Origin of the sequence: Acinetobacter terrae, assembly GCF_013004375.1 — a bacterium.
Classification (GTDB): domain Bacteria; phylum Pseudomonadota; class Gammaproteobacteria; order Pseudomonadales; family Moraxellaceae; genus Acinetobacter; species Acinetobacter terrae.
In genome coordinates this window covers 115,343-173,013 of sequence record NZ_JABERI010000012.1, presented here as the reverse complement: position 1 = coordinate 173,013, position 57,671 = coordinate 115,343, and the positions used below count along the sequence as shown (strand labels likewise).

The 57,671-nt window shown below is 40.3% G+C and carries 48 protein-coding genes and 2 tRNA genes; 27 read left to right on the top strand and 23 right to left on the bottom strand.

Going from position 1 to position 57,671, the window contains the following annotated elements:
• Window positions 1-60: 60 nt before the first annotated feature.
• A complete protein-coding gene (locus HLH14_RS07065) occupies window positions 61-1,464 on the bottom strand; it encodes an amino acid permease (RefSeq protein WP_067724838.1) in 1,404 nt (467 codons plus the stop codon).
• A 283-nt stretch (window positions 1,465-1,747) separates the two neighbouring features.
• On the opposite strand from HLH14_RS07065, the gene radA reads away from it, so the two are divergent.
• From radA to HLH14_RS07050, 3 genes are all read left to right on the top strand, one after another.
• Window positions 1,748-3,136, top strand: coding sequence for a DNA repair protein RadA (radA, locus tag HLH14_RS07060; protein WP_067724836.1), 1,389 nt, complete (start codon window positions 1,748-1,750; stop codon window positions 3,134-3,136).
• Window positions 3,137-3,251: 115 nt separating this feature from the next.
• Window positions 3,252-4,226 (top strand): Tim44 domain-containing protein, encoded by a 975-nt coding sequence (locus HLH14_RS07055; RefSeq protein ID WP_067724834.1) that lies wholly within the window; start codon window positions 3,252-3,254, stop codon window positions 4,224-4,226.
• A gap of 313 nt (window positions 4,227-4,539) precedes the next feature.
• Window positions 4,540-5,049, top strand: coding sequence for a tetratricopeptide repeat protein (locus HLH14_RS07050; RefSeq protein ID WP_067724832.1), 510 nt, complete (start codon window positions 4,540-4,542; stop codon window positions 5,047-5,049).
• Window positions 5,050-5,135: 86 nt separating this feature from the next.
• On the opposite strand, the gene HLH14_RS07045 is transcribed toward HLH14_RS07050, so the two are convergent.
• Both HLH14_RS07045 and HLH14_RS07040 read right to left on the bottom strand, forming a co-directional pair.
• The gene (locus HLH14_RS07045; protein WP_067724211.1) at window positions 5,136-5,711 is read right to left on the bottom strand and encodes a hypothetical protein; all 576 of its coding nucleotides are present in this window, start codon (window positions 5,709-5,711) and stop codon (window positions 5,136-5,138) included.
• A 140-nt stretch (window positions 5,712-5,851) separates the two neighbouring features.
• Complete coding sequence (locus HLH14_RS07040; protein WP_067724212.1) at window positions 5,852-6,358, bottom strand: cysteine peptidase family C39 domain-containing protein; 507 nt, start codon at window positions 6,356-6,358, stop codon at window positions 5,852-5,854.
• Window positions 6,359-6,594: 236 nt separating this feature from the next.
• Here HLH14_RS07040 and ahcY point away from each other — a divergent pair, with 236 nt between their 5' ends.
• From ahcY to HLH14_RS07010, 6 genes are all read left to right on the top strand, one after another.
• A complete protein-coding gene (ahcY, locus tag HLH14_RS07035) occupies window positions 6,595-7,977 on the top strand; it encodes an adenosylhomocysteinase (RefSeq protein WP_067724213.1) in 1,383 nt (460 codons plus the stop codon).
• A gap of 140 nt (window positions 7,978-8,117) precedes the next feature.
• Window positions 8,118-8,954 (top strand): methylenetetrahydrofolate reductase [NAD(P)H], encoded by an 837-nt coding sequence (metF, locus tag HLH14_RS07030; protein WP_067724214.1) that lies wholly within the window; start codon window positions 8,118-8,120, stop codon window positions 8,952-8,954.
• A 30-nt stretch (window positions 8,955-8,984) separates the two neighbouring features.
• Window positions 8,985-9,701, top strand: a complete 717-nt coding sequence (locus HLH14_RS07025) for a 16S rRNA (uracil(1498)-N(3))-methyltransferase (protein WP_067724215.1) — start codon at window positions 8,985-8,987, stop codon at window positions 9,699-9,701.
• A 171-nt stretch (window positions 9,702-9,872) separates the two neighbouring features.
• The gene (locus tag HLH14_RS07020) at window positions 9,873-12,734 is read left to right on the top strand and encodes a bifunctional diguanylate cyclase/phosphodiesterase (RefSeq protein ID WP_067724216.1); all 2,862 of its coding nucleotides are present in this window, start codon (window positions 9,873-9,875) and stop codon (window positions 12,732-12,734) included.
• Between the two features lie 149 nt (window positions 12,735-12,883).
• The gene (locus HLH14_RS07015) at window positions 12,884-15,157 is read left to right on the top strand and encodes an NADP-dependent malic enzyme (RefSeq protein ID WP_067724217.1); all 2,274 of its coding nucleotides are present in this window, start codon (window positions 12,884-12,886) and stop codon (window positions 15,155-15,157) included.
• A gap of 87 nt (window positions 15,158-15,244) precedes the next feature.
• Entirely contained in the window at window positions 15,245-16,480 is a 1,236-nt protein-coding gene (locus HLH14_RS07010) for a multifunctional CCA addition/repair protein (RefSeq protein ID WP_067724218.1), read from the top strand.
• A 149-nt stretch (window positions 16,481-16,629) separates the two neighbouring features.
• Here the strand turns inward: HLH14_RS07010 and epmA are convergent, their stop codons facing one another.
• From epmA to HLH14_RS06985, 5 genes are all read right to left on the bottom strand, one after another.
• On the bottom strand, window positions 16,630-17,616 hold the full coding sequence (gene epmA / locus HLH14_RS07005) for an EF-P lysine aminoacylase EpmA (protein ID WP_067724249.1): 987 nt from the start codon (window positions 17,614-17,616) through the stop codon (window positions 16,630-16,632).
• Window positions 17,617-17,618: 2 nt separating this feature from the next.
• Entirely contained in the window at window positions 17,619-18,686 is a 1,068-nt protein-coding gene (locus HLH14_RS07000; protein ID WP_067724219.1) for a 4-phosphoerythronate dehydrogenase, read from the bottom strand.
• A 234-nt stretch (window positions 18,687-18,920) separates the two neighbouring features.
• Window positions 18,921-20,150 carry a CaiB/BaiF CoA transferase family protein gene (locus HLH14_RS06995; protein ID WP_067724220.1) on the bottom strand — a complete coding sequence of 410 codons (1,230 nt, stop codon included), beginning with the start codon at window positions 20,148-20,150 and terminating at the stop codon, window positions 18,921-18,923.
• 42 nt (window positions 20,151-20,192) lie between these two features.
• Entirely contained in the window at window positions 20,193-21,599 is a 1,407-nt protein-coding gene (locus tag HLH14_RS06990) for an MFS transporter (protein ID WP_067724221.1), read from the bottom strand.
• A 236-nt stretch (window positions 21,600-21,835) separates the two neighbouring features.
• Window positions 21,836-23,059 (bottom strand): acyl-CoA dehydrogenase, encoded by a 1,224-nt coding sequence (locus HLH14_RS06985; protein WP_067724222.1) that lies wholly within the window; start codon window positions 23,057-23,059, stop codon window positions 21,836-21,838.
• 248 nt (window positions 23,060-23,307) lie between these two features.
• On the opposite strand from HLH14_RS06985, the gene HLH14_RS06980 reads away from it, so the two are divergent.
• Window positions 23,308-24,270 carry a LysR substrate-binding domain-containing protein gene (locus HLH14_RS06980; RefSeq protein ID WP_067724223.1) on the top strand — a complete coding sequence of 321 codons (963 nt, stop codon included), beginning with the start codon at window positions 23,308-23,310 and terminating at the stop codon, window positions 24,268-24,270.
• A 329-nt stretch (window positions 24,271-24,599) separates the two neighbouring features.
• On the opposite strand, the gene HLH14_RS06975 is transcribed toward HLH14_RS06980, so the two are convergent.
• Both HLH14_RS06975 and greB read right to left on the bottom strand, forming a co-directional pair.
• Window positions 24,600-24,689 (bottom strand) — tRNA-Ser (locus HLH14_RS06975).
• A gap of 90 nt (window positions 24,690-24,779) precedes the next feature.
• Window positions 24,780-25,274, bottom strand: a complete 495-nt coding sequence (gene greB, locus HLH14_RS06970) for a transcription elongation factor GreB (protein ID WP_067724224.1) — start codon at window positions 25,272-25,274, stop codon at window positions 24,780-24,782.
• Between the two features lie 364 nt (window positions 25,275-25,638).
• On the opposite strand from greB, the gene HLH14_RS06965 reads away from it, so the two are divergent.
• Window positions 25,639-26,748, top strand: a complete 1,110-nt coding sequence (locus HLH14_RS06965; RefSeq protein ID WP_067724225.1) for an MltF family protein — start codon at window positions 25,639-25,641, stop codon at window positions 26,746-26,748.
• A gap of 59 nt (window positions 26,749-26,807) precedes the next feature.
• Here the strand turns inward: HLH14_RS06965 and HLH14_RS06960 are convergent, their stop codons facing one another.
• Both HLH14_RS06960 and ttcA read right to left on the bottom strand, forming a co-directional pair.
• A complete protein-coding gene (locus tag HLH14_RS06960; protein ID WP_067724226.1) occupies window positions 26,808-27,191 on the bottom strand; it encodes an SCP2 sterol-binding domain-containing protein in 384 nt (127 codons plus the stop codon).
• Window positions 27,192-27,407: 216 nt separating this feature from the next.
• A complete protein-coding gene (ttcA, locus tag HLH14_RS06955; protein WP_067724227.1) occupies window positions 27,408-28,328 on the bottom strand; it encodes a tRNA 2-thiocytidine(32) synthetase TtcA in 921 nt (306 codons plus the stop codon).
• Window positions 28,329-28,828: 500 nt separating this feature from the next.
• Here ttcA and HLH14_RS06950 point away from each other — a divergent pair, with 500 nt between their 5' ends.
• Both HLH14_RS06950 and htpX read left to right on the top strand, forming a co-directional pair.
• Window positions 28,829-29,695: a lytic transglycosylase domain-containing protein gene (locus HLH14_RS06950; protein ID WP_067724228.1), complete on the top strand. Its 867-nt coding sequence runs from the start codon at window positions 28,829-28,831 to the stop codon at window positions 29,693-29,695.
• A gap of 142 nt (window positions 29,696-29,837) precedes the next feature.
• Complete coding sequence (gene htpX / locus HLH14_RS06945; protein WP_067724229.1) at window positions 29,838-30,743, top strand: protease HtpX; 906 nt, start codon at window positions 29,838-29,840, stop codon at window positions 30,741-30,743.
• A gap of 67 nt (window positions 30,744-30,810) precedes the next feature.
• On the opposite strand, the gene HLH14_RS06940 is transcribed toward htpX, so the two are convergent.
• The 3 genes from HLH14_RS06940 to HLH14_RS06930 all read right to left on the bottom strand — a co-directional run bounded on the left by HLH14_RS06940 (window position 30,811) and on the right by HLH14_RS06930 (window position 35,100).
• Window positions 30,811-31,161: a VOC family protein gene (locus HLH14_RS06940; protein WP_067724230.1), complete on the bottom strand. Its 351-nt coding sequence runs from the start codon at window positions 31,159-31,161 to the stop codon at window positions 30,811-30,813.
• Window positions 31,162-31,192: 31 nt separating this feature from the next.
• Window positions 31,193-31,783, bottom strand: a complete 591-nt coding sequence (locus HLH14_RS06935; RefSeq protein ID WP_067724231.1) for a DUF4112 domain-containing protein — start codon at window positions 31,781-31,783, stop codon at window positions 31,193-31,195.
• 215 nt (window positions 31,784-31,998) lie between these two features.
• Window positions 31,999-35,100 carry a multidrug efflux RND transporter permease subunit gene (locus HLH14_RS06930; RefSeq protein WP_067724232.1) on the bottom strand — a complete coding sequence of 1,034 codons (3,102 nt, stop codon included), beginning with the start codon at window positions 35,098-35,100 and terminating at the stop codon, window positions 31,999-32,001.
• A gap of 508 nt (window positions 35,101-35,608) precedes the next feature.
• Here HLH14_RS06930 and HLH14_RS06925 point away from each other — a divergent pair.
• Window positions 35,609-35,983, top strand: coding sequence for a diacylglycerol kinase (locus HLH14_RS06925; RefSeq protein ID WP_067724233.1), 375 nt, complete (start codon window positions 35,609-35,611; stop codon window positions 35,981-35,983).
• A gap of 169 nt (window positions 35,984-36,152) precedes the next feature.
• Here HLH14_RS06925 and HLH14_RS06920 read toward each other — a convergent pair whose 3' ends face one another.
• Window positions 36,153-37,754, bottom strand: coding sequence for an isocitrate lyase (locus tag HLH14_RS06920; RefSeq protein WP_067724234.1), 1,602 nt, complete (start codon window positions 37,752-37,754; stop codon window positions 36,153-36,155).
• Between the two features lie 803 nt (window positions 37,755-38,557).
• Here HLH14_RS06920 and HLH14_RS06915 point away from each other — a divergent pair.
• The 3 genes from HLH14_RS06915 to HLH14_RS06905 all read left to right on the top strand — a co-directional run bounded on the left by HLH14_RS06915 (window position 38,558) and on the right by HLH14_RS06905 (window position 41,351).
• Complete coding sequence (locus HLH14_RS06915; RefSeq protein ID WP_067724250.1) at window positions 38,558-39,547, top strand: LysR family transcriptional regulator; 990 nt, start codon at window positions 38,558-38,560, stop codon at window positions 39,545-39,547.
• 129 nt (window positions 39,548-39,676) lie between these two features.
• Window positions 39,677-41,005 (top strand): polyamine export protein PaeA, encoded by a 1,329-nt coding sequence (gene paeA, locus HLH14_RS06910; RefSeq protein ID WP_171532799.1) that lies wholly within the window; start codon window positions 39,677-39,679, stop codon window positions 41,003-41,005.
• Between the two features lie 64 nt (window positions 41,006-41,069).
• The gene (locus HLH14_RS06905) at window positions 41,070-41,351 is read left to right on the top strand and encodes a hypothetical protein (protein WP_067724236.1); all 282 of its coding nucleotides are present in this window, start codon (window positions 41,070-41,072) and stop codon (window positions 41,349-41,351) included.
• Between the two features lie 76 nt (window positions 41,352-41,427).
• Here the strand turns inward: HLH14_RS06905 and HLH14_RS06900 are convergent, their stop codons facing one another.
• On the bottom strand, window positions 41,428-41,937 hold the full coding sequence (locus HLH14_RS06900) for a hypothetical protein (RefSeq protein WP_067724251.1): 510 nt from the start codon (window positions 41,935-41,937) through the stop codon (window positions 41,428-41,430).
• Window positions 41,938-42,290: 353 nt separating this feature from the next.
• On the opposite strand from HLH14_RS06900, the gene HLH14_RS06895 reads away from it, so the two are divergent.
• From HLH14_RS06895 to HLH14_RS06885, 3 genes are all read left to right on the top strand, one after another.
• Window positions 42,291-43,022: a hypothetical protein gene (locus HLH14_RS06895; RefSeq protein ID WP_067724252.1), complete on the top strand. Its 732-nt coding sequence runs from the start codon at window positions 42,291-42,293 to the stop codon at window positions 43,020-43,022.
• A gap of 209 nt (window positions 43,023-43,231) precedes the next feature.
• Window positions 43,232-43,317 (top strand) — tRNA-Leu (locus HLH14_RS06890).
• Window positions 43,318-43,423: 106 nt separating this feature from the next.
• Complete coding sequence (locus tag HLH14_RS06885; protein WP_067724237.1) at window positions 43,424-43,816, top strand: hypothetical protein; 393 nt, start codon at window positions 43,424-43,426, stop codon at window positions 43,814-43,816.
• Between the two features lie 28 nt (window positions 43,817-43,844).
• On the opposite strand, the gene HLH14_RS06880 is transcribed toward HLH14_RS06885, so the two are convergent.
• Window positions 43,845-44,159 (bottom strand): DUF5713 family protein, encoded by a 315-nt coding sequence (locus tag HLH14_RS06880; RefSeq protein WP_067724238.1) that lies wholly within the window; start codon window positions 44,157-44,159, stop codon window positions 43,845-43,847.
• A gap of 440 nt (window positions 44,160-44,599) precedes the next feature.
• Here HLH14_RS06880 and HLH14_RS06875 point away from each other — a divergent pair, with 440 nt between their 5' ends.
• Window positions 44,600-45,154, top strand: a complete 555-nt coding sequence (locus HLH14_RS06875; protein ID WP_067724239.1) for a hypothetical protein — start codon at window positions 44,600-44,602, stop codon at window positions 45,152-45,154.
• A 48-nt stretch (window positions 45,155-45,202) separates the two neighbouring features.
• Here HLH14_RS06875 and folP read toward each other — a convergent pair whose 3' ends face one another.
• From folP to rlmE, 3 genes are all read right to left on the bottom strand, one after another.
• Complete coding sequence (gene folP / locus HLH14_RS06870) at window positions 45,203-46,060, bottom strand: dihydropteroate synthase (protein WP_067724240.1); 858 nt, start codon at window positions 46,058-46,060, stop codon at window positions 45,203-45,205.
• A 138-nt stretch (window positions 46,061-46,198) separates the two neighbouring features.
• Complete coding sequence (gene ftsH / locus HLH14_RS06865; protein ID WP_067724241.1) at window positions 46,199-48,088, bottom strand: ATP-dependent zinc metalloprotease FtsH; 1,890 nt, start codon at window positions 48,086-48,088, stop codon at window positions 46,199-46,201.
• Window positions 48,089-48,219: 131 nt separating this feature from the next.
• Window positions 48,220-48,870: a 23S rRNA (uridine(2552)-2'-O)-methyltransferase RlmE gene (rlmE, locus tag HLH14_RS06860; RefSeq protein WP_067724242.1), complete on the bottom strand. Its 651-nt coding sequence runs from the start codon at window positions 48,868-48,870 to the stop codon at window positions 48,220-48,222.
• A gap of 195 nt (window positions 48,871-49,065) precedes the next feature.
• Here rlmE and yhbY point away from each other — a divergent pair, with 195 nt between their 5' ends.
• Window positions 49,066-49,389, top strand: a complete 324-nt coding sequence (gene yhbY, locus HLH14_RS06855; RefSeq protein WP_067724243.1) for a ribosome assembly RNA-binding protein YhbY — start codon at window positions 49,066-49,068, stop codon at window positions 49,387-49,389.
• A gap of 5 nt (window positions 49,390-49,394) precedes the next feature.
• Complete coding sequence (locus tag HLH14_RS06850) at window positions 49,395-49,934, top strand: DOMON-like domain-containing protein (protein ID WP_067724244.1); 540 nt, start codon at window positions 49,395-49,397, stop codon at window positions 49,932-49,934.
• A gap of 133 nt (window positions 49,935-50,067) precedes the next feature.
• Here the strand turns inward: HLH14_RS06850 and HLH14_RS06845 are convergent, their stop codons facing one another.
• Window positions 50,068-50,541 (bottom strand): hypothetical protein, encoded by a 474-nt coding sequence (locus HLH14_RS06845; RefSeq protein ID WP_067724245.1) that lies wholly within the window; start codon window positions 50,539-50,541, stop codon window positions 50,068-50,070.
• A 310-nt stretch (window positions 50,542-50,851) separates the two neighbouring features.
• On the opposite strand from HLH14_RS06845, the gene carA reads away from it, so the two are divergent.
• From carA to HLH14_RS06825, 4 genes are all read left to right on the top strand, one after another.
• Window positions 50,852-51,991, top strand: coding sequence for a glutamine-hydrolyzing carbamoyl-phosphate synthase small subunit (gene carA / locus HLH14_RS06840; protein ID WP_171532798.1), 1,140 nt, complete (start codon window positions 50,852-50,854; stop codon window positions 51,989-51,991).
• Between the two features lie 14 nt (window positions 51,992-52,005).
• Entirely contained in the window at window positions 52,006-55,236 is a 3,231-nt protein-coding gene (gene carB, locus HLH14_RS06835) for a carbamoyl-phosphate synthase large subunit (RefSeq protein ID WP_067724247.1), read from the top strand.
• Between the two features lie 91 nt (window positions 55,237-55,327).
• Entirely contained in the window at window positions 55,328-55,804 is a 477-nt protein-coding gene (greA, locus tag HLH14_RS06830) for a transcription elongation factor GreA (protein ID WP_067724248.1), read from the top strand.
• Between the two features lie 329 nt (window positions 55,805-56,133).
• Window positions 56,134-56,757, top strand: a complete 624-nt coding sequence (locus HLH14_RS06825) for a CatB-related O-acetyltransferase (protein WP_067723792.1) — start codon at window positions 56,134-56,136, stop codon at window positions 56,755-56,757.
• A 19-nt stretch (window positions 56,758-56,776) separates the two neighbouring features.
• Here the strand turns inward: HLH14_RS06825 and HLH14_RS15950 are convergent, their stop codons facing one another.
• Complete coding sequence (locus HLH14_RS15950; protein ID WP_228139722.1) at window positions 56,777-57,613, bottom strand: hypothetical protein; 837 nt, start codon at window positions 57,611-57,613, stop codon at window positions 56,777-56,779.
• Between the last annotated feature and the right edge of the window lie 58 nt (window positions 57,614-57,671).

Below are 57,671 nucleotides of genomic sequence, written 5' to 3'. Positions count from 1 at the left end.
ATTATCGCTAGTTAAAAAAAAACGCCAGTTTGAAACTGGCGTTTTTCACAAACAAGTGGCTTATTTATGTTTCGGTTTGTAGAAACCAAAGTAACCAATAATCAAAATAATGAACCAGATTGGGCTCACCATTAAGGCACGCATAGTATCTGCTTCTAAAGACAACACGTAAATCATGCCAATAAAGAAGATGATCACCACCCAGCAGGTAAACAATCCACCCGGTAATTTAAAGGTTGATTTGGCATGCAGTTCTGGACGAGTTTTATAGTAAACAATATAACTCCAGATAATCATCAACCAGACACAGATGAACAAGATGGTTGAAAGCGTGGTTGCCAAAGTAAAGGCTTCAACGGTGTTGGGTACAAAGTACTGCAGTGCAGCACCCAGCAATAAACAAATCGCAGAAAAATATAAGGCATTCGCAGGAACAGCACGCTTATTCAAATGTCCAAATGCTTTTGGACCTTGTTCTTCACGTGAAAGACCGAACAGCATACGGCTGGTCGAGAATACCCCACTGTTCATTGATGACATGACTGATGATAACACCACCAGATTCATGATAATCGCGGCTGCTGCAATACCTGCTTGGCTAAACAAGTTTACAAATGGACTAATCGTTGGATCAATTTTATTCCATGGCGTTACCGACATAACAATAACCAATGCCAATACGTAGAAAATGATGATACGAATCGGAATCGAGTTGACCGCTTTAGGCAAGTTACGCTCTGGATCTTTGGTTTCAGCTGCAGTCGTACCGACCAGCTCTACACCGACAAAGGCGAAGATCGCAATCTGGAAGCCTGCCAGAAAGCCAGTTACCCCGGTAGGGAATATTCCGCCATGTGACCAAAGATGGGTAAATGAAGCTATCTCACCTACGGTAGAGGTAAATCCGGTAAAGATCATCCATAAACCGGCAGCAATCAGCACCACAATCGCGATAATCTTGATTAAGGCAAACCAGAACTCTAATTCACCAAATAATCTTACCGTGACCAGATTCAAACCCATAATAAAGACAATGGCCGCGATACTGATCATGACCCCTTCGCCAGGCGTAAACGGCAGCCCTCCGTTAAAGAATTGCAGGTAATAAATAATCGCGGATAAATCAGCAATACCAATCGTGATCCAGCATAGCCAATAGGTCCAGCCAACAAAATAGCCCGCCCAAGGACCGATTAAATCTGTCGCAAAATCGATAAAAGACTTGTATTGCAGGTTAGACAGTAACAATTCGCCAAGCGCACGCATGACCAAAAAAACCATAAAACCAATAATCATATAAATAATCAGAATTGAAGGTCCGGCCAGGCTGATGGTTTTACCCGAACCCATGAATAAACCTGTACCAATTGCCCCGCCAATCGCAATAAGTTGCAAATGCCGATTCGATAAACTTCGCTGCAGTTCACCCTGTGCAGCAGATGAACTCGGGTTTTCATTTGACATTGTTATTTTCGTCTCTCAAATTTCGTGTGATAAAAGTAGCTCAAATTAAAAAAATAAATAAAGTTTTTTGAGCGATTATTTAATATTTTTCAAGCCTAAGTGTGTCTCTGTTGCTTTTTCATTCAAATTCAGTCCCTTTTGTATTGCTTTGTGCATTTCCCTTAAATTTAGCAGTTTACGTGCCAACATATAGATTGGCGAGATTTTATGCAAAAAATTGTATTTCCATACAGCTATTGCTACATTTCTCATCAATCTTCTTATTTATATAGATAACACTCCAATGAGCAAAGTCAAAACTGTGTACCGTTGCGAACAATGTGGAACTGACCATCCTAAATGGGCAGGTCAATGTACAGATTGCGGCGAATGGAATAGTCTGACTGAAGTCCGTGTTGAGCCAACCGTGTCCCATCGTGCACAACCGAAAATAGGCGGATATGCAGGTCAAGCGGCAAATATTACCACCTTAAATAAAGTTTCCGTTTCACATGAATCACGCTTAGCGACTGGCATTAGTGAATTTGACCGTGTTCTAGGTGGCGGATTGGTGACGGGTTCTGTGGTGCTGATTGGCGGTGACCCCGGGATTGGTAAATCCACGATTCTTTTACAAACCGCGACCCACATGGCATCTGCAAAAAGCTCTGCGCTTTATGTCACCGGTGAGGAATCGCTTTCGCAAGTGGCGTTACGTGCCCATCGTTTGGAATTACCAACTGACCATCTTCAAGTCATGGCAGAAACCTGTGTAGAACGGATTTGTGAAGTCTTGGCACAAGTACGTCCTGCTGTGGCGATTCTCGATTCGATTCAAACGCTGTATACAGAAACCTTGCAATCTGCACCCGGTGGTGTTTCCCAAATTCGTGAATCTGCCGCATTACTGACCCGTTTTGCTAAAAATAGTGGCACATCATTATTTCTTGTGGGGCACGTGACCAAAGAAGGTGCTTTAGCGGGTCCGCGTGTTTTAGAACACATGGTCGATTGCGTTTTGTATTTTGAAGGGCAATCTGACTCACGTTATCGCATGATTCGTGCGGTAAAAAACCGTTTTGGTGCAGTCAATGAATTGGGCGTGTTTGGCATGACCGAGAAAGGCTTGCGTGAAGTTTCCAATCCATCCGCTATTTTCTTAAGTCGTTATGATGAAGCCATCCCCGGTTCTATCGTGATGATTAGCCGCGAAGGCACTCGCCCACTGTTGGTTGAAGTCCAAGCTTTGGTGGATGATGCCCATGGTCAACCGCGTCGTGTAGCCTTAGGTTTAGATCAAAACCGATTGAATATGCTACTTGCGGTGATGCATCGTCATGGTGGCGTACAAACTGCAGGACAAGATGTTTATGTCAATGTCGTCGGTGGTTTAAAAATTACCGAAACAGGTTCTGACCTTGCGGTTTTACTGGCCTGTGCTTCAAGCTTGCGCGGTAAAGCATTACCTCAGCAACTGGCTGTGTTTGGCGAAGTGGGGCTATCGGGTGAAATTCGCCCTGTACCGAATGGTCAGGAACGTTTAAAAGAAGCGGTTAAGCATGGTTTTAAATACATTATTCTGCCTAGAGGCAATGCCCCACAAAAACCAATCCCTAATGTTCAGATTATTTCAGTGGCACGCTTACATGAAGCATTAAGCGAAGCCATGAGCTTAAGTGAAGAATTGGCTTAGGCTTAGACATATGAAAGATTATGTAAAAAAAACACCAATTTGATATTGAAATTCGGTGCAAATGACTGCATAACTATAGGGCTATAATTTACTTTTTTTATTTAGGAAAAATTCGATGGAAGTTCGACAGCGTGGTTTGATGGCAGGTCTTTTAATGGCAGCTTTGGTGGTCGCACCAATGGCTGAAGCGAAACGTGCAGGTGGTGGTAAAAGCCATGGTATGAGTCGTTCTGCTGCTCCAACCCAGTCTTACCAACAACCGCGTCAAGCTACTCCTGCCCCACAACCGACTACCGCACCTGCTCAGAAATCGGGTTCTGGCGTAGGTAAAATGGTTGCTGCTGGTGTTGCTGGTGCTGCGATTGGTGCAGTTGCGGCGAATGCAATGGCGGATGACAAACCTGCTGCAAGCGGTGCTGATGCTACAGCACAACAGCAGCAAGAAGAAAAAGGCGGACTTCCAAGCTGGATCTGGATTCTTCTAGCAGCTGCAGTCGCATTCTTCTTGTTCCGTAAATTCGGGGCAAAAAAAAAACTAGCCGCTAACAATCCTTATGCACCAAACAATGCTGGAAATACAGCACCGTTTGGTCAACAAAATGCAGCACCACGTACGTCAAATGACAACAGCAATATTTTTGGTCAGTCAGTAGGTGGTTCTGCAGGTGCAGCAACTCAAGCTCCATTTGGTAGTGCTTCAACCAGCAATGGTAATCAATTGCCAGATGGTACTGAACCTGCTGCATTCTTGCGTGTTGCCCGTCAGCGCTTTAACCATATTCAGTCTATGAATACAGCAAGTAACATTGCTGAAATTCAACGTTATTTAACGCCTGATCTTTATCAGTCTATGTATAACGACATTATGACCAACCAAGATCAAGACGTTGCTGAATTCTCCAACCTCAATGCGATGGTGGTCGATTCTGCAAATGAAAATGGTCAATATGTGGTGAGCGTTCGTTTCACGGGTACAGTAAGCGAAGATTTAAACAGCTTACCGCAACCTTTTGCAGAAGTTTGGCATTTCACCAAACCTGCAGGTTCTAACCAAGACTGGTTGGTTGCCGGTATTCAACAAGAGGCTTAAGGTCTTTTGAGCTAAAAACAGCGACTTCGGTCGCTGTTTTTTATGAATTCTATAAAAGCAGATTAGATTCAAATCTTCTATAAACAGTCTCTAAGCTTATCATATTTAGCTACTCTGCTTTATTTGTTGGCTTATTTTTGAGTTATTTTGAATAAAAGATTAAGAAGGTTACAATTGCAACGGCGATTATTTTGGTCGCGAGCACTATCCTTTACCTTATCTAAAATTGAAAAGTGTAAAAAGCCAATCTTCAGATTGGCTTTTTTGTACCAAACATTTAGGCTATAGCAATTATGCGCTCTGGATTTTTTTAATGTCTGATCTCCCTATTTCTACCGAACTTTTCAACCGTGCGATGGCAGGCAATCGTGATGCACAATTTGAGCTTGCTGAAATTTATATGCAAAGTGAAAATGATGAGCATGTTGCACTTGCTGAAGAATGGGCACTCAAAGCCGCTCAACTGGGTCATGTTGAGGCTATGTACTGGCTAGGTGAAGGTTATGCATTTTATGCAAAAGACATGTTGGAAGAAGATCCGGAGGAAGCAAAAACCTATTTTGAACATGCTTACCGCTGGTTAGAACAAGCAGCGAAACATAAACATCCTGCTGCTATTTTAGAGTTATCGAATTTTTATCGTCGTGGCGATGTAGTGGAAAAAGATGTGACCAAGTCGGTTGAATTGGTCAAGCAAGCCGCCGAACTGGGTGAAGTTCAAGCCATGCGTGATTTAGCCTGCATTTATGAACACGGTTTAGGTGTAGATGTGGATGATGAAAAAGCCGATTATTGGCATGATAGAGCTCAATCTGCTGAGTAACTAAAAAAGCCTATCGATCGATGGGCTTTATTTTTCATATATTCGACTTTAATGATGAAAAAAATTTAGTTTTGACTTAATTCTGATTATATTTTACTGACAATTTTTTCAATTTTGGGTTTGATATATTCCAAAAGTTCTAAATACTTTTCTAAATCTCTTACTCTCATTATACTATAATTACTTAAGTCTGATTCAAACGGCTTATTAATCAACGCTTTCGTTCTACTGAGATCCCGATACTTATAACTATCTCTATTCGCTTCTACTCTCATCTTTTTAGCTTCAATAAAATCATGAGACAAAAATAGAATATATTTATCCTTAATTATTTTAGGGATAGAATGTGCAATTAAATTTCTTAAAAATAAATTCATATTTAATTTCTGCAATAATAAAACTATGTCATCATCAAAATATTTAATAATTTCAATATTTAACAATAGTTGTGCTAGTGGAAGCGTTTTTATTTCATTTTTATATGTTTTTATTCCTTCATAGGCTACTAACCTTTTAATCTCATACTCTAACTCGTTAAATTTAATCAAAATATCTATAAGCAAAATTTTTTCAGAATTTGGCAGTGTACTTGAAAGTAGTTCACTCCAATTTTCTTCAGTAAAATTATCTACTTTTAATGTAGTGTCATATAAATCATCCATATTCATTCCCTAATTTTTAGTATCCATTAAGTACCTTATACATACCGAAATCCAAATCATCAATTCCATAAAGTTCAAAATTCGAAAGATTTAAATTCTTCAAATTGAACTTTATTTAATGACTGAATTTATAAAAAACTCTAATTATCGACAACAATCACTTGTCGACAAATTCCGTCTACTCGACGTTGCTGCTCAAAAACTAAAGCAGGTATCGCATCAAAACTGTCAAAGAAACAGATTTCATCCGCATTTACATCATAAACAAGTGAGTGATTACCCACATCTTCTAATGTGTCGTAATAGACAATCACAAATTTATTTTGATCAAATGCTTGCTGGATTTGCTGATAATTTAACGCAGGCAGAATAGGTAAACCCAGTTGCTCTGCTTCTTGATAACTGAGTTTTTCACTCTCCTGAAGATCAGGGTCATGATCGGTATAAAACTGAACATTAAAACCAAACTTTTTCAATCCAACAGCTAGACCGATGGTTGTGGTGCCATTTTCAGCATCATATCCACATACATCTACCAGCTGCTGAATATCAGCATCGATACCTAAATGTTGCAGCAACATCCATACCGCAAAAATTCCGCCATTTGCTTCTAGATTCGCTAATTCTTCAGGCATTTCTAAAGCCATAATTTTCATCCAAAATATGATTGTGCTGATAATAATCAATTCTCGATTGGAACAAAATCATTTTCCAAGTACAATAGCCCGCTAGTCGAGGGATGCTGCGACTTTTTCACAGGCATATAAATGTGAAATCGCTAGGCTCGACGATTCGGTCAAAACTTCTATGAAATACTGGTTTTGATCAAAAACGGCATCCGCGAACATAACGATCCAATCTATTTTTTCTCTAGGAGATCCTGATGAACGCGGTTAATGCTTCATTTACAGATTATAAAGTTGCCGATATTTCACTTGCTGATTACGGCCGTAAAGAAATCAAACTTGCTGAAGCAGAAATGCCAGCGCTAATGGGTTTGCGTAAACGCTACTCAGCAGCAAAACCACTTGCAGGCGCGAAAATTCTCGGCTGTATTCATATGACCATTCAAACTGCAGTTTTAATTGAAACTCTGGTTGAATTGGGTGCTGAAGTTCGCTGGACTTCATGTAACATTTTCTCTACTCAAGACCACGCTGCTGCTGCAATTGCTGCGCGCGGTATTCCTGTTTTCGCTTGGAAAGGCGAAACTGAAGAAGAATACATGTGGTGTCTTGAACAACAAATCAATGTAAATGGCACGCCTTGGGATGCCAACATGATTCTTGATGATGGCGGTGACTTGACTGCTGTTGTTCATGAAAAATATCCTGAACTGATTGCTAAAATCCACGGTGTGACTGAAGAAACCACCACTGGTGTGCAACGTCTTTATGAAATGTTACGTGACGGTACTTTGAAAGTTCCAGCAATCAACGTAAACGATTCAGTAACTAAATCTAAAAACGACAACAAATATGGTTGCCGCCACTCTCTTAACGATGCAATCAAACGCGGTACTGACATGTTGATGTCTGGTCGTCGTGCACTTGTAATTGGTTACGGTGACGTAGGTAAAGGTTCTGCTCAATCACTTCGTCAAGAAGGCATGATTGTTCGCGTAACTGAAGTCGATCCAATCTGTGCGATGCAAGCATGCATGGACGGTTACGAAGTTGTATCTCCATACAAAAATGGCGTGCAAACAGGTAAGAAAGAAGACATCAACCTTGATCTTCTTCAAAATACTGACCTGATCGTAACGACTACGGGTAACTACCACGTATGTGACTCTGCAATGTTAGATACATTAAAAGCAGGTTCAGTGGTATGTAATATCGGTCACTTTGACACTGAAATTGATACCAACTACTTGCGTGGTTACAAATGGGTTGAAGTTAAACCTCAAGTACATCAGGTTTATCGTTCAGAAGATGAAAGCAACTATTTGATTCTTCTTTCTGAAGGTCGTTTGGTTAACCTTGGTAATGCAACGGGTCACCCATCACGCATTATGGACGGTTCATTTGCCAACCAAGTATTGGGTCAAATGCATTTGTTCGCTGAAAAATTTGCTGATCTTCCTGAAGAGCAAAAACAAGCTGCAATTCGTGTAGAACTTCTTCCTAAGAAATTGGATGAAGAAGTTGCTGCTGCAATGGTTGCTGGTTTTGGTGGTGTCTTGACTCAATTAACTCAAGAACAAGCAGACTACTTAGGCGTTCAAGTTGAAGGTCCATTCAAATCTGAGACTTATAAATACTAAGTTTGACCTCTCCTAACCTCTCCTAAAAGGAGAGGAACTTTCTCAATTTAATTCGAATTGAGGTCCTCCTTCTCCCTCTGGGAGAAGTTCGGGATGAGGGCAATAAAAAACAAAAGTATTGATAAAAAAGGATTTGAAAAATGACCAAACGTGTCCCAATTTCGTTTGAATTTTTTCCGACCAAGACTGATGTTGGTGCGGAAAAACTTCGTGTTGTTCATAAAGAATTACAACTACTAAATCCTGAGTTTTTCTCTGTAACTTATGGTGCTGGTGGTTCTACGCGTGAACGCACACTCGCTGCAATCAATGACTTTAATGGCAAAGGCACACCTGTAGCCCCTCACCTGTCTTGTATTGGTGATGACAAAGCACGTATTGCCGAGTTGCTTGATTTGTACAAATCAAAAGGCATCAACCGTATTGTTGCGCTTCGTGGTGACTTGCCTTCTGGTCAGGTGGGCTTGGGCGAATTGCCTTATGCACAAGATCTGGTTCGTTTTATCCGTGAACATTCAGGTGATCACTTCATTATTGAAGTCGCAGCGTATCCTGAAATGCACCCACAAGCAGAAAGCTTTGATCAAGATATTCAACACTTTATCGAAAAAGCCAATGCCGGTGCCAATGCAGCTTTAACACAGTTCTTCTTTAATCCAGATGCGTATTTCTACTTTGTAGATCGTATTCAAAAGGAAGGCGTGAACATTCCTGTGGCTCCGGGCATTATGCCGATTACCAATGCAAGCAACCTGATTCGCTTCGCAGATGGTACAGGTGCTGAAATCCCGCGATGGATTCGCAAGCAATTAGCCACTTATGGTGATGACACTGCTTCAATCAAGGCTTTTGGTCATGAAGTTGTAGTGAAATTGTGTGAACGTCTGCTTGCAGGCGGTGCGCCAAGCTTGCATTTCTATACCATGAACACCACAGATCCAACACGTCAACTCGTGACTGATCTCGGTTTAGCTTAATTTTTTTATCTGATTTGTGAGTAATACTGAATGCCGCGTTTTTATATTGAGGCTGATTTGGCTGTTGATATGAATGTTGAATTAACCGAAACGGTTTTTCATCATTGGGTGAAAGTATTACGCGCACAAGTCGGTGAAAAAGCCACTTTGTTCAATGGACAAGGTGGTGAATATGACGTGACGCTTGTTGAAGTTTCAAAAAAATCAGCGAGCGTTTCTGTCGACACATTCAACCCTGATGATCGTACACCTGCATTCACAGCTTTACTTGGTCAAGTGATGAGTAAAGGTGATCGCATGGATTATGCCATTCAAAAAGCAGTTGAACTGGGTGTTTCAAAAATCCAGCTTCTCACTTCTGAACGTTGCGAGATGCGCCTTAAGTATGATCGTGATCAAAAGAAAATTGATCACTGGCAAGGCATCGCCATCGCTGCTTGTGAACAATGCGGGATGAATAAAGTCCCTGAAGTTTTAGCACCGATTTCTTTACCAGACTGGTTAGCCAGTGAACTGCCTACTACAAAATTAGTGCTTGCACCCAATAAAGATCAAGTCGATGTTTTAGCCAATGCCACACCTGATATTGCACTTTTAATTGGTCCAGAAGGTGGACTCAGCGAAGCTGAAATACAATTATCCAACGATGCTGGATTTATTAATTGGTGTATTGGCAATCGCGTTTTACGCACTGAAACTGCCCCAATCGTTGCTTTATCTATTTTAAATTATAAAGTAACTGTATAGTTCATCTGATTTTAGATAAATAGTACCTGATTCGATTGATTTTTCTCAATAACATTATTAATCTTGATTTCAAGATACAAATGTATATTTAAAATACAGTTTAGTTTTTTTAAACACGATCAATATTTAGAAAGCAATTTATCGCAAAACAAAAATAAGGTTTCTGCTTTTATGTCAGATATTCAAGACGAGTATGTTAAACAGCATGTGAGTGCTGCTCAAATTACCAATACGATTCGACTCAGTCGATTCTTTCTCGTCAGTATTCTGATCGTTTCCTTATATGTTTATTGCATTTACCAATTTTATTTTACAAAACCCTCTTTCTATTTCAATCTTTGGTTTATTGCGACCGAACTGTTGAGTTGCCTAAGTTTACTCATCATTAGTATCTATTTTAAGCCCCATAATTTCGCACTCAATCACGCACATCGCTGGCTGCAATTCCAATGTTTGGCAATTGGAAGCTGTATTGCTATTGGTATTGGTCTGATTTACTACTATCTGCCGCAATATAACCCTAATTTCAGCGATGTGAATGCTTTAATCCTCTCAGCGTTATTACTGATTGTAAGCCAGGCCTTTGCCCTGACTTTCTTAACCCAACGTCTAAATTATTTTTGTCTGGCCTTTATTCCAGCCATTTTTCCTTATCTTGCCTCACAGTTTATTACAACAGAAACCTCTAATTATTTATTTTATTTAACGATCAATTTCACTCTTATTGTCATTTTACTGTGTGCCAACTCTACGACGCGTATTCATAAACGCATTTCAGCACTGTATTCGAAAAATAATCGCTTGGTTAAAAATGCCGAACAACAGGTTCTCTGGACAGATGAGTTATGTCAGCAATTACAAACTGAAATTAATAAATCCAAAGATATCGAATTACAACTTCAATTGAACAATCAATTGCTTGAACAAAAAGTCAAAGAGCGAACTTTTGATATTGCTAAAATGAATGCTGATCTGGAAAATCAGCAACAAAATCTGATGTTAGCACATGGCGTTGCGGGACTTCGACCTTGGGACTGGAATATCAAAGATCGGGAAATTTTAGTTACCGATTCTAAGCATCAAAAGACTTTAAAACCTTCAAAACAGCATCATAATCAGCTGCAAAGCATCATTCATCCCGATGATCTCGAACACTTCCAAACCTCGATGAAGCAAAATTTACGCGGCCAAACCGATCAGTATGAAGCCACTTATCGAATTCAACATACTAATGGCAAATGGAAATGGGTCCATGATATTGGTAGAGTCATTACGCGTGACCCGAACAATAATAAGCCTCTGCGTATGGTCGGGATTCGTCGTGACATCCATCAAGAACGTACCGATCAGGAACGCTTAAAACTTGCAGCAAGTGTGCTTCAACAAGCTGCTGAAGGGATTTTCATTCTTGATGAACAACTTTGCTATATCGACGTCAATCCATTCTATGAACAATTGACGGGTTTCACCCATGACCAAATTATTGGCAAACATTTATTTGATATCACTTCAAATTATAAGCCACAACAAAGAAACAGCCATTCTTCCATCATCAATCAACTCGATAAAATGGGTGAGTTTGATGGTGAGCTCAATGAAAAATTTCTTTCTGGTAAAGAACTTACAGTCTGGATGCGGATTAATGCCATTATTGATGAAAAAAATCGTGTCACACACTATATTGGTATCGTTTCTGATTTAACTGAACGTAAGCTGCAAGAACAACGTCTGTCTTATTTGGAAAATTACGATCCACTAACCGACCTGCCGAATCGCTTTTATTACAACTATCAATTACATCAATATCTAGTCAGTCAAAAGGATTCGATTAAACAGCTCGCTGTGATTCGTCTGAATATCGATCGTTTTAGACCTTTGAATGAATTTCTGAGCAATAGCGGTGGCGATGAACTGTTACGCCAAGTGGCGCAAAGACTACGACTCACCAATGCTGAAGCATTATTGGTCGCCCATCTAAATGGTGATGACTTTGCCATTGTCTATGAAATCTCGCATATTCGCCCATCGGTTCAGCATCATTGTGAACGGATGAGTAAGGCATTTTCCTTACCCTTTAACATTTTTGGTCAGGACCATATTATTACTCTATCTATGGGGATTGCTTTCTATCCAGAAAATGGCCGCCAACTGGATTATCTGAATAATTGTGCCGAGCAGGCATTAATCGAAGCAAAAAGCTTAGGTGGCAATACCATCCGTTTTTACTCCAATAAAAATACCGCCTTACTTGAGCAAGGGATTTATCTGGAACGCGATTTACGACTCGCGATTAACAACAATGAACTGATTGTTTACTATCAGCCAAAAATTAATTTTAGCGACCAAGAAATTTATGGTTTTGAAGCTTTGGTTCGCTGGAATCACCCAAGCAAAGGCATTATTCCACCAAATTTGTTCATTCCCCTTGCAGAGCAAACCAGTTTGATCTCGGATATTGGCAGAATTGTTATACAACAAACCGCTAAACAAATTAGGAATTGGAATGATTTAGGCTTTAATAATATATGTGTCTCGGTCAATGTGGTCGCACAGCAATTACAACGTGGACAATTACTCGAAGACCTCGATCATGCCATTCAGACCTACAAAATTTCAGGCTCGAGCCTAGAGCTTGAAATTACCGAATCATCACTGCTTGAGAACTCGGTTACGGTTAAAAATCTGCTCGATGAAATCAAGAAACGTAAGATTAATATCTCCCTGGATGATTTTGGAACAGGTTACTCTTCCCTCTCTTATCTTGCTGATTTTCCGATTGATATATTAAAAATTGACCGCAGCTTTATCTCCAGAATTGGGCAAAACAAACAAGAAGCCATTGTCAGTGCCATGATCGCCATGGGCAAAGCCATGGGCATGGTCGTGGTTGCAGAAGGCATTGAAACCGAGGAACAGCTTCAATACTTACAAGATCTGGAATGTGACATTGCTCAAGGCTTCCTGTTTTCAAAACCTTTACCCGAAAGTGAAGCAACTACCTTCCTGGAACAACATCGACTTATACCTTCTTAATATAAGTCGATACGCCTAAATATCAGTTTGCTTGAAAATGGCATATTCGCGACTGTGCTAAGGCCGCAACAAATGTTATATTCAATTAAATTAAGCAAAAAATCACCACCAGCTCGGGCTGGGCAACTCAAGCAACAATAGAGATACAGATGGACGATCAATCATTAAAACAGCAAGCTTTGTACTACCACGAATATCCAACACCAGGGAAAATCAGTGTTACGCCAAGTAAACAGCTGGTCAACCAACATGACCTAGCGCTTGCTTACTCTCCGGGTGTCGCAGCACCATGTTTAGAGATTGAACGCGACCCATCAACTGCAGCACTTTACACTGCACGTGGCAACCTTGTTGCAGTTGTAACCAATGGTACTGCAGTTTTAGGTCTGGGTAACATCGGTCCTTTAGCTTCTAAACCGGTTATGGAAGGTAAAGGCGTACTGTTTAAAAAATTCGCGGGTGTAGATGTATTTGACCTCGAGATTGCTGAAAACGATCCAGACAAAATTGTGGACATCGTGGCTGCATTAGAACCTACTTTTGGTGGTATTAACCTTGAAGATATCAAGGCACCGGAATGTTTCTATATTGAGAAAAAACTTCGTGAGCGCATGAATATTCCTGTGTTCCATGATGATCAACATGGTACGTCTATCATTGTGGGTTCAGCTTTACTCAATGCTTTACAATTGACTGGCAAAAAAATTGAAGAGATTAAAATTGTCGCTTCAGGTGCCGGTGCAGCTGCATTGTCTTGTCTAGATTTGCTTTGTGCTTTAGGTGCAAACAAACAGAACATTACCGTTGCCGATTCACGCGGTCTGCTTACGACTAAACGTGACAATTTGGATGAATCGAAAAAACGTTATGTTCAAGATATTGAAGGCACTCAATTAGCAGACGTTATTGCTGGTGCGGATATGTTCTTGGGACTTTCAGCGGCAGGCATTTTGACCAAAGAAATGGTTAAAGTGATGGCTGAAAATCCAATCATTTTTGCTTTGGCAAACCCGGATCCAGAAATTTTACCTGAACATGCACATGAAGTTCGTCCTGACGTAATTATGGCGACTGGTCGTTCGGATTATCCAAATCAGGTAAACAATGCGCTTTGCTTCCCGTATATCTTCCGTGGTGCTTTAGACGTTGGCGCAACCACCATTAACGAAGAAATGAAAATTGCCTGCGTACATGCGATTGCACGTATGGCACACATTGAAGCAGATGCAGCATCTTATGGTGAAAAATCTGCATCATTTGGTCGTGATTACCTTATTCCACGCCCACTTGATCAACGTTTAATTCTTGAAATTGCCCCTGCTGTTGCACAAGCTGCAATGGATTCTGGTGTGGCGACTCGTCCGATCGAAGATTTCTCTGCATATCGTCAAAAATTGTCTGAGTTTGTATACAACTCTGCATTTATGATGAAACCGATCTTTGCCCAAGCAAAAACAGCGCCTAAACGCATTGCATATGCGGAAGGTGAAGATCTTCGTGTGCTTCGTGCAGTTCAAATTGCGGTAGATGAAGGTTTAGCGTTTCCGATTCTTGTTGGTCGTACTTCTGTCATTGAAGCAAACATCAAAAAATTGGGCTTGCGTCTTGAACATGGCGTGAACATTGAAATTGTGGATCAAGAGAAAAATCCAGATTACGAATTTTTTGCGGATGATTACTATCAAATCATGCAGCGTAAAGGCGTAACACCTGAATACGCACATCGTGAAGCACGTCGTCGCTCTACCCTGATTGCTGCAATGTTAGTGAAACACGGTCATGCAGACGGTATGCTTTGTGGTACATATTCAAGCTATGACATTCACTTAGATTTCGTGAAAAACGTGATTGGCTTAAAAGAAGGTCGTAGCACATTCTTTACTCTAAATGCGTTAATGCTTCAAGATCGCAACTTGTTCATTGCCGATACTTATGTGAATACCAATCCAACGGCTGAACAATTGGCTGAAATGACCATTTTGGCGGCTGAAGAAGTGCGTCGTTTTGGTGTGACTCCACGTATTGCGTTGTTATCGCATTCAAGCTTTGGTTCTGACCAGACTGATGCAAGTGCACAAAAAATGCGTAAAGTATTTGAAATTTTAAGTGAAATTGCACCTGAGCTTGAAGTCGAAGGTGAAATGCACGGTGATGCTGCACTTGATGAAAATATTCGTCATTTCGCATTTCCGAACTCACGTTTCAAAGGTTCTGCAAACTTACTCATCATGCCAAACCTTGATGCAGCAAACATTTCATTTAACCTGTTAAAAGCGACTTCAGGCAACAATGTAACGATTGGCCCAATTCTGTTGGGTGCTGCGAAACCTGTTCATATCTTGACACCGACTGCAACAACACGTCGTGTGGTAAATATGACAGCATTGACCGTTGCTGAAATCCAACAGTCACAAGAAGGCTAGTATTCAACTTTAGCAAAAAGCTAAGGTTATTTACTTGAGAAAACCTCTATTCTGTAGCATGATTGCTTGAAGAATAGAGGTTTTTTCATGCGAGTTTATTTAGTAGGCGGTGCAGTACGTGATCACTTACTCGGTCACCCCTATCACGAAAAAGATTATGTGGTTGTTGGTGCAACACCTGAACAACTCCTTGCTCAGGGCTATCAGCCGGTAGGCAAAGATTTCCCTGTTTTCCTGCATCCCCAAACAAAAGAAGAATATGCTTTAGCCCGTACCGAGCGTAAATCCGGTCAGGGTTATCATGGCTTTGAATTTTATACAGATACCAGTGTAACCCTTGAAGAGGATCTGATCCGTCGTGACCTGACCATTAATGCGATGGCGATGGATGAAGATGGTAACGTATACGACCCTTATAACGGTCAGCAAGATTTAACCGATCGAATATTACGTCATGTATCCAATGCTTTTGTCGAAGATCCGCTACGCGTTTTACGCATTGCACGATTTGCAGCGCGTTATAAATCACTTGGGTTCACGGTGGCATCTGAAACTTTGGCACTGATGCAACAGTTAGCGGAATCGGGTGAATTACAGGCATTAACGCCTGAGCGGGTATGGAAAGAAACCTCTCGTGCCTTGATGGAAAATCATGCCGATGAATATTTCGAAACGCTACGTCGCTGTGGCGCTTTAAAAGTCCTGTTCCCTGAATTAGATGTGTTGTACGGCATTCCACAACGTCCTGAATATCATCCGGAAATTGATTGTGGCATTCACACCATGATGTCGCTACAACAAGCCTGTAAAGCCAATTATTCACTCGATGTACGCTTTGCCGTTCTGGTTCATGATTTAGGAAAAGCCCTCACACCGGCAGATGAATTACCGCGTCATATCATGCATGAAGAACGTGGTGTCAAACCGGTCACCGAAGTATGTGATCGCCTTAAAGTGCCGACCAATACCAAGCAACTTGCCATTGCGGTATGTAAAGAACATTTAAAATGTCATCAAGCCTTAAGCTTAAAACCTGGGACTTTATGGCGCTTATTGCAACGTCTAGATGTATTACGTCGCCCTGAACGTGTTGAAGCTTATGTTCAAGCCTGTGAATGTGATTCACGTGGCCGCCTTGGTCTGGAAGATCGTGAATATCCGCAATCGCAATATGTACTAGATGCAATGGAAGTGGTTCGTGGCATTAAAGCGCAGGATTTACCACCCGATATTAGTGGTCCTGATATTGGGGAAATGTTGATTCAACGGCGTATTCAAGCGCTTGAAGAATTAAAAGCCCGGCAGATTATTGCTGCTGTATAGCTCATAAAAAAGCTTCTCGTTTGAGAAGCTTTTTCTTTTAATCCCTCCTACCCCCCCTTTTTAAAGGGAGGGAAAAGTTCCTCATTTTTTTAAAGGTGAGTAGCACTGCTACGTAAGGGAGGGATTTATAGGATTTTTTAGAAATACAATTAAGAAACATCCGCAGGGAAAGTAATCACGTTTTCCAGTTTCATCTGTTCAGTCGCGACCATCAATAAACGATCAATCCCTAAAGCGATGCCTGAACATTCAGTCATATGTGGTAAAGCCGCCAGTAGATATTCATCAATCGGCATCACATGCAAGCCGAGCTTTTCACGCTCAAGATTATCGGCTTCAAAACGGGAACGTAATACTGCAGCATCAATCAGTTCATCATAGGCATTTGCCAATTCCAAGCCTTCAATATAAAGCTCAAAACGTGCTGCGACCTGTTCCCCATCTTCATCGACTTTAACTTTGGCGAGCGACGCCATTTCAGGTGGGAAATCGGTTAAAAATACCGGTGTATCAAACCCCAAACTCGGTTCAACCATATGTGAAAATAACAGGTCGATATAACCCAATCGGTCATCCCCCAAATCCAGATTTAAACCGACACGGTTACAGCAGTCTTTGAGCTGTTTTAAACTGGCTTGCAATGGATTGAGATCCAGACGATCCATAAAGGCATGTTTATAACTCAAAATAGTAGGACGAACTTCGCCAAAACGATGTGCCAAGGTCACATTGAGCAAATCTGTGACTTCAAACATCAATTCTTTCAAGCTTAAATTGGGGCGGTACCATTCCAGCATGGTGAATTCACTATTGTGTTTTCGCCCATGCTCATCATCACGAAAGACTTTGCAAATTTGGTAAATTGGACCACTACCACTGGCCAGCAATCGCTTCATGGCAAATTCAGGTGAAGTTTGTAAATAATGGGTTTGTTTACGACCACCGCGATGACGCTGAGCCTGAACTGAGGCTAAATGTACATCGGTGACACCTGCTTGTGACAATATTGGCGTTTCGACTTCAAGCACCTCACGTTCAGCAAAAAACTGACGGATTTGTGCATACATTTTGGCACGGGCTTTTAATGCTTTGATATCGCAGGTCGGTTGATAATTGACGGTTTCTGTATTTGCCATACTCATGCTTTCGGGCCTCCGTGTGCTGCCCATTCACGGCGTAAGGGATAGGTTTTACGTAAATAATCAAAGGCTTTTTGATCCACTTTGCCCTCTTTTAAGCAGGCACGCAGGTTGGCATCGTCACGTGCAATATCATAAATATGAGCAAGATGCTGTTTCAGTACCGACTTTAAATCTTGATCTTGAAAATATTGCTCACAGACCGGTAATTGAGTTTCAAATTTTTTATCTGCAATAAAATTAAAGGTTTTACAAAAAGCATCGTAAATCATTTGCGTGCCACGTGCTTTGCCTTCCAGACTATAGCCCGCAATATGCGGTGTCACCAAATGAATCAGATTTAACAGTTGTTCTGAAATTTCAGGTTCATGTTCAAACACATCTAAAACCACTTGGCGCTTGGTCTTTTCAATATCGGCAATCAGGGCCGCTTCCTCGACCACTGGACCACGTGCTGAATTAATTAAGATCGCTTCAGGTTTCATTTGCGCCAAAGCATCCGCATTGATCAAATGAAAAGTTGGATGATTCCCTGTTTTGGTTAAGGGTACATGCGTGGAAAGGGCATCTGCTGTTTTTAATAATTCTGCTAATTCAACTTGCTGGATCTGTTCACGATTCACAAAAGGATCATGACCAATCACATTCCAACCTAACAATTTAGCCATATAAGCCAAACGTGAACCGACATTGCCTAAACCAATAATACCGAGGGTGAATTGTTCATTTTTATCAATTAAATTGGGTTGTAAATATAACAGTGCGGTGATCACATATTCAGCCACCGCCTGCGCATTACAGCCTGCCGCATTTGACCAGGCAATATTGTGTTTATCTAAAGCTACAATATCTAAATGGTCAGTACCAATGGTAGCACTACCGACAAATTTTAATTTTGTCTCTTGAATCAGTTGTTCATTTACTTGGGTCACAGAACGAACCAGCAAGGCTTCAGCATCCTGTACATCCGCATGGGTTAAAGTCCGCCCCGCTGCTTGCTGAATTTCTCCAAAATCTGCAAAGAAATATTCGGTAAAGGCCAGATTTTCATCTGCAACGATTTTCATAGTGCGTTCCAATGACATGAAGACCGCTATGATAACGCTTAGCGACAAATCTGACTATGCACCTTAGCTATAGAGCTGATTCTTTAAGCTATATGGAAGAATATTCAAATTTTAATAGCTTTGCTGCTAAGTAAGCCCTAACCCAAAATACAATCTCCCCCTCCAAAAAAAGACCGAATTCTGTAAAAAACTCGGTCAAACAAGAGCAACCAAAATAATAATCAATAACGCTAACTAAGCAACTTTTCCATCAATAATCCCTTGGGCCTTTAAAGCTCTTAATTCATCTGGGCTTTTAAACTGCGATAAAACTTTTTCGGTATGTTCACCTAATTGTGGCGCAGCATGCCTATATTCAACTGGAGTATCAGATAGTTTAATCGGTGAACCAATCATTTTAAATTGATCATTCAACGGATGTGCAACATCCACCACCATGTCACGAAATTGAATTTGTGGCTCATTCAGTGCATCTTCAATTGAGTTAATCACCCCAACCGGCACTTTAACTGCATGAATTGCAGTGACCCATTCTTGGGCATTTTTAGCCAAGAAATATTCAGACAATAAAGGAATCAGTTCATCACGATGTTTAACGCGATCCTGATTACGTTGAAATTTTCTATCTTCCAATAATTCGGGTAAACCAATGGCAATACACAAATCTTTAAACTGCTTGTCATTGCCACAGGCAATAATAAATTCTTTATCTTTGGCCTTAAAGGTTTGATACGGCACAATATTCGGATGATTATTTCCCATACGCTTTGGTGCAATACCGGAAGTTAAATAATTCATGCCCTGATTGGCCAGTGTAGCCACCTGTACGTCCAATAAGGATAAATCGATATATTGACCACGACCAGTGTGTTGGCGTGCCAATAAAGCGGCTTGAATAGCAACGGTTGCATATAACCCCGTTTGAATATCGACCACTGCCACACCGACTTTTTGCGCACCGCCACCCGGTAACTCATCCTTTTCACCGGTGATACTCATCAATCCCGACATGCCTTGAATGATAAAGTCATAACCTGGTTCTTCTGCACGCGGTCCAGTTTGACCAAATCCGGTAATGGAGCAATACACCAAGTTCGGATTAAGTTGATTTAAAGACGCATAATCTAAACCGTATTTTTCCAATGAACCGGCTTTATAGTTTTCAATTACTACATCGGCCGTTTTGGCAATTTCCCGAATCAGTTGCTGCCCTTGTTCACTTGCAATATCTATCGCGACTGAATATTTGTTGCGGTTGGCACATTGGTAATAACCCGATTCGCGGGTTGCAGTGCCCTGATTATCCAGCATCCACGGTGGTCCCCACATACGGGTGTCATCCCCCACTTTTGGACGTTCAATTTTAATTACTTCTGCACCTAGGTCTGCCAAAATCTGCCCACACCATGGACCTGCCAGTACACGGCTTAAATCCAGTACCCGAATTCCTTGTAATGCACCCATGTTCTACTCCAAAGCCAGCCGAGAATCTGCTGGCTATTTTTATTATTTAGCAGTAAGCGTTGTGTCTGTTGTTGTCACGGTACTCGGTGTTTTCTCTTCTGTATCAGTTGCCGTCACTAATGAAGACTGCTGTGGATCATACTGACGTTCACGGATAAAGAAGCCTGGAATCACACCGGCAATAAAGTAAGCAGTACCCATCACAATAAATGCCATGGTGAATGAACCGCCTGCAGCAATAATCCCGATGGTGGCTGGTGCAATCGCAGCGCCTAAACGTCCCATGTTATAAGCACCGCCAATGGCTGTACCACGTACATCGGTCGAGAAGGTTTCCGCCATATAGGTTGCATTTACACCGTATGGAATTCCATAAAGGAAACCAAAGGTAATCAATAAATAAGCGATATTGTCGGGTGTATTGAAGAAGATAATCACGGGTAAAAATGCTGCTGTCGTGACGGTACCAAAGACAAAAGTTGCACGACGACCCAATTTATCTGCGGCATAGCCGGCAATAATTTTACCTAGAATCATCGCTGTATATGCACCAACCATATAGCCTGTTAAAGCTTTAAAGTTCATATTCAGTTCAGTTTCTAAATAGGTTGGCATCCAGTTATTTACACCGTAATAGCCAAACTGTAAAAAGGCAGCGGTACTCATCCACAACAAGAACATTTTGCGGTGCTGGGTATGCCCAAAAATACGTTTATACACACTTTCAGAAGGAGCTTTTGCAGTGATTGCTTCAGCTGTAGGCTCAATTTTCAATTCTTTACGTTTAAATTGTTCTATTTTTGCTTCCTGCCAAGATGCAGGCTCAGGTACAAAACGCATGAAAATAAGTGCAAATGCAGCTGGAATAATGGTCACATAAAACAACATACGCCAACCATGATCAGGAATAATTGCCCCTGCTAACAAAGTCGCTACGATATAACCGACGGTTTGACCTGTCTGCAATGTGCCTAAAACGGTTGTACGATACTTGGTAGGAACATATTCCGCCATGAGCGTATTACACGCCATATATAGCGAACCCAAACCAAATGCACCTATAAAGCGCAGAATCATGAATTGCTCATAACTTTGAGTAAAACCCAAAATACAGGTCATGATTGAAAAGAAAACCACAGACCAGGCAATGGTTTTGACACGACCAAATTTATCACATGCCCATCCGCCCGTAATTCCACCAAGCGCCATTCCTGCAAGTGATGAACTTCCCAGCATACCCGCTTGAAATGAAGTTAAGCCAAATTCAGCTTTTAAACTGGTTAAGCTGAATGACAACAGCATGATGTCAACACCATCAATCACCAGTGAAATAAATGCAAAAACAAATGCAATTTTCCAGGTATTTTTATGAATACGATGCGCTGTGCCTACATTGGATGGCAATTTTCTGCTGAGCGTTCCTGCTCCAGCCTGTATATCATTATTCATTTCTATATCCCTCATTTTCCCAAATGAGTCATCGGCAGTCCTATTCTTTCTCTACATTTGCCTGAGGTTCTTTATTGTTTTTCTATCATTCCGTTTGAACTTTAAGCTTAAAAATGCACAGATTTACAAGAATGTTTCACGATGAATCCTTTAATTAAAGTTAATTATTGATTTTTTTTTGAGACAAAACGTCTCCAGGATGCCCACGAATGAACATCCTGAATTGAAGAACTAAATTAGTTACCGAATGCGGCGATACCGGTTTGTGCACGTCCTAAAATCAAGGCATGCACATCATGGGTACCTTCATAGGTATTCACCACTTCCAGATTGACCAGATGACGTGCCACACCAAACTCATCACTGATGCCGTTTCCACCCAGCATGTCACGTGCCAAACGTGCAATATCCAGGGCCTTACCACAGTTGTTGCGTTTGATCAGTGAAGTTCCTTCAACCGAAGCAATGCCTTCATCTTTCATGCGGCCAAAACGGAGTGCGACTTGCAACCCCAAGGCAATTTCAGTTTGCATATCCGCCAGTTTCTTTTGAATCAGCTGGTTTGCTGCCAACGGACGACCAAACTGCTTGCGGTCCATGGTGTATTGATGGGCTGTATGCCAGCAGAATTCTGCGGCTCCCATTGCACCCCAGGCAATACCATAACGTGCGCTGTTGAGACAGGTAAATGGACCACGCAAGCCGCGAATTTCCGGGAAGGCATTTTCTTCTGGAACAAAAACATTGTCCATCACGATTTCACCGGTAATTGAGGCACGCAAACCGACCTTGCCGTGGATCGCAGGGGCTGAAAGCCCTTCCCAGCCTTTTTCCAGAATAAAGCCGCGGATCTCCCCGACATTGCCTTCTTTCGATACTTCTTTGGCCCAGACCACAAAGACATCGGCAATCGGGCTGTTGGTAATCCACATTTTTGCACCAGATAAACGATAACCACCCTCTACCTTTTTGGCCCGGCTAATCATGCTGCCTGGATCGGAACCATGATCCGGTTCAGTCAAGCCGAAGCAGCCGATGTATTCACCTGTGGCCAGTTTAGGCAAGTATTTCTGTTTCTGTTCTTCAGAACCAAACTCATTGATCGGTACCATCACCAGCGAGCTTTGCACACTGGCCATGGAACGGTAGCCTGAATCGACATATTCAATTTCACGGGCCACCAGGCCATAGCTGACATAATTTAACCCTGCACCGCCGTATTGTTCAGGAATCGTCGGACCAAGCAGACCCAACTCACCCATCTCACGAAAAATGGAAGCATCGGTCTGTTCATGACGGAACTGTTCAAGTACACGAGGCAACAATTTGTCCTGGCAATAGGCATGTGCAGAATCGCGAATCATGCGCTCTTCTTCAGTTAATTGCTGTTCGATTAAAAACGGGTCTTGCCAGTTAAATTGAACTTTTGCTGTTTTTTTCATATTGATCATTTGATTCATCGCTTCCTCTGCTCGATATCATGTTCTATTTATCTGACTCGATGCTATGGCGGAAAAATGATTCTTTCAAACGATAAATTTGCATGCAGATATACCATTTACGCATATCTTATTTTAACCAGATAGATAACAATGGATTTAGCGACTGTATTTATCAGGCATTGTTTGTTTTTTAGACTAAAGTTGAATAGGTTTCGCATCTTCATATGCCATTTTAAAATATCTGGTTCAGATAAAAGGATTTATCTATGCGTCGTCACATCCCATCTTTACAAAGTTTATTGTGTTTTGAATCTGCGGCTAAACATGCCAGTTATACGCATGCCTCACAAGAACTGTGTATTACCCAAAGTGCGGTGTCGCGGCAAATTCAGCAACTCGAAGAATTTCTTAAACTTGAATTGTTCACCCGTACCCGGCATGGGGTCGAACTCACCCTTGCAGGACAGCAGTATTACAGCCTGATCAAACCCTATTTATTGGGTCTGGAGCAAAGCACTTTAGATATTATGGCGCACAAAGGTCTAGGGGGAACTCTAAAATTAGGCGTGGTGCCTACTTTTGCAACCTGCTGGCTGCTCCCCAAATTGCACCGCTTTAATGAAATTTATCCTGAAATTACCGTGCATTTGGAAACCAGCACCAAACCCTTTCTCTTTAATGAAACGATATTTGATGCCGCCATATATGCCGGAACACCACAACAAATTGCACACTGGCCAGGTGTACAAACCCATTACCTAATGAAAGAAGACCTGATTGCTGTTTGCTCCCCGCAGCTTATTTTAAAAAATTTTCCAGATGCACAAATGATCAATGAATATAGTTATGATTTAAGTCCTGAACAGCTCATCCAGCTTCCACTGTTACAACAAACCACCCGCCCGACCATTTGGCATGAATGGTTTAAAACCCATCAAATATTTCATCCGAAGTCTTATGATGGTCATCGGCATGAACTGTTCTCCATGTTGGCGGTTGCAGCCAAGCAATCCATGGGCATGGCGCTCATACCACAAATACTGATTAACCCAGAATTACACAACAAAGAATTAGTTATTGCATCAAGTAAAAAACTGGAAGGAAGCCGTTCTTATTATTTAGTACATTCTAGTCAAGAATCCTCTCCGCTGATCCAAAAATTTATCGATTGGATTCAACAAGAATTGCTGCTTTCATCCACTCAAAATGATAGAAATATAGAAGAATAAAACGACTCATCTCTATGCTTTTTTAGTTCAGCTGAGATATCTATGATGAATTGATAGCAGGATTCTTCAGTGTTTACTTTTAATCATAATAAAATATGTATTTGCACTGCGTGAAACAATCTTCCCTTCTGCAATCATTCGCAAATCTTAATAATCAATTCTCACTAAGTAGCCGCTTAAAGACTTTTACATTCAACCTCTTAAGTCATTTATATCCACTGGATATGCACAACTTTATCCAACTTTCTTCTTTATTTATACTTTATTTTTTTATGAATAAAAAATTTTAGGCAATAAAAAACCCCGATCAATGATCGGGGTTTTGAATTTGGCGGAAGCGGTGAGATTCGAACTCACGGAGGACTCACACCCTCGTCGGTTTTCAAGACCGGTGCATTAAACCGCTCTGCCACGCTTCCAATGGCGGCTATGATATAAATAAAAACCCCTCTTGGCAAACACTTTTATGCTTTTTTCTTACTGAGTGATTAAAATAAAATCAAAATACATTAATTTGCTGAATTTTCAGGCTTTTCATAACGAATTTGATTGATATACCACTGTTTCTTGCCTAATGGGGTCAGTACTTCAACTTCATCATCGACTTGTTTTCCAAGTAAAGCGCGTGCCATAGGCGAATCAATTGAAATATGTTGTGGATGGTGATCATAAATTTCATCTACGCCGACAATACGTAAGGTTTTTTGTTCACCTTCATCATTTTCAATATCTACCCAGGCACCAAAATATACTTTGCCCTCTTGCTCAGGCGAAAAATCAATAATTTTAAGCTCTTCTAAACGCTTGCCCAAGTAACGAACACGGCGATCAATCTTACGTAAAATTTGTTTGTTATATTGATAATCAGCGTTTTCACTACGGTCGCCGAGACTCGCCGCCCAGTTCACTTTTTGGGTGATTTCTGGACGTTCTTCATGCCACAAATGCTGTAATTCTGCGACCAGTTTGTCATGTCCAGAACGTGTAATTAAGTTAGATTTCATAGTATTTTTTGATGTTCTGCTTACAATTTGCTTACAAGAGTGGCCTATTTTATCCGCTATTTACACACAACTAAAGTTTATAAAATTAATTCTTCAATTAAATTAATTCCTTATGTTGCATATCTCTAAAAAGTTTAGTACAAAATTTGACAAGTTTATTTTTCACCCTTATTATTCGCGCATGTTTTTAAATCGCTTACTTTTTAATCTATGTAGAAATTCTACATTATTCTCCTTTTAATCTAATGTCATTTTGAATGACGTCATGACTGCCCAACCCTTATTGAATTTATCAAACTTGAAAAAGCTTGAGGCATGTTCGCCTTTGCTTTATAGGGCATAAATTACTTGTAGCGGAGACAACATGCACAGTAGTTCAACTTCTGGGGTGAGGCTTTGCCTTCACTCTTTAAAATCTTCTCTCTCATTAAAAATTCTTGCGTTCAGTACCCTGTTAATTCCATTTCATAGTATTAATGCAAGTAAATCGTACCAATACGATTCTGTAGTCAACGGCAAGCAACTCACCGTCGTTTCAGTGGAAAATTCGACCACAGTATTTAAAGATGGCGCGCATCTACATGGGTTTGGTTATGACCTCGCGCGTAACTATGCCAACAGCTTAAACGTCAAACTGGTGTTTAAAACTGTGCCTGATAACGCGACAGCACTCAAATGGGTATCGCAAGGTAAGGCCAACTTTGCCATGACGACAGCAGATGTCAGTTCTATTGAACAGAAGCGTCTGACTTCTTTTTCAGCAACCTGTGGTGATATCGGCAGCTTGCAACAAAATGGCTTAAATACAAAGCTGAATTGGGTATTTAAACACGCAGATGATCCACTCACACAAACTGCAAGTGGTTTTGTCTGTCAGGGCAAACAGTCTGGTTCGATTCGTCAATTGGCTTCATTCTACAACCAGAATGCGGTTCAAGAAGAATCATGGGATAGCATTCAGCGTGATTTAAATCAACGTATGCCTATTTATAAAGCCAGCTTTAAAAATACAGCTGCAAAATATGATTTAGATTGGCACTTGTTAGCAGCAATTGGTTATCAGGAATCGTATCTGAAACCCAATTCTGTATCGCCTACCGGTGTTCGTGGTTTGATGATGCTGACCAACAGTACGGCAAAAGCCATGGGTGTGAGTAACCGAACTGACCCTGCTCAAAGTATTGAAGGTGGCGCGAAGTATTACGACCAGATGTTAAGTCGTTTTACAGATGTTCCTTATCCTGATCGTAACTGGTATGCACTTGTTGCTTACAATATGGGACCAGGTGCCGTTAATCAGATTCAAAATCGCATTCGTGCACAGGGTAAAAATCCAAATAATTGGGTCAATCTGTATAGTTATTTAGATCGTAACAAAGCCAGCAATGGTCGTTATCGTCAAGCGGTACAGTATGTAACTCGTATCCGCTCTTATTTAGAACATATTAAAACAACACAGTTAGTGAATATTTAATCTCTTCTAAATATAAAAAAAGCTTACCCTTGGGTAAGCTTTTTTATGCTTAAAAGTTCTTAAGTGGTTTGCTCAAGCACTTTCTTAAATAAATCTTTTTGTTCTTGGCTTGGCTTCGCAGTTTGTAAAGCCATCAATTGTGACATATCGCCTTGAACTTTAATTTTGCCTGTCATGAATGCTTGCATTGCAGCCGCCATATCAAATTCCAGGAACACTTTGCGAAGGGTTTCACCATCCATGTTCAAAGTGGTTTTAGCATTTGGAGATAGACCTTTTTTAATTGCACCACCATCCAAAGACAATTCTGTATTGCCTTGTGAATCTGTAACCACTAAGTTGATTGCTAAATTTGCAAGTGCAGGTGGCAAGTTTAAGTCACCAGCTTGAGCAGTTAAGTTCTCTACATTTGAAAACCAATCATCAGTTAAAAAGGTAGGCATGATCTTTCCTCAATTTATTCGTTCATTTGTGTCGCCTATCCAGACAACATCTTTGTGAAGCTATTTATGCTTGACGCTTGTTATAGCATGTAAAATTGTTTTCTGCTTAAAGTTTTTTGCACGATACGTTCAATTTTTATATTTTCAATACATTATTTAACTAAATCAGATACATAAAATAGACACCAATCCTAAAACTGGTGTCTACCGCAACCATTATTCAGCAGCAAAGCCTAAATTCACCATATTGATGCGCTTGCTTTGTGATTCATCTTCTGTTGAACAGCTACCAGTGAAATCAATTTCACGTTGTTCATCTAAAGCTTCAAAGTCAAACAGTTCACGATCGGCCAATTGTGACGGCGATACGTTTTGCATGGCACCAAAAATACTATGTAAACGCTTTGGATATTGAGCATCCCATTCACGCAACATATTGTTGATCATCGCGCGCTGTAAATTTTCCTGTGAACCACATAAGTTACACGGAATAATTGGGAACTGACGCATTTCTGCATACTTGATGATGTCTTTTTCTTCCACATAAGCCAGTGGACGAATCAGGATATTTTTCTTGTCAGATGACAAGAGTTTTGGTGGCATGGCTTTTAAACTGCCGCCATGGAACAAGTTCAAGAAGAAAGTTGCCATAATGTCATCACGATGATGACCTAAAGCCACTTTGGTCGCGCCAATTTCTTGGGCAAAACCATATAACGAACCACGACGTAAACGTGAGCACACTGCACAATACGTTTTACCTTCAGGGGTCAATTTTTTGGTAATGCTGTAGGTGTCTTTTTCCAGAATATAATATGGAATGTTATTTTCTTCTAAATAACGTGGCAAGACATCTTCAGGGAAACCCGGCTGCTTTTGATCAAGATTCACCGCAACGACATCAAAGTTTATGGGTGCAATACGTTTAAACTGCAACATAATGTCCAACAAGGTATAACTGTCTTTACCACCAGAAATACATACCATCACCTTGTCACCTTCTTCGAGCATTTTAAAATCACGAATGGCATGACCGACTTGGCGGCGAAGCTTTTTCAACAAACGGTAATATGCCGAACTTGTTGGCAGTTCTGGTTTGAAATTAAATCCTTGTTCGGACTCAACTGGCGAGTACATAGACGAGATTTACCCATAAATAAAAATACCGCGCAATTTTATCCGATTCAGCATCACATCGCACCAAAAGAATGTAATTTCTGAAAATTGATTATTGTTGTCATTTTCACGTAATGAACCACATGTTATTTTGGACGGCGCAGTTCAAATTTTAGCCACAATGCTTACCAATTGTACTTTTCCACAGTTGTCCACAAAACCTGTGGATAACTTTGTGGATTTCAAAAGGCTTGACAAGGTGTCTGACCTATTGTTTAAGGCTTCTATTTAAATTGATCATTTTTTGATCAATTTTATTTTTAATAAAAATCAACAGCTTAATAGTGTCAAGTTATCCTGATTAAAAAAAAATTAAAATATTTTTTGATTACTATCTCTGCAATTAGCACTTGCTTTTTACAAACTTGCAGAGAAATAAGTTTCAGAACGCTTTTAATTGTGTGTTTTTTTGTTAAACTCCTGTTGAACTGTCTGGAGCAGATTTTTTTCTATATAAAAAAATGAAAAATAACATTGTAAGCATGGGACTTTATTTTTTGGGGTGTGTGACAGTTGGTTCTGTTGCATCGACCAGTTATGCCGGTCAAACCATCTACCAGTTAAAAGAATCGAATGGCACGACCCTACTCACTAACAAAAAGAGTCGTTATAATCATTTAAAAGTGGAAAAAAAGACTTATTATCCGGACAGTAATATCCATAGTTATAGTAACTGGGGTTCGTCTGAAGCCTCGGTGCTTCCAAGCTATAGTCGCAATAAAAATGCCTTTGACCCTATTATTAAACAGGCAGCGTCACAACACGGTATTTCTGAAGGCTTGATTAAAGCAGTCATGCATACTGAATCTGGGTTTAATGTGAATGCGCGTTCACCTGTCGGTGCACAAGGACTGATGCAACTGATGCCTGCAACGGCACGACGCTTTAATGTTTCCAATGCATTCGATCCCCAGCAGAATATTATGGCTGGAGCAAAATATTTGTCTTGGCTGATGAAACGTTTTAACGGTAACACCTCGCTGGTTTTAGCCGGCTATAATGCTGGTGAAGGCAATGTGGCCAAATATGGCGGCATTCCCCCATTTAAAGAAACGCAGGATTATGTAAGACGGGTGAGCAGTCGTTATAGCAACTTATACTCAAATGGAATTGCGACTAGTACAAGTTCAAGCAATGACCATCACGCTGAACATGGAAAAATTATCGCGCAATCAAGTTCTAATGAGTCATCATCAAATTCTACGTCTCATTACAGTGCGCAACGTCAAATCATCATGGCTTCTGATGGTCGTTTTACCGATGCCCCTATAGGTTCTTACGCCACAGCACATGCCACGGCTTCTGCGAAAATTTCAATTACTGATTAACAAAGCCATTTTTTGAAATCTGTATCATCCAACAGAATTACTTATTTTTCTTCTTGAATTTTTAAGACTTACACCTCATATTTAGTAGATGATTTTTGATTCATAAATCAGATTATTTTTTTATTATAAGAGGATTCTCTCAATGATGCGGATTGGTTTGTTCTTGCTTACCAACCTCGCGGTACTGGTTGTAGCTGGCATTATTTTGTCACTCTTCGGTGTCGGTAGTTACCATGGCGCGGGTGGCTTAAATCTAGGCAACCTATTGGTCATCTGTTTTGTCTTTGGTATGGTTGGTTCTATCATTTCCCTGTTCATGTCAAAATGGATGGCGAAAAAAACCACTGGGACAGAGCTTATTGATCCCAATGCGCCTCGTAATCAAGCAGAAGCATGGTTATTACAAGAAGTTGCGCAATTGTCGCAACGCGCTGGTATCAATATGCCAGAAGTGGGTATCTTCCCTTCTTATCAGTCCAATGCTTTTGCAACAGGTTGGAACAAAAACGACGCTTTAGTAGCCGTTTCAACGGGTTTACTCGAACGAATGAACAAAGACGAACTTCGTGCGGTACTTGCGCATGAAATTGGTCACGTTGCCAATGGTGATATGGTGACCCTTGCTCTGATTCAAGGTGTCGTCAATGCCTTCGTTATGTTCTTTGCACGTGTGGTCGGTGATTTTATTGACCGTAACGTGTTTGGTCGTGAAGATGGCGAAGCACCAGGACTGGCTTACTTCGGTATTACTATCGTACTGGATATCGTGTTTGGTATTTTGGCATCTTCTATCGTGATGTGGTTCTCACGTCACCGTGAATACCGTGCCGATGAAGCTGGTGCACGTTTAGCCGGTAAACAAGCCATGATTTCAGCATTGTTACGTTTACAAGCAGAATCAGAAATGCCTGATCAAATGCCAAAAGAAATGAAAGCGTTTGCAATTGCGGAAGGTAAAGAACAAGGTTTCAGCTTGGCTGCTTTGTTCCAAACTCACCCAACGATTGAACAACGTGTGGCTGCATTACATCAGTTAAACTGCCCATAATATGGTTTGATTAAAAATACTGGTTGATTAAATTGATATAAAAAAGCCTCCGAAATGGGGGCTTTTTTTAATGCTGTTGAATGCAACGTAATAAGCTGCCGTTGATATCAATGACACAGAGCATCTCTATTTCAGTTAGGTGTTCTATCCCAGTGATTCGAGCTTGGGGAAATGCCGCCCAATTTAAACCCTGCCATGCTTGATAAAGTGCTGGCAAATCCTCAACCCGAATACACGCACTATGCCAAGAGCTTTTAAGATCGAGCGCTGGATGATGAAAAAATTCCAGAGTTAAACTACCACGATGCAGAATCATCCATTCATTAGATTGATAGGTAGATTGAAAACCAAGCATGCGATAAAAATCACATGTCGCGTCAAAATTGATCGCGGGTAAATTCGCAGCAATATAATCCATGGTTCTTATCCCTAAATCTTATCGAGCAAAATCAAAAAGCACTCAATCCTTGAAACCATTGCCATAACCAGCTCAAACCTAACCACATCGCAATCAGCATCAGCACCAAAACGATTCCCCCTAAAAGATCAGGAATATGTAACCACAGCCAAGCCACCACAGGATTTCGCCAAAAGGCTGAGCTCTGTTGTTTATGCTCCAGGCTTTCATGCAAAAATGGATGCACCACATGTGAATCACTGTGAATCTGATATTCCTCTCGAATATGCTCATGCACAATGGTTAAGGCTTTACGGCTTGGACGAATAAAAATATCAAACACGGTTCCCAGCACAGGAATAAAACCGACCACAGCATCTACCATGGCCAATTTCATCACCGAATTGAGTTTGCTTTGTGGCACCCCTATTTGCCTGGCTTTATAAATCGCGTAGCAGGTCAATACAAAACCTGCGACATCACCTGCGACAGGAATGGTACTTAATGCGGCATCTGCCCCGACCCCTTGCTTGGTAAACGGAATACGCACCACCGAGTCCATCATATTGGCAAACTTGGCTAAATCCCGCTCTAGACGCACCACCTCTTGCTGGCTGAGTTTTTTTTGTTGTTGCTCTGACATAGGCCTCAATTCCAAGGAAAGCATTATCTAAATACTTGAGATTACACCATATCTTTTCTGCATGCTGTGTATCGATATGATTAATAAAGCAGTTCAATGCTCTGCCAGAACAAATCAAGATTTATAGTGAGCACATTTTTTGGCTCATAAAATGCAGCGATCAATTAATTACTCGATAGGCATCCTGAGAATGCCTATGAGATAATCGTGATTACTCAAGATTCCGGTTGAGCTTTGCCCTTAAAGACAGTCCGGATCAGGACATACATAAATGGAATAAAAATCAGTACCAAGATCGTGGCAAAAATTACCCCACCTAAGACACTCACTCCAATTTCTTGACGACTGACCGCTCCCGCACCAAAGGCAAATACCAATGGAATCACACCTGCACCAAAAGCCAATGAAGTCATTAGAATCGGGCGTAAACGCAGACTCGCCCCTTCCAAAGCCGCTTCAATCACACTGCGTCCTTGCGTCTGGGCAAGTGAGGCAAACTCCACGATTAAAATGGCATTTTTACATGACAAGCCAATGGTAGTCAGTAACGCAATCTGGAAATAGATATCGTTAGGAAATCCAGCAAAATAACTGAACAGGATATTGCCACCAACACCCAAAGGAATGGCACTCAATACAGCAGTAGGAATCGACCAGCTTTCATATAAAGCCGCCAAACACAGGAAAATGAAGCCAATTGAAATCAGATAAAGCAATAGTGCCTGATTACTTGATTTCCGTTCTTCGAAAGACACACCGCTCCAGGCTAAATCAATTCCGGAAACTTTGCTGACCAGCTGATCAATATCCTGCATCGCTTCCCCAGAACTTGCCTTGGAGCTTTTTTCGGCTTCTAGTTCGATGGCAGTATAACCATTAAACCTGTTGACAATTTCCGGCGCACCCGACCACTGAACTTGAGAAAAATTGGTGAATGGCACCATTTCATTATTGCTATTTCTGACCGACCAATATTGCAAATCTTCCGGTTTAGCACGATAAGCCGCATCACTTTGCATAATGACTCTTTTAATCCGTCCTCGATCAATAAAGTCATTAATGTACTTGCCCCCCAAAGCTGCGGACAGCGTACTGTTAATATCAGTTGGAGTTAAACCTGAAGCCATTGCAGCTCTTTGATCAATCGTCACTTTAAGATTGGCTTTTTCAGGTGCGGTTCGTTTATCCATGTTTTCAAATGATGAATACTGTTTCGAATCTTCTTTAAGCTGGTTAAATTTTTGCGTTAAAACTTTGCGCCCCTGACCATCAATATCGCGAACCCAAAGGTTTAAGCCACTGGTATCCCCCAGACCATTGACCACCGGTGGCATGGAAACAGTAATACGGGCATTCTGGTTTTTACGGAAAAACTGGGTCGCACGCTCCTTGATAGCATCGGCAGTATTTTCTTTGCCAGAACGTTCATCCCAGGGTTTTAATTTAATAAAACCCTGTGCCAAATGCTGCCCAGTTCCGGTACGGTTTCGACCATAACGCAGCATCACCAAATCCACATTGTCTTTTTCATTTTCCAGAAAATAACGACGAACCGTTTCCCCCATTTCAATGGTTTTGGTCATCGGGGCATTGTCTTGTAAAGTCACTTGCAGGCTGAGTGAACCCTGATCTTCATTGGGTAAATAGCTGGTGGGCAATGCACGGTAAAACAAGGCAAAAACACTGACTAAAGCCAAAGCCACGACCAAAGTAATCAGGCGGTTTTGAATGGTGAAAGAAGACAGTTTAAGATATTTTCTTTTTACCTGATTAAGCACATTGTTAAACCGATTTGCCCAGCCATAAGGTTTTTCTATCGGTTTTAACACCAATGCACACAATGCAGGAGTCAGAATTAAAGCAACTGCCAGAGAGATAGTCATCGCCGTAACTAAAGTCATGGAGAACTGACGGTAAATCACCCCTGCAGAACCACCAAAAAATGCCATGGGAATAAATACTGCAGTCAGCACCAGGGTAATCCCGATCAATGCGCCACTGATTTCTTGCATGGACTGGATCGATGCCTGCTTGGCGTTTAAACCTTGTTCATGCATCAGCCGTTCAACGTTTTCGACTACTACAATCGCATCATCCACCAGCAGACCAATTGCAAGCACCAAGGCAAACAGGGTTAAGGTATTGATACTCAAACCCAGCACATATAACACTGCCATAGTACCCAGAATCACCACCGGTACAGTAATCGCAGGAATAAGGGTCGCACGCCAGTTTTGCAGGAAAATAAACATCACCACAATCACCAGCAAAATGGCTTCAAATAAGGTTTTTACCACCTCATGAATCGATTGCTGAACAAAAGGTGTGTTGTCATTTGGATAGACCAGCTTATAACCTTTGGGCAATGTTTTGGAAATATGCTCGACCGTTTCATTAATCAGTTTTGAGGTTTGAATGGCATTGGCACCGGATGCCAGGGAAACTGCCATACCGGCTGATGGATAGCCATTGGTCGTATTATAGGATTGGTAATTCTCTGCCCCAATTTCTACACGGGCAACATCCTTTAAATAGACATATTCGCCGGATTGGCTAGACTTGAGAATAATATTGTTAAATTCATCAACCGTTTTTAAACGTGTGCCTGATGTGACTTTGGCATTTAAGTATTGTTCTTCTAATACCGGTAACTCGCCAACTCCACCCGCTGCAACCTGGGTATTTTGTGCTTCTACGGCTTTCTGAATATCGCTGGGAATTAACTTGTATTGTTTGAGTTTATTTGGATCCAGCCAGATTCGCATGGCAAACTGCGAACCAAATACATCAACTTCACCCACACCATCTACACGGGCAATTTCCGCCTCTAAATAACTTAACAAATAATCGGATAATTCAATATTGCTGCTTTTTCTGGTTTCATCATATAGCCCAATCACCATGTGAGTATCACCCAGAGATTTGAATACATTCACCCCTTGGCGCTGTACATCTTCAGGTAATCGGCTCACGACGCTATTGATGGCATTTTGTACTTGAACTTGGGCAGTATCCGGGTCGGTGCCATTTTCAAAGCTGATATTAATCCGGCTACGACCGGTAGAGTCACTGCTGGAACTAAAATAAAGTAAATGGTCCAAGCCTTTAATTTGCTGTTCTAAAATTTGGGTGACACTTTCTTCAACGGTCTCGGCATCCGCACCAGAATAAGTGGCGCTAATCGCAATTCTGGGTGGAGCAATATCTGGATAACGCTCTACCGGTAAATTAATGACTGCAAAAAGTCCCAGTGCCATGACAACAATGGCCAATACACCAGCAAAAATAGGTCGTTGAATAAAATATTTCGACAGCATATGACGTAATCGCAGTATAAGTAGGTGGTAGAACTGGGCAATAAAAACTGGTTCTAAAATAGCAAATTAAAGCTGCTATACAGTAACTAAAAGTTAAAAACACAATATCATGGATATGAAATCTTATTTTTCTCCATAAATAAGGGGAAACTATGAAGATATACCGCTTAATCAACCGCTAAGCGTATGCTTCATCTTTACCATTAGACTGTGAATAGATTATTTTACAAAGTAATTTCATTAAAAAGAAAAGACTGGGCTTGGAATAGGGCAATTTTATTTAACTAAAATTCAGCAACCCCCTTATTTCTACCTACAAGCTCAATATCGGAATTTTTTAATATCCATGCTAATTAAAAAGTATCACCAATCATCGTTCTGTCATTGTTAAATCTTTTTATGCTTCATTTTTTGTAATATAAAAATATAACTTTCCAGTTTTTTAGAATTAAGCCATATTTAAGCCTTATGATCTATCTTGCCTGAAATTTAGCAAAAAAATTAAGCCATGAATCAATCTTCTCCATACAAAGGCAAAACCGGTTTTAAGCGTGTGATTAATGCCACCCATTATTCCATTGCAGGTTTTAAAACTGCATTTAGCAATGAAGCTGCATTTCGTCAAATTGTATTCATAAATTTAATTCTGATCCCTGCCAGTTTTTTTCTGAATGTATCCCGTGTAGAACAAGCAGTGATGATTGCGGTGTGTTTATTGGCACTGATTGTTGAATTATTTAATTCAGCGATTGAAGCAGTAGTAGACCGTATTTCTTTGGAAAGACATGAGCTTTCAAAAAATGCCAAAGATATGGGCAGTGCAGCGCAATTTGTTGCACTGGCGATTATTTTCTTTACATGGCTGATTATTTTAGTACCCTAAGCTTCATCTTTCTTCAATCATTAAAATAAAAAGATTGTTCATTGCAATGCAATTCGCTACATAAAATATAAAAAAGGGAACATATTTTTATGCTCCCTTTTTCTGTTCCGTTTTGATCAGCCATAAAAAAACCCTGCTTTTGCAGGGTTTTTTGAATCACTCGGGAGGATTAACCACCGAATTGGTTCATTGTGTTTTTAGAGTCATCACCAGCTTTAAGTGCGTTGTCACCAGCGAAGATTTCTTTATGATCATCACCGATGTCAGAACCCGCCATTGCTTGGTGTTTAACACATGCAATTGAACCGCGGATTTCTTTACGTTGTACGCCAGCAACATAAGCAAGCATACCTTCATCACCGAAGTAACCTTTAGCAAGCTCATGAGTAGAAAGAGCTGCAGTGTGGTAAGTCGGAAGTGTGATCAAGTGATGGAACACACCCGCTTCACGAGAAGCATCTGCTTGGAATGTACGAACTTTTTCGTCAGCGTCAGCAGCCAATTCAGTTTCGTCATACTCAGCGCTCATTAACTTAGCACGGTCGTAAGCAGAAACGTCTTTACCTTCAGCAACATAACGGTCATAAGTTTGTTGACGGAAGTTTAAAGTCCAGTTGAATGATGGGCTGTTGTTGTAAACAAGCTTAGCATTTGGAACTGTTTCACGTACACGGTTAACCATGTGAGCGATTTCGTCAACGTTCGGAGTCGCAGTTTCGATCCAAAGTAAGTCAGCACCGTTTTGAAGGCTAGATACACAGTCAAGTACAACACGATCAATTTGAGTGTCAGCACGGAACTGGTAAAGGCCAGAAGGTAAACGTTTAGGACGGTGTAATTTGCCGTTACGTTTGATTAGGATTTCGTCTTCTTGCGCTTCAGAAATATCAATTTCAGAAGTTTCTAAGTAGCTGATGTACTGAGAAGCGATGTCGCCTGGCTCTTTAACCACTGGGATTTTTTGAGTCAAGTCAGCGCCTTCAGAGTCAGTACGCGCAACGATGATACCGTCATCAAGACCCATTTCCAAGAATGCATAACGAAGTGCATGAATCTTAGCGATGAAGTCTTCGTGTGGAACTGTTACTTTACCAGCTTGGTGACCACATTGTTTAGCATCAGATACTTGGTTTTCGATTTGAAGTGCACAAGCACCCGCTTCGATCATTTTTTTAGCAAGTAAGTAAGTCGCTTCTTCGTTACCGAAACCAGCATCGATGTCCGCAATAATTGGAACAACATGAGTTTGGAAACCATCGATTTGAGCAGTGATTTCAGCAGCTTTAGCTGTATCGCCCGCTTCGTTTGCTTTTTTAAGCGCACGGAACAAGTCGTTTAATTCTTTTGCATCTGCTTGACGAAGGAAAGTGTAGATTTCAGCAATCAAAGCAGGTACTGAAGTTTTTTCGTGCATAGACTGGTCAGGAAGTGGACCGAATTCTGAACGAAGTGCAGCAACCATCCAACCAGATAAGTAGATGTAGCGTTTATCAGTAGTACCGAAATATTTTTTGTTCGCAATCATTTTTTGTTGTGCGATGAAACCGTGCCAGCAACCCAAAGATTGAGTGTATTTGCTAGAATCAGCATCATATTCAGCCATATCACGACGCATAATAGCAGCTGTATATTTAGCAATATCAAGACCAGTTTTGAATTGGTTTTGCATTTGCATACGCGCAGCATCTTCTGGGCTGATATCGCGCCATGTGCTTCCGAATTTTGCTTTTAATTCACGGATTGCATCTACCGCTGTTTGGTATGTAGTCATGATATTTTCCTGTGTATAATTTTAGGATTTCATCAATCAAAGGACTAAATCTACAAGATATTGATTTGTTCAGATTTAGAGCGCTTCGTTGCTATGGACACAGCTTAGTTTGACTGAAAAAATTAATCCAATAGTCTGCAAGAATCTTCAGTATTTATTTAAAAAATATGTAGATTAAAGTCTAATTATAATTGTCACTAAATTTTATAAGTTACTAATTTTTAAAATTATATTAAAAATAGAAAAAGTCTTTTTTTGTATAACAAATAATCACTATGCTGTTTTATTCTTCATTAGACCTAAGTATAGGGTTTAATAAGAAAGAGTAGTATTCTGGTTTTTATCTCATCTTTCTTATTTTATCGTCATTATTTTAAAAATATAATTGCATTTTATTTCACCAAATAAAGTGCCTTTATCTTTTTCTGCATTCAAAACCTTAGCTGTAAAAAGACCGATCTGCTTTTCCGCGATAAATTTATGAAATACATATTTTCATCTCAAAGCCCATTCTATTTAAGGGAATTCAATCCAATTAAAACCCGTCTATTTGATGCAATTGCATGAGCCGCAATTCGAGCTTTTAAATTCAGTCTTGCAGAGATATAAAGCATCAAATTCATATTTCAATCTGCTTAAAACTCAATGGATAACCACCGATAATTCACAAGCGATAAGAATGGCCAATATGGTAACAAAACCCCTTTTAGGCCGGCTTTTTTTTCATCATATTTCCTACACAAGCCTTACTGCTTATGGCATAATTGACATAATTTCATGGTTTTATTATGGGTATTTTTTATATGAATCTGGAGCGGGTCGATCTCAATCTATTAATTTACCTTGATGTTCTTTTACGTGAAAAAAATGTTACCCGCGCAGCAGAACAATTGGGTGTTACCCAACCTGCCATGAGTAATATTTTACGCCGTCTACGTAATTTATTTAATGATCCGCTTTTAATCCGTTCTTCTGAAGGCATGACACCTACAGAACGTGCTTTAGAATTACAACCTCGTATTCGTGATGCACTTTCTGACTTGTCGATGATTTTAGAACCTCGTACAGAATTCCGCCCTTATACCTCGAATCGCGTTTTCCGCATCATGACCTCTGACTACGCCGAAGCGACTTTGGTTCCTCGCCTGGTTAAAGCATTGCGTTCAGAAGCACCGAATGTGGTTCTCGACTTTTTAACTCCAAGTGATGTGTCTTACCGTGACATGGAACAAGGTAAAGTCGATTTAGCCATTAACCGATTCAATGAAATTCCACAAAGTTTCCACCAAGTCTTGGTTTGGCGCGACAGTTTTTCATGCTTGCTCAACAACAAACACCCTGCCAGCGCAAACTTAAATCTTAAAAGCTATTTAGATGCACAACATATCTGGGTATCTAAAACCGGTATGGGCGTTGGCTTTGGTGTCAATCCAGATAAACAGGCCGGTCTGGGCTGGATTGATCAAGCTTTGGAACGTATTGGGCAAAAACGCAAGATTTCTGTTTTTACCCGCCATTATCAAATGCCTGCGCTTTTGGCATCCAATGTGGATTTGATTGCAACGCTGCCAAGCCGTATTGCCAAACTGCAATCCAACAATCCAAACCTGCTGATTAAAGATCCGCCGTTTTATATTCCAGAATTTGAATTGAAAATGGCATGGTGTCCGCTCTTACATCATCATCCTGCACACCGCTGGTTACGTCAGCTGATTCTGTATGTAGCCCGCCAAATGATTGAAGAAGAAAATCGTGAATTTCTAATGAATAACTCACAATTTTCGCATTATTAATCGTAAAAAATCCTTAAATTCTTCTTTTTTAAGATTATACTGTGCTAATCCAGGTAGTAATTTCATTACTACCTCTAGTCTTTTTGTGTTAAAAATATTCCATAATAATGATGATCTACAGGTGGATTCGTGAGCCTTTTCCAGAATATCCTCATCATCGTGATACTGATTGCGGGAGCCGGTTTTCTATCTTTAACTGAGATTGCCCTTGCCGGTGCACGCAAAGTCAAACTTAAAATCCTCGCAGAATCTGGTGAGGAACGCGCCCAAAAAGTTTTAGACCTGCAAGAACAATCGGCTGACTTCTTTGCGGCTTCGCAAATTGGCTTAAACGCGGTTGCCATTCTCGGTGGTATTTTGGGTGAAGCAGCATTTCGTCCCTATATCGTAAATTTTGTGAACCGCATTTATCAAGGCCCATGGACTGAAAACATTGGCTTTATCCTCTCCTTTAGCTTAGTTACCTCGCTTTTTATTCTTTTTGCCGATTTAATGCCGAAACGCATGGCCATGATTGCACCAGAAAAAATTGCGGTTTCTGTGATTAACCCCATTCAAATTTTCATTAAAATTTGCAAGCCATTGGCCTGGGCCATTAATGCCATCGCGAATTTATTGTTCCGTTTGTTTAAAATCAATACCGTCCGTGATGACAATATTACTTTTGCCGATATTTCAGCAGTGATGGATGCAGGCGCACAAGCCGGTGTATTACAAAAACAAGAACATCATTTCATTGAAAATGTATTTGAACTTGAAGAACGTAATGTTCCTTCAAGTATGACCACCCGTGAAAACGTGGTGTTCTTTACCTTAAAAGAGTCTGAAGCCAGTATTCGTCAAAAATTGGCAGAATATCCTTATTCCAAATTCGTGGTTTGTAGTGAAAATATTGATGATGTGATTGGCTATATTGATGCCAAGGATATTTTGGTCCGTATTCTGAACAACCAGTCTTTACTGCAACTCAATGAAAATACCATTCGTAGTGTACTGACCATTCCAGATACTTTAACTTTATCTGAATTACTCGATCGTTTTCGTTCCACCAAGGAAAAATTCGCGGTTGTTATTAACGAATACGCCTTAGTAGTCGGTGTGATTACCCTCTCTGACATTATGATTACCGTAATGGGAGATTGGGTGACAACGATTGAAGCAGATCAGCAAATTATCAAGCGCGATAATAATTCATGGCTGATTGATGGCAGCACGCCGATTGAAGACATCAAGCATGCGCTTGAAATTGATGAAATGCCGGATGATGAAAACTATGAAACCATTGCTGGTTTCATGATGTATAAATTGCGTAAGATTCCACGCCCTGCAGATGCAGTGATATTTGGCGCTTATAAATTTGAAGTGGTGGATGTCGATCATTTTAAAATTGACCAGTTACTGGTAACACGGCTACTTGAAAGACCAGTAGAAACTGAAAATCAGGAACAAGCAGAGTAATCTGCTTGTTCTTTTTTATTGAATATAAGATCACTACTAAAAACAATAAAACTGGATAATGAGAATGAATATTTCCTTTTCAGCATTACTCGCCTGCTTAAGTTTTTATTCTGGCATTTATATGGTTTACTATTTTTTTGCAAAACAACAACAGCCACTGATCATTTTCATTGCGATTGCACTGCTGATTTTCGCTTGGTGGATTACACCCAATAGCTATGAACGTGATCGGAAAAGTTATGATTCAACCCTGCGTATGGGTGAATTTCTCTGGAATCCACTCATCACCTGGTGGAGACTTTTTATTTGGCCAATCAGTCTATTACTGGCTTGGTTTTATCCATAAAAAAACAAATGTAATATAAAAAAGCACCATTCAACAGGTGCTTTTTTTCATTTCAATGAAGCGCATTCAATGAAGATTATTTAAAGTTTTCAATCAAGTTCTCAATCACGAGAGCATAGTGAATACCAATATCTTCTTCTAAAATTTTGTATGCATTATCAAACTGAACCATTGGCCAGCCTTCTTTCCAGAAGGGGAAAATATTGTGTAGATCGCGCGTTACAATTGCGTCTTCACGCAGAATTGCTTGCGCAACTTGTGATAAAACTTGAGCTGTTTCAGCACCATCGATAGCCATGTAATCAATACCACGTACTTTCAAAATACGAATACGATCTTTTTTATATTTAATTTTTTTAGCTTGGCCGGCATTTAATCCTAATGCCAAAGTCACTGCTTCAACAAAGTTTTTTTCAAAAGTATCATGCAAAGCAACAATTGCCTGTTTATGTGCTTCTTGACGACCAGCTTTACCCCCATTAAGGATAATCTCTTTCGCTTCAGTATTTAGCACATCGTCTTTCATGGACTGTAAAATGTCTAAAATTTCGATATCGCTTAAAGATTCAGGAGATTGATCAGTCATAAACTGTCCTTGGACAAAAAATAATAAAGATCTATTTTCGCATAATTCATCATTTAATACAGGAATAAAATCTGCTTCAATACATTCTTCTTGCGCTACCGAGCTAAAAACAATAATTATAAATTGCACTATTGATATAGCGACACGAAAATATCTTGAGCGACTTAAAACTTATAATTTTATCAGTACACATCAATAGATCTATCTAAAAAGCTGAACTCAACTTAAATAGCCAAAAGTTAACAGGAAATACTTTTTGCTCTCCATTTATAAAAGATTAGGCTACTTTTTCTCTGTCATATTCTGTTAAATCATTTATATTACATTTACTTTTTATGCCCCCTTTAATTCTTATGATCAGCAATAAACAAACCGCCCTTTTCTTAAAACAAATGCGGGAGCAACACCCGACAGCGTTTAAAAGAAATTATTTGTTTTATAGCATGATCAAAACCAAGGGTATTTTAGATGAACTTAAAGAACTGATTCCATGGGTTCTTGCAGCGATGATTTTTATCTCACTTTCGATGAGTTTGGGCCATTTTATTTCGATTCAATTCCCCCAATTTGATACTTTTCGCTCGCATGGCATTGCTGTTTTAGCCATTATGTTGCTGTTTATGCTCTACATTCCATTCGTCATCAAGCAAATCAAACATAGTTCAACCTCGCTGTATCAACACCTGCGTCACACCCCGATTAAACTCGCTGTGCTGATTGTGCTTCAAACCATTAATATTGCTTATATTGAAAGTACTTTTTTAGAAATTATTCTGTTTTTCTTTGCCTTAAGTTTTGGTTTTGTACGCTTTTATAAGGAAAATATGTTCCGTGAAGGCACTCAAAATGAGCAATATTTTTATCTACAAGAAACACGTCGAATATGCTTTTGGTCATATAAACAAATTTTAAAAATTAAATTTAAAATTTTATTGAGTGCAAAAAATTCAAAGGCGCGTCATGCCCTTCAACGACAAGAAAAAAAGTTTATCGAGCTACATATTCAGCTGATTCGTTATGAAAATGAATTGTGTAAAGCCCATAAACATGTTGATGTCGAAACCTATTTAGATAGCTTGATGTAAATATCAAAAGCTGTGTTTCCTAATCTAGATTTCGTTTAGAAAATGATTATTCTTTGCTGTCCTCAATCAAGGGGAAAATAATGATGATCTCGAAAAATCGTAAAAATGAATTATTTTATAGCCATAAATACATGAATTGATTGAAAAGAAAGCAAACACACCGAAAGATACTTGCCAATATTTATTTCGTCCTCTATTATTGCGCACATGCCCGAGTGGTGAAATCGGTAGACACAGGGGATTTAAAATCCCCCGCCCACAAAGCGTGCCAGTTCGAGTCTGGCCTCGGGCACCATTTTAATACTTCTTAAAATGGTGCAATAAAAGATCCAGCAATAAGCTGGTTTTTTTATGCCTAAATTATTAAAATACAATCAAACCAATAAAAAGAAATAATAAAAATGAACCTAAATAACTTACAACGCATGCTGTATCCCAGCCTGCTTATATTGTTCACCTCATGCTTTGCTTATGCAGCAGAGCCAGAAGTTAAAGCACCGACTCAGGTCATTTATTCTTTATTTTCTGGAACGATTACCCAGGATAAAGATCAGCTTATCTTACATCACTGCACTTTAGCCAAAGATCCGTACTTGCTGGAGTTTAATCATACACAAGATGAAAAACGGATTCGCACACTCCTGCAACAAGATCCAAATTTTTGGCTTAACTTAAGAGCAAGCGCTTACCTAAACAATGAAAAACGCTACTTAAGTGTGGATGGGATAGCAGAGATCCATCCCAAAGAAAGTTGTCATCTTTCCAAACTGTTGTCTGATTTAAATAAATCTTAGAATATCAAACTATCCAATAGAGAGTGACTTACCACTCTCTATTGGATACCAATTCTTCCATTTCAATATCCATATAACCTTGATCTTGTACCACCATCATCATGGCTTCAGCAATATAATCAGCTGCAGTATCATCTAAGGATGAATCTAGATCTTCAAACTGTGGTTTCATCTTATTAATCAAAACAACGGTTTCGGCAGCAAAACGATAAATTTCCACTTCAGACAAATCAGACTTTGCTACTTTCTTCGCAAACTGTTTAATAGTCTGCTTAACTTCAGCCACCAGAATATCGGGATAATATTCGTCATCAAACATCGGGAGAAGTAAATCTTCAAACATACAAAACTCAAAAAAGACACGCATTAAAGCGAGCCTGTATAACACAAAGCAACAAAATTACCAAACCAAAGCACAAAAAAAGAGAGAGGATTTTACCCACACTCTATTTTATTCAAACTTCTTGCATGCAATTAAGCTTGGCTCATTACCTGCCACACTTTAATTGTATCGCTCATCGCTTTTCTAAAATATTAACCTGCCCTACCTAAACCTAAAATGGATTATTTTCATATTTGCTCTTACTCTCTGTAGTTAAGGCCTACTAAAAGATAATTAGACCTGCAACCTCTCTCACCATACAAAGTAAACAACTAATTTATTTAAATTTTTTAAGTTCATGTAGGGGTTTGGTTGAGTTTTCGATACATTCGATAGCATTACTATGATTTAAATAAAAGTTACTTTATAAAATAAAAACATAATTTTTATAGGGAAATGTTATGAAAGCCATTTTAGTTACATTTCTTGGAATAACATTAACAGCATGCTCTACAACACCAACGCACGATACTCAAAAAAATATTATTTCTGAACCCGAAGTAATAGCGGCACAGCAAGCTTGGTGTAAATCATTACTTGATATCAGTTCAACCTACGATAAAAGCGGAAAACAAGCAGCAAATGATCTCGCAAGCAAAGTGATTGATACAGCATATTTTTATCAGGATGGCCCTGTTTTATTTAAACCCACATTAACAACCAATCCACAAACATTCAGAACTACAAAAGAAGGTGCTTTGTCTTATTTCGTGGGAGGAAATCCAAATTTTCCGAGTGACAAAGGGTTTGCACTCAGTGGGTGGAAAAATTGCGAAATCGATAATGCAGCTATAAATATATCGGGTAACAGTGCGACCACTTTAGGGAAAGTTCACTTCACCAATAAGAATGGTGAAGTGACGACTGTAGATAAAACCTGGAAATTTGTAAAAGATAATGCAGGTAAATTACGAATTGTTGTTCACCATTCTTCGCTTGAGAACAAAGGAAAATAATCAGCTCTTAAAGCAAAAAGCTCGATACCTTATCGAGCTTTTTCTTATTTATACAGCTAGATTATTCATTGCATTCCAAACTTTAATTGCATCCGACATCGCTTTGACATCGTGTGCACGTACCATTGAAGCGCCCTGTTGAATACTGAATAAATGAGCAGCAACAGAACCAACGGCACGATTTTGTGCATCAGCCCCACCCAGTGCCTCGCCAATAAAACGCTTCCGAGAAAGTGCAGATAAAATGGGATAGCCCATATCATTTAATTTATAAAATTCATTTAATAATTTTAAATTTTGCTGTGCATTTTTAGCAAAACCAAAACCAGGATCAATCATGATATTTTCAGGTTTTACTCCAGCCTGAATTGCATCATCGACACGCTGCTGTAGCTCTTTAATCACCTCTGTCGTTACATCATCATATTGATCTAAATTATTCATGGTCGTTGGTTCGCCACGCATATGCATGATTATGACAGGTATATTCAGTTCAGCCGCAGTTTCAAGTGCCTGCGGACGTGTTAATGCGCGAACATCATTCCAGATATGTGCACCCGCTTGGACTGCTGCCTTCATCACTTCTGGTTGTGAAGTATCAATTGAAATAATCACATCATGCTTTGATAATTCTTCTACTACAGGCACTACACGGCGTATTTCTTCATCCACTTCTACCGCAGATGCCCCTGGACGTGTGGATTCACCACCTACATCAATCACAGTCGCTCCATCAGCCATCATTTGCAGTGCATAGGTTATGGCTTGGTCTTTTGCATTATGCTTTCCACCATCACTAAAAGAGTCTGGAGTGACATTCAATATACCCATGACATGCGGTTGAGATAAATCCAGACTTAGTCGTCCACATTGTAATACTCGTTTTGGTAATGGCATCAACCGCATAACAACTCTCCTTAAATATCTAACTTATAGTGTATCAAGAGTTGCTTTTATTCTTACTGAAATCTTTTCAAACTCTAAACTTTCAAGCATAAAAAAGAGCCTCAATTGAGACTCTTTTTTCACACCAAACCTAAACGATTAGCTTGCAGGTAATGGTGGAGGTGTTGCTGGACCATCAGTAGGTGTTACATCAATCACTGGATTTTCAGCAATATACACCTTAGGTGGTTGAGGTTCACGACCTTCCATGATGTCACGGATTTGGTCACGATCAATAGTTTCCCATTCCATCAACGCTTTCACCATCGCATGAGCAACATCTTTCTTACTTTCCAATATATCGCGTGCAATTTTATACTGTTCATCTAGAATTCGACGAATTTCACGATCTACTTCTAGTTGCGTAGTTTCAGAAATACTGCGACTACCAATACTGCCCATGAAAGATTGCTGTGCATCCTCTTCATAGACCATTACGCCCATTTTGTCAGACATGCCGTATTTGGTTACCATTGCACGTGCCATTTTGGTTGCACGTTCAAAGTCGTTTGATGCGCCTGTAGACATTTGATTAATGAATACTTCTTCAGCAATACGACCACCAAACAAAATTGAAATTTCATTCAACATTTTGTCTTTATAATGGCTAGTTTGGTCAAACTCAGGTAACTGCCAAGTTACACCCAAAGCCCAACCACGCGGCATAATCGTTACTTTATGCACAGGGTCTGTACCTGGTAAACTTTCAGCAACAATCGCATGACCTGCTTCATGGTAAGCCGTTGCTCGACGCTCTTCATCACGCAGCACCATCGATTTACGTTCAGGCCCCATATACAACTTATCTTTTGCATCTTCGAAGTCATGCATATCGACTGTGTTCTTGTTACGACGTGCAGCAAAAAGTGCCGCTTCGTTTACAAGATTCGCCAATTGTGCACCTGAGAAGCCAGGCGTACCACGTGCAAGAACTTTTACATCTACACCTGTGACTGAAGGCAATTTTTTCATGTGAACATTCAGAATTTGTTCACGACCTTTAATGTCAGGAAGACCCACCATCACTTGACGGTCAAAACGACCCGGACGAAGTAAGGCTTTATCCAGTACATCTGCACGGTTGGTTGCAGCGATAACGATAATACCTTCGTTACCTTCAAAACCATCCATTTCTACCAGCATCTGGTTCAGTGTTTGTTCACGCTCATCGTGACCACCACCAGTACCTGAACCACGGTGACGACCAACTGCATCAATCTCATCAATAAAGATGATACATGGTGCATGGCGTTTTGCTTGTTCAAACATGTCACGGACACGAGACGCACCCACACCCACGAACATTTCAACGAAGTCAGAACCAGAAATACTGAAGAACGGAACTTTTGCTTCACCCGCAATGGCTTTCGCAATTAAAGTTTTACCCGTACCTGGAGGACCGACCATTAGAACACCACGAGGAATACTTGCACCGAGACGTTTAAATTTGGTTGGATCTTTCAGGAAATCAACAATTTCTACAACTTCTTGTTTAGCTTCATCACAACCAGCAACATCGGAAAAAGTGACTTTAATTTGGTCTTCAGAAAGCATTTTTGCTTTTGACTTACCAAAACTCATTGGGCCACTTTTACCACCTGCACCACCACCCATGTTTCGCATAAAGAACATGAATAACAAAATGATCAAAAGTACAGGGAAGCTGGCAATAAGAAGTTGCATCAACAAGCCTTGACGCGCAGGAGCAGTACCCTCTACGACAACACCATGTTTAATGAGGCTTGGCATAAGTTCAGGGTCTTGAATCGCAGGACGAATACTCTCAAACTCTGAACCGTTTGTTTTTTCACCACGAATTCTTTCACCATCAATTGTGACTTGCTTAATTTGACCAGCATTCACCGCTGAAACAAACTCTGAATAATTCATTGCAGTCGGTTGATTGCGGTCACTGATGTTGCTGAAAATCAGAATCAGCACACCCAGTATAACCAGCCACAATACGGCATTCTTGAAGAGATCGCTCAAAGCTTTATTCCCATATCAATCTAATTTGATCATGCCCAAAACGGGTGACCTTAATTTAAGCTGAAGATCAGCTTTGCAATATTTTAAAAATGTACAAAATGCACAATTTTTAACGTCTTGGCAAGTAAACTTTATTTAGAAGCCTTCTTGCGCCCTTGTCCGATCAAAAATACTTCTTTAGAACGGGCACGTGAAGCAGCAGGTTTTGCTGTCTTTAATACATCAAAGCTATCTACGACTTGTTTACGGAATTCATCAAATCCTGTTCCTTGGAAAACCTTGACTACAAACTGCCCTTTAGGTCCTAAAACCTTGGTGGCGAAATCTAAAGCAAGTTCACACAAGTAAATTTGACGCGGTTGATCTACAGCCTTGTTACCTGATGTATTGGGGGCCATATCTGAAATTACAACGTCTACGGTCCGTCCGTTTAAAAGATTTAACAATTTTTCGAAAACTTCTTCTTCTCGAAAGTCACCTTGTAAAAAGGTGACATCAGGCAATGCATCCATTTCCAAGATATCTGAAGCAATCAGCAAACCTTTATCGCCGACCAATTTTCCAGCAATTTGCGACCAGCTTCCTGGGGCAGCACCCAGATCGACCACGGTCATGCCTGGCTTAATAATTTTATATTTTTCTTGCATTTCAAGAAGCTTATAAGCAGCACGCGCACGATAGCCTTCCTTCTGTGCTTTTTTCACAAACGGATCGTCTAAGTGCTCGCGCATCCAATCTCGACTGCTTTTTGATAACTTTTGGTTGGTAATGCGTGTCGCCATAACTCTCTAAATAATAAAAAACTTCTAATTCATGATTGTACGTGAAAAACACAGACCTTGCAGTATACATCTGTATCTAAATCTGATCTTTGGTATGTTTTTTTCAATAATCGAAATTGATTTTTTCAACAGAATATAAAGCGTTTAAACCCGACATTTGCTATACTAAGCCGTTTTTAAAATTAGGTTATCTTTATGGCGGCTTTATCAATTCAGGAACGCAAGCGTTTGCGTCAAATCGGACATGCACTTAACCCAGTGGTTATGCTTGGCGGTCAAGGTTTGACTGAAAATGTCATCGAAGAAACAAACCGTGCTTTAAATGATCATGAACTGATTAAAGTTAAAATTGCCGGTGAAGATCGCGAAGCACGTGTTGCTGCAATTAACGAAATTGCTCAAGTAACTGGCGCTGAAATTGTACAAACGATTGGTAAAATTGTATTGCTTTATAAAAAAGCGGCAAAACAAAATCCAAAACTTTCGAATCTTGTACGCCACGCACATTTGTCTAACTAAGCTGTATGGCCAGTTACGAACTTAACGCTTTTGATCGTCGCTTTCAATCTATCTCTTTAGTTGGCGCGATTGAACAACAAGGCTCATATAGTATAAATGTGGGCTATTGGTTACGTGATCCAAATCAATTCATGCAATGGCCTGACTTGGTGCAAGGTAATCCACGTCAAGATTTCTTATGGGAAAATACCTGTTATGAAATTTTTATTGGCGTTCACGGTGAAGATTTTTATCGAGAAATCAACCTCTCCCCTTCACAAGCTTGGCAGGCCTATCAATTTGAGGAATATCGTTATCCTGAAGATATGCCTCCACAAGCTGCAAATGACATTGAACTCAATCAATTAAAACGCACACATTACGGTTTGAATGTGAGCCTGGATTTGACCGAGTTTATGTTAAAGCACAAATTACAATGGTCGAATATGTTCTTGGGTTTAAGTGCTGTACTTAAAACATCACAAGGTGATCAACACTACGCGATGCAACACAGCAGTCCTCATGCAGACTTTCACAATAAACGTGATTGGCTACATCAGTTCTAAAACGTAGCACTGATATTCGACAAATAAAAAAGTGAGGCATACGACCTCACTTTTTTATGCTCTCAATCCTTAGATTGAGGAAATATTGCATATTTCCTGCCCCCTAATCTGGCATTTATGCCTGAAATATAAATCAGCTTTTTACAGGTGGTTTTTCCTCAGCTTTCTCTGACACTTTTTTCCAGACATCTAAAGTATGTTCTTTTGAACGCTTGAAGGTTTCAGTTAAATGATCTTTATGCTTAACAGAAATTTGACTGACATCGTCTTTCAACTCTTTACCCAGTTTTGATAAATCATCAATCACAGCATTGAATTCAGATTTCACAAACTCCTTTAATTCAGCTAAATCTTTTTGTGAAAAATTCAGTTGTTTCTTAATGGTGTCAATGCGCTGAAGAATATCCTGTTTCAGATTTTGCACTTGATCGTGTACATTTTCCTGTAGTTCTTTCGCTTCAGCCTTAACAGTTTCAGCCGATTCATGAACCGCTTCTGTTACTTTTTGCTGTGCCTCTTTAGACGCTTGTTCCAACTTTTCAGCACCCTCAGCGACCACCTCTTTTAAGGCAGGTTTAGCTTTAACTTGTTTTTGTTCTGTAGTCATGGCCTTGTTCCTAGAGTTATTACATGAGAGATACAGACTAGTCGATTCGATAAAATTTAAGTTTTGATTTGTCTGACAATTATCATTTGCTTACATTTTACATACACTGTCTCAAAAACAGACTTCCGTTCAAAACACAAGGTATTTATCTTACATATTCGGAATAAATAGCATGGACTTCAACAGGTCGACTGCGTATAATGCCGTGTTAAGTTCAAGCGAGCAGACATAGGAGGGTTGGTTAAAAAAATAGCCTTCCTTTTTTTTCGTCTTCTCGCTTTTTTACAGCCTAAATTTCAGGAGCTTTGGTTTGAGCACTCCCGCCATTTTAGCCCTCGCAGATGGAACGATCTTTAAAGGTACGTCTATCGGTGCATCGGGTAGTACGACTGGTGAAGTCGTTTTTAATACAGCAATGACTGGCTATCAAGAAATTTTGACTGACCCGAGTTATGCACAACAACTTGTGACTTTGACTTACCCGCATATTGGTAATACAGGTTGTAATGATGAAGACGCTGAGTCAGGTCGAATTCATAAAGTATGGGCAAACGGTTTAATTATCCGTGACCTTCCTTTATTGCATAGCAATTTCCGTGCGAATCAATCTTTGGGTGAATACCTTCAACAACACAATGTTGTTGCGATTGCCGATATTGACACCCGTAAATTGACACGAATTTTACGTGCGAAAGGTGCGCAAAATGGTTGCATCCTAGCGGGTGACAACATTACAGAAGAAGAGGCTTTAGAAAAAGCACGTGCCTTTGGCGGTCTGAACGGTTTAGACCTTGCGAAAGAATGTTGCGACCCAGAAGGTTTTGAATGGACCGAAGGTTCATGGACACTTGGTCAAGGCTTCTCTCAACCTGAACTTAAATTCCATGTTGTGGCATATGATTACGGTGTCAAAACCAACATCTTACGTATGCTGACTGATCGCGGATGCAAACTAACTGTAGTTCCAGCTCAAACGCCTGCAGAAAAAGTTCTCGCATTAAATCCGGACGGTGTGTTCCTGTCGAACGGTCCTGGCGATCCAGCTGCATGTGATTATGCAATTGAAGCTGTAAAAACCATTGTTGAAACAACAAACTTACCTGTATTTGGTATCTGTTTAGGTCACCAAATCCTCGCGCTTGCTTCTGGCGCTAAAACTGTGAAAATGCCTCACGGTCACCACGGTGCAAACCATCCTGTACAAAATATTGAAGATGGTACAGTGATGATTACTTCTCAGAATCATGGCTTTGCAGTGGAAATTGATACCTTACCTGCAAACCTGAAAGCGACGCACATCTCATTGTTCGACCAAACCCTTCAGGGTATGCATCGCACGGATAAACCAGCGTTCAGCTTCCAGGGTCATCCTGAAGCGAGTCCTGGTCCACATGACTGTGCCCCTTTGTTCGATCATTTCATCGAACTTATCGAAGCATCTAAGAAGTAATTAAGGAAGCGATCATGGCTAAACGTACAGACATTAAAAGCATCTTAATTATTGGTGCGGGTCCGATTGTGATCGGTCAAGCATGTGAGTTTGACTACTCAGGTGCGCAAGCATGTAAAGCCCTTCGTGAAGAAGGCTACCGTGTTATTTTGGTGAACTCTAACCCAGCGACCATTATGACCGACCCGTCAATGGCTGATGCAACGTATATCGAACCGATTACTTGGCAGACTGTTGCACAAATCATCGAGAAAGAGCGTCCAGATGCTGTCCTGCCGACTATGGGTGGTCAAACAGCGTTGAACTGTGCGCTTGCACTTGATGAACACGGCATTTTAGAAAAATTCAATGTTGAATTGATCGGTGCGAGTAAAGATGCCATTGAAATGGCTGAAGACCGTAAACTGTTTGATGACGCAATGCGTCGTATTGGTCTTGAATGTCCACGTGCTGCTGTTGCAAGCACCATGGAAGAAGCATTTGAGATTCAGGCAAAACTCGGCTTCCCTTCTATTATTCGTCCATCATTCACCATGGGTGGTTCAGGCGGTGGTATTGCTTACAACCGTGATGAATTCATTGAAATCTGTGAACGTGGTTTCGACCTATCACCAACTCACCAACTGCTAATCGATGAATCATTGATTGGTTGGAAAGAGTACGAGATGGAAGTTGTTCGTGACAAAAACGACAACTGTATCATCGTGTGTGCGATCGAAAACTTCGACCCTATGGGTGTTCACACAGGTGACTCAATCACTGTTGCCCCTGCACAAACATTGACAGACAAAGAATACCAAATCATGCGTAATGCATCGATTGCGGTTCTACGTGAAATTGGTGTGGAAACAGGCGGTTCGAACGTTCAATTCGGTATTAATCCGAAAGACGGTCGTATGGTTGTGATCGAGATGAACCCGCGTGTATCACGTTCATCTGCACTTGCATCTAAAGCAACTGGTTTCCCAATTGCACGTATTGCAGCGAAATTGGCTGTAGGTTATACCCTTGATGAATTGAAAAATGACATCACTGGCGGTGCAACTCCTGCATCATTTGAACCTGCAATTGACTACGTGGTAACTAAGATTCCTCGTTTTAACTTCGAGAAATTCCCACAAGCTGAAGCAATTCTAACTACACAGATGAAATCTGTGGGTGAAGTAATGGCGATTGGCCGTAACTTCCAAGAATCTTTGCAAAAAGCGCTTCGGGGTCTTGAAGTGGGCGTATGTGGTTTTGACGAAAAACTCGAAGTCGGTGCTGATGGCGCACGCGAGAAAATTCTTCAAGAACTTAAAGTACCTGGTCCAGAACGTATTTGGTTCATCGGTGATGCTTTCCGTCATGGTTTCACTTTAGACGAAGTGTTTGCTGCGACCAACATCGACAAATGGTTCTTGATCCAAATCGAAGACATCATCAAAACTGAAAACCAAATCAAAACTTTAGGTTTTGGTGATTTGAATGCGGACAATATCCGTTCATTCAAACGCAAAGGTTTATCAGATCTTCGCATTGCAGATTTGATGGGTATTTCACAGAAACAATTCCGTAAACACCGTTGGAACTTGGGTGTGACCCCTGTTTACAAACGTGTAGATACCTGTGCTGCAGAGTTCGAATCTGATACTGCTTACATGTACTCAACTTACGATGAAGAATGTGAAGCGAGTCCATCGAATCGCGATAAGATCATGGTGATTGGTGGCGGTCCAAACCGTATTGGTCAAGGGATCGAGTTCGATTACTGCTGTGTACACGCGGCACTTGCTATGCGTGAAGACGGTTATGAAACCATTATGGTGAACTGTAACCCTGAAACGGTTTCTACGGATTACGACACATCAGATCGTTTGTACTTCGAACCAATTACACTTGAAGATGTACTTGAAATCGTGCGTATCGAGAAGCCTAAAGGCATTATCGTGCAATACGGTGGTCAGACTCCACTTAAATTGGCTCGCGCTTTAGAAGAAGCCGGTGCACCAATTATCGGTACATCTCCAGATGCGATTGACCGTGCAGAAGACCGTGAACGTTTCCAGCAAATGATTCAACGCCTGCAACTTCGCCAACCAAGCAACAGCATTGTAAAATCTGCTGAAGAAGGTATGGCTGAAGCATCTAAAGTGGGCTACCCGCTTGTGGTTCGTCCTTCATACGTGCTTGGTGGTCGTGCGATGGAAATCGTCTATAACGACGACGAATTGAAACGCTACTTACGTGATGCAGTTCAAGCCTCTAACGAAGCGCCTGTATTGCTTGACCACTTCCTTGATGATGCAACCGAAGTCGATGTTGACTGTGTATCTGACGGTAAAGATGTGGTGATTGGCGGTATCATGCAGCACATTGAACAAGCCGGTATTCACTCTGGTGACTCAGCATGTTCAATTCCTCCTTACTCTCTATCTCAAGAGATTCAGGACGAAATGCGTCGTCAAACTGTTGCCATGGCGAAAGAGCTTGGCGTAATTGGTTTGATGAACGTACAGTTTGCGGTTAAAGGCAACGACGTTTACATTCTGGAAGTGAATCCACGTGCATCACGTACCGTGCCTTTCGTTTCAAAATGTATCGGTGAGTCTTTGGCGAAAGTGGCTGCACGTTGTATGGCGGGTCAGTCTTTGGTATCTCAAGGATTTACTAAAGAAATTATCCCGACTCACTTCGCTGTTAAAGAAGCTGTGTTCCCATTTGCGAAATTCCCTGGCGTTGACCCAATTCTTGGACCTGAGATGAAATCTACGGGTGAAGTGATGGGTGTGGGTACAACTTTTGGTGAAGCATTCTATAAAGCTGTGTTAGGCTCGAATGATCGCTTGCCAGGTAAACCAACCGAAGGTGAAGTGAAACACGCATTCTTGTCTGTACGTGAGTCAGATAAACCGCATGTTGCACGCATTGCGCAACAACTTGTTGATTACGGTTTCAAACTGGTAGCAACAAGTGGTACGCATAAAGTGATTACTGAAGCGGGTATTGCATGTGAACGTGTGAATAAGGTAACCGAAGGTCGCCCTCATATCGTAGATCGCTTGAAAAATGGCGAGATTCACCTCATTATCAATACATCTGAAGGTAAACAAGCTCAGCAGGATTCGTTCTCAATCCGTCGCTCTGCGCTTCAAGGTAAAGTGTATTACACCACAACCTTGAATGGTGCTGATGCTGTATGCCAAGCCTTAGCAATTAAATTGCCAATGGATGTATACCGCTTGCAAGATTTAACAGTAGGTTAATAAATTACCGATAAGTCCCGTCATCTTATTGGTGACGGGATTTTTTTTATTTATAAACCCTTAATTTTTATACTCACTTAGAGGGACAACAATGAAACGTTATCCTATGACTCCCGAAGGCAAAATCGCCCTAGAGAAAGAATTACATCAGTTAAAAAGTATTGATCGTCCACGTATTATTGCGGCAATTGCTGAAGCGCGTGAACATGGGGATTTAAAAGAAAACGCGGAATACCATGCTGCTCGCGAGCAACAAGGTTTCTGTGAAGGCCGTATCCAAGACATCGAGGGTAGACTCGGTGCAATGCAAGTGATTGATGTTAAAACACTTGAACAAAACGGTCGTGTCGTTTTTGGTGTAACAGTAACGATTGAAAACCTGGACACTGAAGAACAAAAGACCTATCAAATTGTAGGCGATGATGAAGCAGACTTTAAGATCAACAAGATCTCTGTGAACTCTCCTATCGCTCGTGGTCTTTTGGGTAAAAGCGAAGGCGACGAAGTGAAAATCGTAACACCTCAAGGCGAAGTGGAATACGAAATTGTAAAGGTTGAATATCTTTAATTTTAAAGATTGAATACTTTTAAAGCCCCTCTATTGAGGGGTTTTTTATTGCCTACTTTTCCATCTCCTTCCAGGAGAGGGTCAGGGAGAGGTTACTTTTTAAATCCCCCTCATCCTAACCTTCTCCCAAAGGGAGAAGGAACTTTCATTACACATTAAACATTGTGCATTAACTTAAAACTTTCCCGGAATATTCCCTCTCCTTTTTAAGGGAGATGATTTTCAGAATCCCCCTAAATCCCCCTTTTTCAAAGGGGGACTTTTACTCTTAACAATGAAAGGCTTTCATAAGCTATAATCCCTCAACCTCCTACGCCACACATTTCTCTATGGATAATCTGATCAATTCCCCTGTCAAACACTGGTGTGAATTCGAATTCATTTCTAAAACGGTGAAAAATCCGAACATTCATATCAAGGGAAATTACTCTTACTATTCAGCATACTGGGATCAAGGTTTTGAGCGCTGTGTAGTCCGTTACTTACATGACAAACCTGCGACCGTAGAAAAACCGATTGACCAATTGCATATCGGCAATTTCGTCTGTTTTGGCGCAGAATGCGTAATTATGATGGGTGGCAACCAATTGCACCGTACTGACTGGATTTCAGCGTTTCCGTTCGATACACGCAGTTTTGTGCCTGCTGGAGACACAGTCATTGGCGATGGTTGCTGGATTGGCTCACGTGCCATGATTATGCAAGGTGTAACGCTTGGTGAAGGTGCGGTAGTTGCTACAGGTGCAGTAGTCACTAAAGACGTACCGCCTTATGCAGTTGTGGGTGGTGTACCGGCAAAAATTATTAAATATCGCTTCCCTGAAAAAGATATCCAAAAACTACTTTCGCTTAAAATCTATGATTTGGATGAAAAGCAGTTTTTAAAAATGCGTGAGCAGTTGCAGACGGATGATATTGGGGAGTTATCCGATTTTTTAGCTTTAGATTATTAGCTACTCATTCTTCTCTTTTTTAAACTGTATGGTTTAAAGCTTGGCTGTCACTAAGTATTTTTAGGTTTGGTTGTAAATAAACTTGCCCTGTTTCGTCATCAATGCTGGTAATTACATCACAAGCAATATAACTATCGTATTGCTTGCCATATATATCTTGGTATCTAATTCTAAAAGTTCTTGTTAAATCCCTAATGCCATCATTTAGTTCCTGAGCCATTTGACCATCAATATCAAATAATATAGTCAAGATTTCTGCGTGTTCTAATTTATATTGTGTTTTTTGAAGATAAGGTTGATCCTTACGATGTTTTATAAATAAATTTCTAGAAGTTCCCCCTATATTTTTAATATTCAACGTAAATTTGATAACTCTATCTTTATAATGATCAATTACATTTCCATCGTCATCACAAATAGGCTCATCATGAAGAAAGTTATCTGTTAATCTAAAACTATATTCAAAGTATGGTTGCACCTGAAAATGTTTCTGCTGAAGCTCCTCTTCATATACCTTCGCTAATCGTGACTGTTGCTCGACTGAAGCCTTCATTTCTTGCACCTGCAATTCTAAAGCCTCAGTTGTTTTCTTTAGCTCTATTGCTTGCATATTTAAAGCCTCAGAATTTTGTTCAAGACCCTTACCCTGTTGATAAAAACCTCTAACCAACCAAAAGAAAGCCAAGGGTGCAAAAGCACCTGCAATAAAATCACCAAACTCATTTAAATCTTTAGGTAAAAAACCATTGTGAATTTTAAAATAAATAAAAATAAGCCACGCAAAAGTTATTGCCCATGAAAGACAACTACCTAGATTTTTTTTAAACCATCTACCCACTTCATCATATTTAGGCATTTTTATTAAAATTCATTTATTTACATTTCAATTAGTATAATCACATTCATTATTTTAA

What these genes read in the sequence shown, in the direction of transcription:
- HLH14_RS07065 (WP_067724838.1), bottom strand. Translation starts at nt 1,464, where the DNA reads ATGTCAAATGAAAACCCGAGTTCATCTGCTGCACAGGGTGAACTGCAG.
- radA (WP_067724836.1), top strand. Translation starts at nt 1,748, where the DNA reads ATGAGCAAAGTCAAAACTGTGTACCGTTGCGAACAATGTGGAACTGAC.
- HLH14_RS07055 (WP_067724834.1), top strand. Translation starts at nt 3,252, where the DNA reads ATGGAAGTTCGACAGCGTGGTTTGATGGCAGGTCTTTTAATGGCAGCT.
- HLH14_RS07050 (WP_067724832.1), top strand. Translation starts at nt 4,540, where the DNA reads ATGTCTGATCTCCCTATTTCTACCGAACTTTTCAACCGTGCGATGGCA.
- HLH14_RS07045 (WP_067724211.1), bottom strand. Translation starts at nt 5,711, where the DNA reads ATGGATGATTTATATGACACTACATTAAAAGTAGATAATTTTACTGAA.
- HLH14_RS07040 (WP_067724212.1), bottom strand. Translation starts at nt 6,358, where the DNA reads ATGGCTTTAGAAATGCCTGAAGAATTAGCGAATCTAGAAGCAAATGGC.
- ahcY (WP_067724213.1), top strand. Translation starts at nt 6,595, where the DNA reads ATGAACGCGGTTAATGCTTCATTTACAGATTATAAAGTTGCCGATATT.
- metF (WP_067724214.1), top strand. Translation starts at nt 8,118, where the DNA reads ATGACCAAACGTGTCCCAATTTCGTTTGAATTTTTTCCGACCAAGACT.
- HLH14_RS07025 (WP_067724215.1), top strand. Translation starts at nt 8,985, where the DNA reads ATGCCGCGTTTTTATATTGAGGCTGATTTGGCTGTTGATATGAATGTT.
- HLH14_RS07020 (WP_067724216.1), top strand. Translation starts at nt 9,873, where the DNA reads ATGTCAGATATTCAAGACGAGTATGTTAAACAGCATGTGAGTGCTGCT.
- HLH14_RS07015 (WP_067724217.1), top strand. Translation starts at nt 12,884, where the DNA reads ATGGACGATCAATCATTAAAACAGCAAGCTTTGTACTACCACGAATAT.
- HLH14_RS07010 (WP_067724218.1), top strand. Translation starts at nt 15,245, where the DNA reads ATGCGAGTTTATTTAGTAGGCGGTGCAGTACGTGATCACTTACTCGGT.
- epmA (WP_067724249.1), bottom strand. Translation starts at nt 17,616, where the DNA reads ATGGCAAATACAGAAACCGTCAATTATCAACCGACCTGCGATATCAAA.
- HLH14_RS07000 (WP_067724219.1), bottom strand. Translation starts at nt 18,686, where the DNA reads ATGAAAATCGTTGCAGATGAAAATCTGGCCTTTACCGAATATTTCTTT.
- HLH14_RS06995 (WP_067724220.1), bottom strand. Translation starts at nt 20,150, where the DNA reads ATGGGTGCATTACAAGGAATTCGGGTACTGGATTTAAGCCGTGTACTG.
- HLH14_RS06990 (WP_067724221.1), bottom strand. Translation starts at nt 21,599, where the DNA reads ATGAATAATGATATACAGGCTGGAGCAGGAACGCTCAGCAGAAAATTG.
- HLH14_RS06985 (WP_067724222.1), bottom strand. Translation starts at nt 23,059, where the DNA reads ATGAATCAAATGATCAATATGAAAAAAACAGCAAAAGTTCAATTTAAC.
- HLH14_RS06980 (WP_067724223.1), top strand. Translation starts at nt 23,308, where the DNA reads ATGCGTCGTCACATCCCATCTTTACAAAGTTTATTGTGTTTTGAATCT.
- greB (WP_067724224.1), bottom strand. Translation starts at nt 25,274, where the DNA reads ATGAAATCTAACTTAATTACACGTTCTGGACATGACAAACTGGTCGCA.
- HLH14_RS06965 (WP_067724225.1), top strand. Translation starts at nt 25,639, where the DNA reads ATGCACAGTAGTTCAACTTCTGGGGTGAGGCTTTGCCTTCACTCTTTA.
- HLH14_RS06960 (WP_067724226.1), bottom strand. Translation starts at nt 27,191, where the DNA reads ATGCCTACCTTTTTAACTGATGATTGGTTTTCAAATGTAGAGAACTTA.
- ttcA (WP_067724227.1), bottom strand. Translation starts at nt 28,328, where the DNA reads ATGTACTCGCCAGTTGAGTCCGAACAAGGATTTAATTTCAAACCAGAA.
- HLH14_RS06950 (WP_067724228.1), top strand. Translation starts at nt 28,829, where the DNA reads ATGAAAAATAACATTGTAAGCATGGGACTTTATTTTTTGGGGTGTGTG.
- htpX (WP_067724229.1), top strand. Translation starts at nt 29,838, where the DNA reads ATGATGCGGATTGGTTTGTTCTTGCTTACCAACCTCGCGGTACTGGTT.
- HLH14_RS06940 (WP_067724230.1), bottom strand. Translation starts at nt 31,161, where the DNA reads ATGGATTATATTGCTGCGAATTTACCCGCGATCAATTTTGACGCGACA.
- HLH14_RS06935 (WP_067724231.1), bottom strand. Translation starts at nt 31,783, where the DNA reads ATGTCAGAGCAACAACAAAAAAAACTCAGCCAGCAAGAGGTGGTGCGT.
- HLH14_RS06930 (WP_067724232.1), bottom strand. Translation starts at nt 35,100, where the DNA reads ATGCTGTCGAAATATTTTATTCAACGACCTATTTTTGCTGGTGTATTG.
- HLH14_RS06925 (WP_067724233.1), top strand. Translation starts at nt 35,609, where the DNA reads ATGAATCAATCTTCTCCATACAAAGGCAAAACCGGTTTTAAGCGTGTG.
- HLH14_RS06920 (WP_067724234.1), bottom strand. Translation starts at nt 37,754, where the DNA reads ATGACTACATACCAAACAGCGGTAGATGCAATCCGTGAATTAAAAGCA.
- HLH14_RS06915 (WP_067724250.1), top strand. Translation starts at nt 38,558, where the DNA reads ATGAATCTGGAGCGGGTCGATCTCAATCTATTAATTTACCTTGATGTT.
- HLH14_RS06905 (WP_067724236.1), top strand. Translation starts at nt 41,070, where the DNA reads ATGAATATTTCCTTTTCAGCATTACTCGCCTGCTTAAGTTTTTATTCT.
- HLH14_RS06900 (WP_067724251.1), bottom strand. Translation starts at nt 41,937, where the DNA reads ATGACTGATCAATCTCCTGAATCTTTAAGCGATATCGAAATTTTAGAC.
- HLH14_RS06895 (WP_067724252.1), top strand. Translation starts at nt 42,291, where the DNA reads ATGATCAGCAATAAACAAACCGCCCTTTTCTTAAAACAAATGCGGGAG.
- HLH14_RS06885 (WP_067724237.1), top strand. Translation starts at nt 43,424, where the DNA reads ATGAACCTAAATAACTTACAACGCATGCTGTATCCCAGCCTGCTTATA.
- HLH14_RS06880 (WP_067724238.1), bottom strand. Translation starts at nt 44,159, where the DNA reads ATGTTTGAAGATTTACTTCTCCCGATGTTTGATGACGAATATTATCCC.
- HLH14_RS06875 (WP_067724239.1), top strand. Translation starts at nt 44,600, where the DNA reads ATGAAAGCCATTTTAGTTACATTTCTTGGAATAACATTAACAGCATGC.
- folP (WP_067724240.1), bottom strand. Translation starts at nt 46,060, where the DNA reads ATGCGGTTGATGCCATTACCAAAACGAGTATTACAATGTGGACGACTA.
- rlmE (WP_067724242.1), bottom strand. Translation starts at nt 48,870, where the DNA reads ATGGCGACACGCATTACCAACCAAAAGTTATCAAAAAGCAGTCGAGAT.
- yhbY (WP_067724243.1), top strand. Translation starts at nt 49,066, where the DNA reads ATGGCGGCTTTATCAATTCAGGAACGCAAGCGTTTGCGTCAAATCGGA.
- HLH14_RS06850 (WP_067724244.1), top strand. Translation starts at nt 49,395, where the DNA reads ATGGCCAGTTACGAACTTAACGCTTTTGATCGTCGCTTTCAATCTATC.
- HLH14_RS06845 (WP_067724245.1), bottom strand. Translation starts at nt 50,541, where the DNA reads ATGACTACAGAACAAAAACAAGTTAAAGCTAAACCTGCCTTAAAAGAG.
- carB (WP_067724247.1), top strand. Translation starts at nt 52,006, where the DNA reads ATGGCTAAACGTACAGACATTAAAAGCATCTTAATTATTGGTGCGGGT.
- greA (WP_067724248.1), top strand. Translation starts at nt 55,328, where the DNA reads ATGAAACGTTATCCTATGACTCCCGAAGGCAAAATCGCCCTAGAGAAA.
- HLH14_RS06825 (WP_067723792.1), top strand. Translation starts at nt 56,134, where the DNA reads ATGGATAATCTGATCAATTCCCCTGTCAAACACTGGTGTGAATTCGAA.
- HLH14_RS15950 (WP_228139722.1), bottom strand. Translation starts at nt 57,613, where the DNA reads ATGCCTAAATATGATGAAGTGGGTAGATGGTTTAAAAAAAATCTAGGT.